Below are 56042 nucleotides of genomic sequence, written 5' to 3'. Positions count from 1 at the left end.
CGCATCGCCAAGATCCGCGAGACGCAGGCCGACGGCAGCGAGCGCATCGTGCACCGCATGGGCGATGTGGGCTGGTTCGATGGCGAAAGCCGGTTGTGGTTCTGCGGCCGCAAGACGCAGCGCGTGGAAACCGCCGACGGCCCGCTCTATACCGAGCAGGTCGAGCCGGTTTTCAACACGCATCCGCAGGTGCGACGCACCGCGTTGGTCGGCATCGGCGACGCCGGCCAGCAACGTCCCGTGCTCTGCTACGAACTGCACCCCGGCGTCAGCGCCGAGCCGGCGCGCATCGAAACCGAACTGCGCGCCATCGCGGCGCGCCATCCGCACACCGCACGCATCACCGCCTACCTGCCGCATCCGGGCTTCCCGGTCGACATCCGCCATAACGCCAAGATCGGCCGCGAGAAGCTGGCCGCCTGGGCGACAACCCAGCTGGAGCAACCCGCATGAAGATCCTCGTCACCGGCGGCGGTGGTTTCCTCGGCCAGGCGCTGTGCCGCGGCCTGGTTGAGCGCGGGCACGAGGTCATCAGCTTCAACCGCGGCAATTACCCGGTGCTGCGCGAGCTGGGCGTGGGCCAGGTGCAAGGCGACCTGGCCGACGGTCACGCGGTGATGCATGCCGCGCAGGGCGTCGATGCGATCTTCCACAACGCCGCCAAGGCCGGTGCGTGGGGCAGCTACAAGAGCTATCACGACGCCAACGTGGTCGGCACGCAGAACGTGCTGGACGCCTGCCGCACGCACGGCATCGGTCGTCTCGTCTACACCTCCACGCCCAGCGTGACCCATCGCGCCACGCATCCCGTCGAAGGCGGCAGCGCGGCCGACGTGCCGTATGGCGAAGGCTTCAAGGCGCCGTACGCCACCACCAAGATGATCGCGGAGAAGGCCGTGCTGGCGGCCAACGATGCGTCGCTGGCCACGGTGGCGCTGCGCCCGCGCCTGATCTGGGGCCCGGGCGATCACCAGATCCTGCCGCGGCTGGTGTCGCGCGCGCGCACCGGCCGCCTGCGCATCGTCGGCAGCGGCGAGAACCACGTCGACACCACCTACATCGACAACGCCGCGCAGGCGCACTTCGATGCCTTCGACCATCTCGCGCCGGGCGCCGCCTGTGCGGGCAAGGCCTACTTCATCTCCAACGGCGAGCCGTGGCCGATGCGCAAGCTGCTCAACGCGCTGCTGGAAACCGCAGGCGCACCGCGCGCGGACAAGCAGTTGTCGTTCAACGCCGCCTACCGCATCGGCGCCGTCTGCGAGACCCTGTGGACCGTGCTGCCGCTGAAGGGCGAACCGCCGATGACGCGCTTCCTGGCCGAGCAGCTCAGCACCGCGCACTGGTACGACATGGCGCCGGCGCGCCGCGATTTCGGCTACGTGCCGCGCGTATCGATGGACGAAGGGTTCGAGCGCCTGCGCGCCTGGTTGCAGCAGCATCCGGTCTGATCCGCCTTCACGCGTGGATCACGACGCTTAAGCGCATCCATATCGCGCCGCGCGACACTCACGCGGCGATGACTCCCGGCATTCCAGCATGGCCCACGCCACTTCCGGCTGTACCACTGGCCAGATGCCAAAAGGAGTTTCCATGCTGCGCTACGCCGTCATTTTCTTCGTCATCGCGCTCATCGCCGCCGTGCTGGGTTTCAGCGGCATCGCCGGCGCCGCCACCAACATCGCGTGGGTGCTGTTCGTCGTCTTCGTGATCCTGGCGATCATCTCGCTGCTCCGCGGCAAACGCGTCTGACGCATACCGTCTCTCTCCGCCGGGACGGCAGGATGCTGTCGAGCCCGCCCCGAGCCTGCACGATGCAGGCAGACGGGCGGGCGGGGCGTTGAAGCTTTACCGCTAGAATGGCGGCATGGACCTGTCTCCGTTCGATGCCCTCAAGCCGCTCGCCGGCCGCGCGCTGGAAGTCGCGCTCAACCAGGCGCTCGCGCTTGATCCCGATACCTCCGCGGCGCTGTTGCCGCTCGAAGGCCGTCGCATCCAGCTGAAGGTCGATGCCCCGCCGCTGGCGATGGACATCATGGTCGGCGGTGGCCGCCTGCAGGTCGGCCCCGCGAGTGAAGTGCTGGAAGCCGACCTGGCCGTGCGCAGCACGCTCGGCGGCCTGCTGGGCCAACTGCCTTTCTTCCGTCGCGACCACGCCACGCCCGTCGGCAAGGTCAAGGTATCCGGCGACGCCGATCTCGCGCGCCGCCTGCAGACGCTCGCCACCCGCTTCGATCCCGACTGGTCGCTGCCGTTCACCCGCGTGTTCGGCGACGTGATCGGCGTGCAGGTCGCCAACGCGGTGCGCGGCGGTCTGCAGCAGGCGCGTGTCGCCGCCGGCAACCTGGCGGAAAGTGCCGCCGACTACGTCACCGAGGAATCGCGCGACGTCGTCGGCCGCGAGGAACTCAACGCCTTCCATGACGACATCGATGCGATCCGCGACGATGTCGAACGCATGGCGGTGCGCGTCGGCCGCCTGGTGGCACGCGTGGAGCACCGCGCATGAAGCCGGTATTGCGGGCCAGCCGCATTGGCCGGGTATTGCTCCGTTACCGTCTCGATGACCTGCTCGACGGCACGCCGGTCGAACGCTGGCTGCGCCTCGGCCGTCCGTTCGTGCCGCGCGCCTCCGCCGAGATCGCCGCGCAGCCGCGCGGTGCGCGCTTGCGCCTGGCGCTGCAGGAACTGGGTCCGATCTTCGTCAAGTTCGGGCAGATCCTGTCCACGCGGCGCGACCTGATTCCGCCGGACATCGCCGAAGAACTGACGCTGCTGCAGGACCGTGTCGCCCCGTTCGACGGTGACCGTGCACGCGCGCTGGTCGAAGAAGAACTCGGCCGTCCCATCCACGAAGCGTTCGAACACTTCGACACCACGCCGCTCGCGTCCGCGTCCATCGCACAGGTGCATGCGGCCACGCTGCCCGGCGGGCGCGAGGTGGTGGTCAAGGTGCTGCGCCCGGACATCCGCAAGCAGATCGCCGGCGACATCGCGCTGCTGGAAAGCGTCGCCGCCATCGTCGAGCGCGCGCATCCGAATGCCGACAAGATCCGTCCGCGCGAAGTCGTGGCCGAGATCGAGAACACGCTGGCCGCCGAACTCGACCTGCAGCGCGAGGCCGGCAACGCCAGCCTGCTGCGGCGCAACTGGGCCGATTCGCCCGACCTGTACGTGCCCGAGGTGATCTGGTCGCACACCGCCGAACGCGCGATGACGATGGAGCGCGTGCGCGGTATCCCGTCCGACGACATCGCCGCGCTCGACGCCGCCGGCATCGACCGCAAGGCGCTCGCGGCGAAGGGCGTGCGCGTGTTCTACCAGCAGGTGTTCCGCGACAACTTCTTCCACGCCGATGCGCACGCCGGCAACATCTGGGTCGATCCGGAACGCAAGACCGATCCGCGCTTCATCGCGCTGGACTTCGGCATCATGGGCCAGCTCTCGCGCGACGATCAGTACTGGCTCGCCGAGAACTTCATGGCGATCTTCAACCGCGACTACCGCCGCATCGCCGAGCTGCACGTGCAGGCCGGCTGGATGCCGTCGCACATCCGCATCGACGAACTGGAAGCGGCCGCGCGCGCGGTCTGCGAGCCGTACTTCACCCGTCCGCTCAGCGAGATCTCGCTGGCCGAAGTGCTCGCCAAGCTGTTCCGCACCGCGCAGCGTTACGAACTGACGTTGCAGCCGCAGCTGATCCTGCTGCAGAAGACGCTGCTCAACATCGAAGGCGTCGGCCGCCAGCTCGATCCGCAGATCGACATCTGGGCGGTGGCACGGCCGGTGCTGGAACGCATCCTGCTGGAGCGCTACAGCCCACAGCGCGCCGCGCAGGAGTTCCGCAAGCGCCTGCCGGAAATCATGACCCACGCGCCGGATATGCCGCGGCTGGTCCACGCATGGCTCAGCCAGCAGGTCGACGGCAAGCACGAGCTGGCGATGCGATCAAAGGATCTCGCCGATCTCGCGCTGACGATGAAGGGCATGCAGCGCCGCGTGGTCGCCGCCATCCTTGGCGTGGGCCTGCTGATCGTCGCGTCGGTGCTGTATGCGCTGGAAGCGGGTGGACCCAGCCTGTTCGATATTCCCGCTGCGGCCTGGATTGCCGGCATCGGTGGTCTGTGGGCGCTCCTCGCGGCGTGGCCGCGGCGCTGACGATGCATCGCGCGCTCAGGCGCGCCTGCGTCCCCACGCCAACCACCACCCCAGCCACACCTGCAACGGCAGCGTCAGCAGGCAGGCCAGGCTGAACCAGCGCGGGAAGGCGTCCCACGCCACCACGGTCACGTAGATATCCAGCCCCAGATAGATCGCGAAGATCGCCCACGCGTGCGCGGTCTTCGCCACGGCTACGATGCCGACCATCAGTACGCTGCCCACCAGTCCGGCCAGGAATACCCACAGCAGGTCGTAGCCCAGTCGCGCGTCGCCGCCGGGCGGCAGGTCCATCAACGCGGCCAGTTCGCTGCCGGCCAGGTTCACCAGCGGGATCGCGATGATCGCCAGCACCAGCGCGATCACGCTGCGCAACACGATCGTCAGCCGCGACGGCATCGTCATGGCCGGGTCGGCGGCGCTGTCATGCAGCGCGGCAGCGGCAACGGGCCATACACCTTGGTGGTGCCGGCGAAGCCGCCCTGTTCGACCACGTACACCGCGCGTGCCGGCTCATCGATGTGCAGGAACTGCTGGTAGCCATCGGCGATGTGGCCCATGTCCGACAGCGGTGTGCCCAGCGTGTGGAGGAACTCGGGCGGCGGCGAGGCCATCACCGGCCACGCCTGCTGGATGCCGTAGGGACTGACGAAGGGTTTCAGCCGCTGGACCGCACAGTCTGCGACGGACACCACCGCAGGCGTGGTGGCGTCCTGTCCATCCTGCGGGATCGACAAGGCCAGGAGCAGGGCGAGTGCTTGCATGGCTCAACGGATCCGCGGGTCGTCGATCTGGATGCTGGCGTAGCGCAGTTGCGCGCCGCGGGCGACGCTGCAGCGGACCACGATGTCCTGGCCCTCTGCACGCAGCTTGCCGTCGACGAACAGCGTGTTGCCGCGATCGACCTGCGACGACGTCCACTGGTAGGTCGACATGCCGCGTGCGGCGTAGCGTGATTCGGCCTCGGCGCGGCACCAGGCGACCAGATCGTTGGCGCTGTTGATGGTGCGGTCCAGGTAGTGCGGATCATAAGCACCGGCCTGGCCGGCGAAGGCGAACAGCGTGGCGATGAGCAACGACATGGCGATCTCTCCCTGATGCGTGATGGTCATGCGCGCGGCCTATACTGCGGCCGGTTCCGACGGACGAGGCGCGCATGAAGAGGATCGCACGGGGCATGGCATGGCTGGCGCTGGTGATGGCGGCCGGTTTCAGTGCCGGTTTAGCCGCGGCGGACGACACGCCGCTTTCCGTGATGAGCTTCAACATCCGCCTGCCCGCCGAGAGCGATGGTCCCGACTACTGGGAGACGCGCAAGCCGCTGGCGGTGCGCATGCTGCGCGAACAGCAGCCCGACGTGATCGGCCTGCAGGAACTGGTGAAGACGCAGGCCGAGTACCTCGCGCGCGAGTTGCCGCAGTACGCGTGGTTCGGTCGTGGACGCGATGCCGATGGCGGCGGCGAGCACATGGGCGTGTTCTACCGGAAGGATCGACTGAAGGTGGTCGAGTCCGGCGACTTCTGGTTGTCGGACACACCCGATGTCCCGGGCAGCGTCACCTGGAACCATCTCTATCCGCGCATGGTGACGTGGGCGCTGTTCGAACGGCGCAGCGACGGCAAACGCTTCTACTTCTTCAACACCCACCTGCCGTACCGCGACCAGGACGAAGCCGCGCGCGAGAAGGGCGCGAATGCCATCGCACAGCGGCTGGCTGCGCTGCCGGCCGGCGTACCGGTGGTGCTGACCGGCGACTTCAACACCACGCCCGACAGCGACGTGCACGCGGTACTCGCGCGCACGCTGCAGGATGCGTGGACGACTGCGCCGCGCGTGGAAGGCAGCGATGCCACCTTCCATGGCTTCACCGGCAACGCCGACAAGCGGATCGACTGGATCTTCGCCCGCGGCGTGACGCCGGAATCGATCACCTCGGTGACCACGCGCTGGCACCAGCGCTATCCGTCCGACCACTTCCCCCTGGTGATGACGCTGCGCCTGCCGTAACCCGTCGGAGGCAAGATCGCGCTCCGAGTCCCGACGATGGCTCTCGGAATGCCAGGCGCAAGGCTCGAAGAGCCAGCGATGGCTTTCCGAGGGCCATCGCCGGCTTTCAATGTGAGAAAGGCGGAGCGCTGAAAGCCATCGTTGGCATGGAAGAGTCCCATCGTCGGGTTTCCGAAAGCCAACGTCGGGATTCCGAATGCCAGCGCCGGCTTTCAATGTGAGAGAAGCGGAGCGTTGAATCCCACCGTTGGCATGGAAGAGCTCCATCGTCGGGTTTCTGAAAGCCAACGTCGGGATTCCGAATGCCAGCACCGGCTCTCAATGTGAGAGAAGCGGAGCACTGAAAGCCATCGTTGGCATTCCGAGTGCCATCGATGGGTCTCGGAGCCTTGCGCGCGGGGCTCAATGTGAGAGCGATGGGGCTCTGAGTGCCATCGAAGCGGCATTGTGCGTGAGATGCGTCTGCGCTTGCCCCCTCACCCCAGCCCTCTCCCCCGCAAGCGTGGGAGAGGGAGCCGTTTACCGCGACGGTACCGTTCATGCGAATCCATGCAACCGTCTGCCCCCTCGCCCCAGCCTTCTCTCCGGCAACTGTGGGAGAAGGGCCGTTGATCGTGACGCCGCCATCCATGCGAATCCACGCGACCATTCGCCCCCTCTCCCCCGGCACGGGGGAGAGGGCTGGGGTGAGGGGGCGTGCGCGAAGTGCAGGGACACACGCTGCTTCCCAAACGAAGACGGCCCCTTGTGGGGCCGTCGTTGGATGTCGTGGTATCCGACCTGCGCGCTCAGCGCGGGGGCGGCCCGAACTTCCGCTCCGCGATGAACCACATCGCCCCGCCCCAGATCAGTCCGCCGACCGGAAAGCCGATCAGCGCGGCGATCAGCAGCGGCAGGAATTCCCGCTCGGTGAACACCGTCATCAGTCCGCACCACAGCAGGGCGGTGGTGACGCCCCAGCCGAGCACGCCGCGCAGCAGGATGAAGCGCAGCGGCCCCTGGTCGCGGATCTTCTGCCAGCGGGCGAGGGTGGCCTCGCGCTTGGCTGCCTGCCTGGCTTCGCGGTCCATGCTCATGGCGTGCCTCCCGAAGTGGCCGATGCGCCCGTCGCTTTCTTCGCGAAGTCACCTGCCACGAACACGCTCAGCGCGTCCGGCTTCAGGTACTTGCGGATCGCCGCGTTGACCTGGTCGCGCGTCAGCGCGGCGTACTTCGCATCCAGGTCGCTGGTGAACTGCATGGTGCGGCCGAAGTACAGCTGGTCGGTCAGCATGCCGGCGATGGTGCCGTCCTCGGCGCGGGCCTGCTGGCGCTCGGTCAGCGTGCCGGCCACCGCGTCCTTCAGTTCCTCGGCGGTGATGCCGTCCTTCAGCAGCTTGTCCAGCTCTTCGCGCACCAGCGCTTCCACCTTGGCCATGTTCTCCGGTGCGGCGATGGCCTGCACGGTGAAGCTGCCGGCGTCGTCGTTGCCGCTGCGGCTGTCGTCGGCGCGGATGCCGCTGGAGACGCCGTAGCTGAGGCCTTCCTGCTGGCGGATGCGGTCGCCCAGGCGCGACTTCAGTGCGCCGCCGCCGAAGATGCGGTTGGCGACGATCATCGCGGGGTAGTCGGCATCGGTCACGCGCAGCGACAGGTTCTGCCGTGCGAGCAGCACGGCGTTGGGCTTGTCGGGCGTTTCGAACCGCTCGCGCTTGGCTGCGACGTCGGTGTAGCGCGTGTCGATGGACGCGTACGGCTTGCCCGCCTGCCAGCCGGCGAACAGCTGTTCCAGCTGCGCGCGCACGGCGACCGGGTCGAAGTCGCCGACGATGGCGATCTCGCCTTCGGACGTGCCGTAGATGTCGCGGTGGAACGCACGCACGTCGTCCAGCTTCAGCGCCTTCATCATCGCCAGCGACTCGTCCAGCGTGAGGCTGTGCAGCGGATGGCCGGCCGGCCACGGATCGAAGTACTGCCCCAGCGCACGCCCGGCGATGGCGCCCGGCTCCTGGCGCGACGCTTCCATGCCGGTCAGCGCCTGCACGCGCAGCTGCTCGAACTCCGCTTCGGGATAGGACGGGTTGCGCAGCACGTCGGCGGCCAGTGCCAGCGCATCGGCCAGGTATTCGCGTCGCGTCTGCAGGCCGATGGCAGCGCCCTGCAGGCTGCCGCTGATGCTGCCCTGCGTCTTCAGCTGGTCCAGGCGCTGGTCGATCTGCTCGCGGGTCATCGTCTTGCTGCCGCGCATCAGCATGGCGCCGGCCATGCCGGCGGCGCCCTCGCGTCCCTTCAGCGCGGCCTCGTCGGCGAAGCGGAAGTTGGCATCGACGATCACCGTGCCGCCGCGGGTCTTCTTCGGCAGCAGCGACACGCGCAGGGCCTTGCCCAGGGTGAAGGTCTGCGTGCGCGACTCGATGTTCTGCGGCGAGGGATCGAACTGTTCGCCCGCGCTGACCGCGGCGCGGCCGGTGTAGCCGTCCACCAGGGTGGCGACGGCGGGCGCGGCGGGAATCTCCACGCGCTCCGGCGTCTCGCTGGGGATGAAGCGGCCCAGCGTGCGGTTGCTCGACTTCAGGTACGCCGCGGCGACGCGGTTGACGTCGGCGGCGGTGACTTTCTCGATCGCATCGCGGCTGGTGAACAGCAGGCGCCAGTCACCGGCGGACTGGAATTCCGACAGGCCCATGCCGACCGCGTTGACGTCGGTGAAATACAGGTCGTAGGCGTTGCCGATGCGTTGTTTGGCTTCGTCCACTTCCTGCTGGGTGATCGGGCGCGCGGCGATCTGTTCGACCTGCTTCAGCAGCTCGGCTTCGGTCTTCTTCGCATCGCCGTCGTTCGGGATCACGGCCACGACGGTCAGCAGGCCGGGGTCGCGCATGGACTCGCTGTTGGCGCCGCTGCCGGCGGCCAGCTTGCCTTCCACCAGCGCCTTGTGCAGGCGGCCGCCGGGCGTGTGGCCCAGCACGTTGGCCAGCACGCTCAATGGCGCGTTGTCGGCATGCGCCACGGCGGGCACGTGGTAGGCCGCCGCGACCAGGCGCAGGTTGCCGACGCGGCGCACGTTGACCTCGCGCTCGCCGTCCTGCGCGGGCTCGAGGGTGTAGAAGCGCGGCAGCGGACGGGCGGGCTTCTTCAGCGGACCGAAGTGGCGCGCGATGCGCGCCAGCACGTCGGCGGTGTCGACGCGGCCGGCGACGATGAGGGTCGCGTTGTCCGGCTGGTACCACTGGCGGTAGAACGCCTGCAGCTTGTCGATCGGCACGCCTTCCACGTCGCTGCGCGCGCCGATGGTGGTGTTGCCGTAGTTGTGCCACAGGAAGGCGGTGGAGCGGATGCGCTGGAACAGCACGCCGCCGGGATTGTTCTCGCCGGCTTCCAGTTCGTTGCGGACCACGGTCATCTCGCTGTCGAGGTCCTTCTTCGCCACGTTGGAATGGACCATGCGGTCCGCTTCCATCTTCAACACCCACTCCAGGGTGTCGGCGTTGGCCGGGAACGAGGCGAAGTAGTTGGTGCGGTCCAGCCCGGTGGTGGCGTTGAAGTCGATGCCGCGCTTCTTCATCTCGCCGCTGATGTCGGACTGCGTGGGCGTGCCCTTGAACAGCAGGTGCTCCAGCAGGTGCGCCATGCCGGTCTCGCCGTAGTTCTCGTGCACCGAGCCCACGTTGTAGACCAGGTTGACGGTCACGGTGGGCTTGGTGGCGTCGGGGAACAGCAGCACGCGCAGGCCGTTGGCCAAGGTGTACTCGCTGATGCCCTCGATGCTGGGGCCGGCGGCGACGCCTTTCGGCAGGGCCGTCTGCGCGTGCAGCGCGGTGGGCGAGCCCAGGGCCAGCGTGATGGCCAGTCCGAGTGCGACAATGAAGCGGGGTGACGACATCCACGATCCTCCAACAGGGCCGCGGGCGTCCATCGCGTGCGGCGGACCCCGAGTTTCGCAGATTTGCAGGAAAGGTTGATTCATGGATCACGGTGAGACCACGACCGACGACGGCGCATTGCCCGTGCTGTATGCCGATGCGCAGATCGCGGTGGTCAACAAGCCTGCCGGCGTGATGGCGCACGACAGCAAGCTGGCGCGCGGCGAGACCGACTTCGTCGCCGATCGCCTGCGCGCGCAGTTCGGCAAGCCGATCTTCCTGATCCACCGGCTGGACCGCGCCACCAGCGGCTGCCTGCTGGTGGCGTTCGATCGCGACAGTGCATCCACGCTGGGCAAGGTGCTGATGTCGCGCGAGGTGGAGAAGGATTACCTGGCCGTGTGCCGCGGCTGGCCGGAGCCGGACTTCATCGTCGATCACGCCATCGACGGCGGCCCGGGCAAGCCGGAGAAGAAGCCCGCGCTGACGCGCTTCGTGCGGCTGGCGACCGGTGAACTGCCGCTGCCGTCGGGCGAGTTCGAGACTTCACGCTACGCGCTGCTGCGCTGCCAGCCGGTGACTGGCCGCTTCCGCCAGATCCGCCGGCACCTCAAGCACGCGTTCCATCACCTGATCGGCGACACCAGCCACGGCGATGGCCGCCACAACCGGAATTTCCGCATGCACGGCGTGCACCGCATGCTGCTGCACGCGGTGCGGCTGTCGTTCCCGCATCCGTCGACCGGTGAACGCATCGACGTGGTGGCGCCGCTGGATGCGGAGTTCCGCAAGGCGTTTGCGTTGTTCGGGTGGGAAGAGGATCTGCGTTAGCCGTGCTTTTCTGTAGGAGCGACGTCAGTCGCGACCGCAGAAACGAAACACCTAGGTACTCAGATCAAGCGCCGTCGTATCGGCACCTGCTCGTACCCCTGGACATCAGTAGCGGCCATGGCGTGCGGTCGCGACTGACGTCGCTCCAACAGCAAGCCACAAGCCGCATCACCCCACCCGCAGCGCCGCCAGCACGATCAGCGCCACCGCGCACAGCATGCCCACCAGCCAGACGAGGCTGCGCAGCGACTGCTTGTCGGCCAGGTAGAAGACGCCGTGCAGCACGCGCGCCACGACGAAGGCGATGGCGATCGGCGTGATGGTGTCCGCCGGCACGCCGGCCAGCTGCGCCATCAGCACGCCGGCGACGAACGCCGGGAATGCTTCGAAGCCGTTGAGGTGCGCGGCGTTGGCGCGCTGCACCTTGTAGTTGCCTTCCTGCTTGGCCATCCACGCGCGCGGGTTGCGGTTGTTGAAGCGTTCGCCCGAGGTCTTGGCGATGAAGACCCACAGGTAAGGCAGCAGTGCGGTGATCAGGATGCACCAGTAAGCAATGGCCATGAGCGTTTCCCTCCGAGGATGGCGCAGGGTAGTGGGTGCGACGGTGGGGCGTCCATGCTTCTGCCCCCTCTCCCCCGGGACGGGGGAGAGGGTTGGGGTGAGGGGGCGATGGAAAGATGGTGTGGGAGCGACGTCAGTCGCGATGAGGCTTTACCGGTGGCCCATCGCGACTCACGTCGCTCCCACGGGAGAGATGGCCACTTGCTTCATCGCGACTGACGTCGCTCCCACAGGAAAGAGGATCGCTCGATCGCAGGGCCGGAAACAAAAGAAAACGGCGCCTCTCGGCGCCGTCTTCGTATCGCATCGGAACCGCCGGCTTACTTCTTCGCCGGCTCCGCCTTCATCATCGCGTCGCGCGCGGCCTTGAAGGGGTTGCCGTCGTACCAGGTCGGCCACGTGTCTTCGACGGCCAGGTCCTTGCCCACGCCGTACAGCGCCTGCAGGTCCTGCACTACGCCATCCAGCTTCCAGCCGTCGTGCACTTCGTCGCTGGCCTGGTGGTAGCGCTTGGCGTATTCCTCGCTCGCCGCCTTGCCTGCTTCCACGCCGCCTTCCAGCAGGTCGTTGCCGCCCTTGGCGTACAGCGCCGGCACGCCGGCCTTGGCGAAGTTGAAGTGGTCGCTGCGGAAGTAGTAGCCGCCGGCCGGGTTGCCTTCCTCGGCGAGGACGCGGCCCTGCTGGTCGGCGTAGACCTTCAGCATGTCTTCCAGCTGCGAGTTGCCCTTGCCGGTGACGACGAAGTCGCGCGACTTGCCGCCCACGCTCATCGCGTCGAGGTTGATCACGCCGGCGATCTTGTTGAGCGGGAAGGTCGGGTGCGCGACGTAGTACTTGGAGCCGAGCAGGCCGGATTCTTCCAGCGTCACCGCCACGAACACCACCGAGCGTGCGGGCTTGGGATCCTGGTGGGCGAAGGCTTCGGCGATCTCCAGGATGCCGGCCACGCCGGTCGCGTTGTCGACGGCGCCGTTGTAGATGTTGTCGCCTTCCTCACCCTCGTGCTTGCCCAGGTGGTCCCAGTGGGCCATGTACAGCACGGCTTCGTCGGGCTTGCTGGCGCCCGGCAGCACGCCGATGACGTTGCGCGAGGTCTTCTCGGTGATGCTGCTCTTCAGCGAGGCGGACGCCTGCGCCTTCAGCGAGACCGGCTTGAAGCCGCGCTTGCCGGCACTGGCGTAGGCGGCGTCCAGGTCGAGGCCGGCATCGGCGAACAGCTGCTTGGCGGCGTCCGCGCTCAACCAGCCCTGCAGCGGGATGCGCTTTTCCGGGTCGTCCTTGGCCGGCAGGTCGTACTGCGCGCCGGACCAGGAGTTCTTCACCACGTCCCAGCCGTAGCTGGCGCCGGCGGTGTCGTGCACGATCAATGCGGCAGCGGCGCCCTTGCGCGCGGCCTCTTCGAACTTGTACGTCCAGCGGCCGTAGTAGGTCATGCGGTTGCCGCCGAACAGGGTCTCGTCCTTGGCGTGGAAGCCCGGATCGTTGACGAAGATCACCACGGTCTTGCCGGTCCAGTCCTGGCCGGCGTAGTCGTTCCACTTCTGCTCCGGCGCATCCACGCCGTAGCCGACGAACACCAGCTCGCTGGCATCGAGCTTGACGTCGGTCTGGCCGGTGCGGGTGCCGATGACGTAGTCGGTGCCGAACTTGAGGTCGCGCTTGCCGGTCGAGGTGGTCAGCGACAGCGTGGTCGCGGCCTCGTCGGCGGTGGTTTCCACCATCGGCACGTCCTGGAAGTAGCTGCCGTTGTTGCCCGGCTGCAGGCCGATGCGCTTCATCTGCGCTTCGAGGTAGGTGGCGGTCTTCTCTTCGCCGACCGAGCCGGGCGCGCGGCCTTCGAACTCGTCCGACGCCAGCGTGTTCACCATGTCGGCGAAATCGGCCTCGGTGATGTCGGCGGTGAAGGTGTGCGCGGCGGCGGGCGGCGTGGCGGCTTCCGGCGCGGCGGCGGGCGCCTCGGGTTCGCGCTTGCACGCGGCCAGGGCGGCTGCGGTGGCAAGCACCAGCATCAACTTGCGGGACATCGGGATTCCTCAACGAACGGAATCCCGATTCTAGCCAGAACGGGCGGGCCGGACCTGTGCCGGACCCGCCTTTCCACGAGGAATTACTCGGCCGGTGCGGTGTCGGTGCTGAACGACTTGGCGGTGGCGCCGGTCACCGGGCCGATCTTGGCGCTGGTGTGCACGTAAAGCACGACCGGACGCTCGAACACCAGCGGGCCGTTCACTTCGGCGTTGGGGCCGATCACGATGCGCGGCGGCTTCTTGTTGTCGGTGTTGAAGAAGCCGGTGGACTTCTGCACGCGCAGGCCGCCACGGACCTTCGAGCCCACGCCGACGGTGACGTCGCCGCGGACGGTTTCGATGCTGCCGCCCACCTGCGTGGACACCAGGCCGATGGCGCCGTTGACGGTCTCGACGTCGCCGCCGACCACGCCGCCGCGGTCGATGAAGATGCTGCCGTTGACGGTCTCGACATCCTTGCGGACGTTGACGTCCTTGCCGGTGCGGATGCCGCCGTTGACGGTTTCCAGCGATTCCACCACGGCCTTGTCGCCCACGGTGATGCTGCCGTTGACGGTGCTGGCGTCTTCGGCGGTGACGCCGTCGCCGATGCGGATGCTGCCGTTGACGGTGTCCAGGTCGCCATAGGTCTGGCCGGCGTCGGCAGTGATGCTGCCGTTGACCTTGGAGATTTCCTGTTGGGCCAGGGCAGGTGTGGTGGCCAGGGCCAGGGTCAGCAGCAGGACGGTGCGGGTACGGATCATGGGGTTGCCTCTCGGGTGGTCTCGTATCGGTCTGATGCGCCGGTACGGGCAAGGGTTTAAACAGCAACGTGCAGGCAAGGATGGCACCATGCTTCGCTACAATCGTCACCTGCCTGAAGTCACTGGAATCCTGCCGTGTCCGCATCCCCTGCGTCCGTGAAGCGTCCCAAGCCCGTCGTGCTGCTGATCCTGGATGGCTGGGGCCATCGCGAAGACCCCACCGACAATGCACTGGCGCAGGCCGAGCTGCCGAACTGGCGCCACCTGCTGGCCACCGCGCCGCACACGCTGATCCACACCGAGGGCCGCCATGTGGGCCTGCCGGACGGACAGATGGGCAATTCGGAAGTCGGCCACATGAACCTGGGCGCGGGACGCATCGTCTACCAGGACCTGACCCGCATCGATGCCGCCATCGAAGACGCCAGCTTCTACACCAATGCCGAACTCGTCGCCGCGTGCGACGCCGCCAAAGCCGACGGCAGCACGTTGCACGTGTTCGGCCTGCTGTCGCCGGGTGGCGTACACAGCCATGAGCTGCACATCTTCGCGATGCTCGAACTGGCCAAGCGCCAGGGTGTGCCGCGCGTGGCGGTGCATGCCTTCCTCGATGGCCGCGATACGCCGCCGAAGTCGGCCGAGCCCAGCCTGCGCGCCCTGCAGGACCTGTGCACGACGCTCGGCAATGCGCACATCGCGTCGGTCAGCGGCCGCTACTACGCGATGGACCGCGACAAGCGCTGGGACCGCGTGCGGCTGGCGTGGGACGCCATCGTCGAGGCGAAGAGCGAATACCGCGCCGCCACCGGCGTGGCCGCGCTGGAGGACGCGTATGTGCGCGGCGAGAACGACGAATTCGTGCTGCCGACCGTCATCGAGGGTGCGCAGCCGATGGCTGACGGCGATGCGGTGGTGTTCATGAATTTCCGCGCCGACCGCGCGCGTCAGCTGAGCGCGGCGTTCGTGTCGCCGTCCTTCGATGGTTTCGAGGCGCGCGTGCCGAAGCTCGCGCGCTACGTCTGCCTGACCGAATACGACGCGAAGCTGCCGGCGCCGGTGGCGTTCGCGCCGGACGACCTGCGCCACACCTTCGGCGAACTGGTCGCCGATGCCGGCCTGACCCAGCTGCGTATCGCCGAGACGGAGAAGTACGCGCACGTGACGTTCTTCTTCAGCGGCGGACGCGAGGACGTGTTCGATGGCGAGGAGCGCATCCTGGTGCCGAGCCCGAAGGTCGCGACCTACGACCTGCAGCCGGAGATGAGCTGCCCCGAACTGACCGAGAAGCTGGTGGACGCGATCGGCTCGGGCCGCTTCGACACGATCATCTGCAACATCGCCAACCCGGACATGGTCGGCCACAGCGGCGACCTGCAGGCGGCGATCCTTGCCGCGCAGGCGGTCGACAAGGCGATCGGCGCGGTCGATGCCGCCGTGCGTGCGGCGGGTGGCGCGATGATCATCACCGCCGATCACGGCAACTTGGAAATGATGCGCGATCCGTCGACGGGCCAGCCGCATACCGCGCACACCGTCGGCCCGGTGCCGCTGGTGCTGGTGCAGCCCGAGGGCACGCCCGCGGTGACGCTGCGCAGCGGTGGCGCGTTGCGCGATGTCGCGCCGACGCTGCTGCAACTGCTGGGCCTGCCGCAGCCGGCCGACATGAGCGGCCGCAGCCTGATCGACGCCTGATGCCGCATCGCACGCGCGCGCTCGTTGCCGTGGTCCTGCTGGCGGGGCTGTCGCTCGTCGCCAGCGCGCAGAGTTCGCGCGAGACCGAGCGCAAGCTGGAGCGCGTGCGCACGGAGTTGAAGTCCATCGCGCAGGAGCGCCGCAAGCTCGAGGGCGAGCGCGGCACCGCGTCGCGCCAGTTGCGCGATGCGGATGAGAAGGTCAGCCGCACCACGCGTTCGTTGTCGGAGACCGAGGCGGCGCTCCGCCAGGAAGAAGCCGCACTGGCGGAACTGCAGCAGAAGCGCGACACCATGCGCACGCAGCTCGACGCGCAGCGGCGGGAGCTGGCGACACTGGTGCGCGCGGCCTACCAGCGCGGCGACGATGCGCCGTTGAAGGTGTTGCTGTCGCAGGACCGCGTGGCCGATGCGAACCGCCTGCTCGCGTATCACCGTTATGTGCAGCGCGACCAGGCGCAGCGCATCACCGCGGTGACGGCCGAGCTTGCCTCGCTCGACCAGGTGGAGCAGGAGATCGTTGCGCGCCGCGAAGGACTGGACGCGGCGCGTGCGCAGCAGCGTGCGCAGATGGCGCAGTTGCAGAAGGATCGACAGACGCGCGCCGGGTTGGTGGCCGACCTTGATGAGCGCTACCAGGACCGCGCCGCGAAGGAGAAGGCGCTGGGTCAGGATGCGAAAGCGCTGGAGCGCCTGCTGAAAAGCCTGCGAGACGCCGCCGCGCGCGCCGAACGCGAGCGCCGTGAGGCTGCGCGCCGCGAAGCGGCGGCCGCTGCGGCTGCCCAGAAGCGCGAAGGCAACGCACCGGCGCGCACCACACGCACCTCGACGCCGCGTCCGGCGGTGGCCTCGGCGCCACCGTTGAAGGTCGGCGGGCTGGGCTGGCCGGTTTCGGGCAACCTGCTGGCGCGCTACGGCGGTCGCCTGCCGGATGGTCGCGCCAGCACCGGCGTGCTGATCGGTGCGCCGTCCGGCACGCCGGTTACCGCGGTGGCCGATGGCACGGTGGTGTTCTCGGAGTGGATGACGGGCTACGGCCTGATCCTGATCCTCGACCACGGCAACGGCTACATGAGCCTCTACGCGCACAACGACAGCCTGCTGAAGGACAGCGGCGACCGGGTGAAGCGCGGTGACGCGGTCGCGCGCGTCGGCACCTCGGGCGGCCAGGGCCAGGCGGCGCTGTACTTCGAACTGCGCCGCAACGGGCAGCCGGTCGACCCGTCGTCGTGGCTGCAGCGGCGATGAATGGCGCGCCGGGTCCTAACCCGGCTTGAACATCTGGCCTCGGTGGCTTCGCGCATAATCCGGTGAACTTCGCACACCACGTGCGTGTCCCATCCGAGCACCTCCTGGAGCGTCCGCATGCCGTCGCGTTTTCCCCTGGCCATCCTGACCGTCGCCCTGCTCGCCGCCCTGCCGGCGTGGGCGCAGCAGCAGGCCCCGCTGCCGGAAACGCCGCCAGTGGTCGCGCCCAGCGACGACCCCGATGCCGCGGAGAACGCGCCGAAGGTGCCGCTTGAAGAGATCCGCCGCTACGTGGCCGTGTTCAACGCGGTCAAGGAGGCGTACGTCGAGCCGGTCGAGGACAAGAAGCTCATGCAGTCGGCGATCCGTGGCCTGCTGCTCGACCTGGATCCGCACAGCACCTATTTCGACAAGGCCGATTCCGAAGCCTTCGACGAGCAGGCCAACGGCGCCTACGAAGGCATCGGTGTGGAACTGCTGCAGCAGCCCGACCGAACGCTGCTCGTCGTGTCGCCGATCGACGATACGCCGGCGGCCAAGGCCGGCATCAAGTCCGGCGACCTGATCACCGCGATCGACGGCAAGCCGATCAGTGCCGAGGACGGCATGGAACCGTTGCGCGGCGAGCCGGGCAGCAAGATCGTGCTGACCATCGTGCGCGACGGCACGCCCAAGCCGTTCGACGTCACCCTGGTGCGCGACACCATCCGCGTGGCGAGCGTGCGCAGCCGCATGCTCGAGCCGGGCTACGGCTATGTGCGCATCAGCGCGTTCCAGACCGACACCGCCGCCGATTTCCAGCGGCAGATCGACAAGCTGCAGCAGAACGGCAAGTTGCGCGGGCTGGTGCTGGACCTGCGCAGCAACCCCGGCGGACTGCTGCTCGCGGCCGTGCAGGTGGCCGACGACCTGCTCGACAAGGGCAACATCGTCAGCACGCGCGGCCGCATGTCGATCAGCGATTCCAAGTTCGACGCCACGCCGGGTGATCGCCTCAACGGCGCGCCGGTGGTGGTGCTGGTCGATGCCGGCTCCGCCAGTGCGGCGGAAGTGCTGGCGGGGGCCCTGCGCGACAACAACCGCGCACGCGTGGTCGGCAGCCGCACCTTCGGCAAGGGCTCGGTGCAGACCGTGCTGCCGCTCGACAACGGCGATTCGGTCAAGCTGACCACGGCGCGCTATTACACGCCCAGCGGCAAGTCGATCCAGGCCAGCGGCATCGTGCCGGACGTGGTGGTGAAGCCGGAGGTGGCCGATGCCAAGCCGGGTTCGGTGGTCGAACAGGATGGCCAGCTGTACATCACCGAGGCGACCCTGCCGGGCCACCTGCGCGGCGACGAGGAAGGCGCCGCCGGTTACACGCCCGGCGACGTGCTGGATGGCGATGCGCCGATCAATGCCGCGCTGGTTGAACTGAAGAAGGTGGCGGCAACGGCGCGGGTGTCGTCGGACAAGCAGCTGCGCTGAAGCGGCGGTATGGGAGCGACGTCAGTCGCGAATGCCGGACGCCCGGTCGCGACTGACGTCGATCCCGCAGGATGATGTCTAGCGCGGCTTGGCCGGCATCGGGAACGGCGTCACCACTTTCTCGCCGGTCGCCGCATCGCGGATGGCGGACTGTCCTTTCCGCTCCACTTCTTCGATCCGGATGATGCTCTGCATCGGCAGGTGCAGCACCTTGGTGCCGCCGAACTCGTCGCGCAGGCGCTCTTCGGTGGGATCGACGACCAGGCCTTCGTGCACGTCGAACACGAGGTCGGCGACCTCGGTGAAACCCCACAGCCCACTGGCCGCGACGCTGCGTGCGTACAGCTCGTACACCTTGGTGTGGTTGTGGAAGGTGATCTTGTAGAGCGTGTTCTTCATGCCACGATTATAGGTCCGGCGGCATTCGCGCGACTCAATATCCCTGCCGTTTGCGCATGCGGCGCGCGATCGCGGCGCGCACGAACAGCGCGAACACCACGCCGAACAGGAAGCCAGCGATATGCGCCCACCACGCCACCGCACCGAAGGCCGGTCCGGTATAGGCGAACACCACCTGCAGCAGCGCCCAGATGCCGATCAGCAGCGACGCGGGCGCCTTTACGAACTCCAGGAACAGGCCCAGTGGCAGCACTACGCCGAGTTTGGCCGTGGGGAACAGCGCCAGATACGCGCCGATGACGGCCGAGATCGCACCGCTGGCGCCGATGATCACGCGGTCCGGTGTACCGATGCTCAGCACGGCGGCGACATTGGCGACGGCGCCGCCCACCAGGAACAGCAGCAGGAACCGCCAAGGCCCCATCGCCCGTTCCGACGGCAGGCCGAAGATCAGGAGGAACACCAGGTTGCCCAACAGGTGCGCCCAGTCCGCGTGCAGGAACAGCGCGGTGAACAGCCGCAGCACCGTGCCGCTCTGCAGCGAGGCCAGCCAGACCTCCGGCGCCACCATGCCGCCGGTCAGCGCGCCCCACCGGGTCAGCAAATGGCCCTGTGCCGCGTCCCCGAGCGTCAGCGCCCAGCAGAAGGCAGCGGACAGCAGCACCAGCAGGGCGGGAGTGGCCCAGCGGACGGGCGGTTTCCGGCGGGAAGGCAGCGAGACGAACATGCCGCCGCACTGTACCGGGTCGATGCCGGACTGCCCATGGTGCGACGCAACGAAACTGAATAGGGGCAATGACTTACAGCGGATTGTTAGAGTTTAGTTAGCAGGTATACTGCATACGGCGTCGTATGTCGGGAGGGGCTTCCGGCAGGCCGAACGGGTGGAACACAACACCCGCGGCCCTGATCGACGCAGGTGCTTTTTACCCACGTCTCCGGAGACATTCCATGGATTTTGCTAAGAACTTCACCCGCGTCTCGGCGCTGGCCCTCGGCATCGCCGGCGTCCTCGCCTACGGCGACGTCCACGCCGCCGCCTTCCAGCTGAAGGAAAACAGCGTCAAGGCCCAGGGCCGCGCGATGGCCGGTTCGGCCTCGGCCAAGGGCGACGCCTCGGTGGTGGTCAACAACCCCGCCCTGATGTCCACCTTCACCGACAAGACCTTCCAGGCCGACGTCACCGCGATCGACCTGTCGTTCGAATTCACCGGTGGCGGCACCGCCGCAGCCGGCAGCGCCCTGCAGCAGCCGCTGCGTGGCGGTGACGGCGGAGACGCCGGCGACATCGCCGCCGTGCCGGCCATGTCCTTCATCCTGCCGCTGAGCGACCAGTTCGAGTACCTCACGCTGGGCGCGATGGTCAGCGCACCGTTCGGTCTGAAGACCGACTACGAGTCCGACTGGGTCGGCCGTTACCACGCGCTGGAATCCGACGTGAAGATCGTCGACCTGACGCTGGCGGCCTCGCTGGAACTGTCCGACCGCGCCTCCATTGGCTTCGGCGTGATCTACGAACACGCCGACGTCACCCTGACCAATGCCGTCGACTTCGGTACCGGCATCTGCGCGAACCCGGCATCGCAGGCGCTCTGCTTCATGCCGAACCCGATCACCGGTCCGTACGGCCCGCAGAAGAACGACGGCGTGGCCAGCATCTCCGGCACCGACAACAGCTTCGGCTGGTTGGCCGGCATCAGCCTGCGCCCGACCGACAAGCTGTCGCTGGGTTACTCGTACCGTTCCGAGATCGACCACGAACTGCGTGGTTCCGCCGAGTTCACGGTTCCGGCCCAGGTGCGTGCCGTGTTCGGCCCGAACCGCTACATGGATCGCGACGGTGGCGGTGCCAACCTGACCACGCCGGCGACCCACACCTTCAGTGCCACCTACCAGGCCACCGAGCGCTTCGCGATCATGGCCGAAGGCGTGCACACCGGTTGGGATTCGCTGAAGGAAATCCGCATCGAGTTCGACAACCCGCTGCAGGCCGACGCGGTGGAAGACTACAGCTGGCACGACAGCTGGTTCTACTCGCTGGGCGGTGAGTTCGTCCTCAACGACAAGTTCACCCTGCGCGCCGGTATCGCGCGCGACGAGTCCCCGGTGGCGCGTGCGCACCGCACCCCGCGCATGCCCGACGAAGACCGCAACTGGTACTCGCTGGGCCTGAGCTGGAACGTCAGCGACAGCCTGGAACTCAACGCCAGCTACGTGCGCCTGGAACTGGCCGACAACCCGGAGATCGACCTGGTGTCGTCCAGCGGCTCGCGCCTGGTGGGCACCTACGACGGTGGCGCCAACCTGTTCGGCGTGTCGATGCAGTACAAGTTCTGATAGAAGCAGCATCGGAACAACAAAAAACCCCGCTTCGGCGGGGTTTTTTGTGGCCGAAGCTCCTTCTGCAGGGGCGGGTCAGTAAGGCAGGCCGGCGACCGGCAACTCGATCGACCACAGGCTCGCCGCGCCGGTCAGGAACAACGTGCGCCGGTCTGCGCCGCCGAATGCGGCGTTGGTGATGTTGGCATCCACCCGGATCGTGGCCAGCACCTCGCCGGCGGGCGAGAACACGCGCACGCGCTGATCGCCGTGTTCGGTGACGTAGACGTTGCCCAGGCAGTCCACGGCCAGGCCATCGCCGCCGCTGATGCGCGCGAGGTCGTGACCGGGTCCCGGCACGCCGCCCTGCAAGGCGTACGCACGAAGCACGTCCCCTTCGTCGGTGCCGCCCGCCACGTAGAGCGTGGCGCCATCCGGCGACAGTGCGATGCCGTTGGGGTTGCGCAGGCTCTCATCCACCACCGCCGTCTTGCCGGCGCTGTGGCGATAGACGCGCGTGCGCGGCTGGCCACCGGGCGCCGCCTTGCGCTGGTACTCGGGGTCGGTGAAGTAGAGGCTTCCGTCGGCGCCCATCACCAGATCGTTCGGGGAATTGAACGGTGCGTCTTCGAACGTCGATACCAGCGCGGTCCGCATGCCGTCCGCCAGGTCGACGCGCGCGACCTGCTTGCGATCGTGCGTGGCGGCGATGAGATTTCCGTCCAGGTCCAGCGCCAGGCCGTTGCTGCCACTGTTGTCGACCACCGTCTCCCAGCGGTCCGGCGGCGTGAAGCGGCGGATGCGCGAGGGAAACGTTCCGTTGTGCACGAAGTCCGACAAGTACAGCGCGCCGTCCTTCCACACCGCGCCCTCGTAAAGGCGGTCTTGCTCATCGTCCACCTTCGCCACCGCCACGCGCGTGGCCGTCAGTTCGCCCGACGGTGCGTGGCCCGGATCGGCCGGGCAGACCGAACGGTAGGCGGATGCCTCGGCAAGCGACGCTGCGCTGCACAGGAGCAAGGCAAGGACGAGGCGATGACGACGCAGCATGGCGATCTCGGGATCAGGCGGGGTGCCAGCGTACCTCGATCCGGTTGCGGCCCTTGTGCTTGGCCTCGTACAGCGCCTCGTCGGCGAGCCGGATCAGCGTGTCGTAGGGCGCGTGGCGATCGGCGGTGAACGAGATACCCAGGCTCACGGTGACGCGAATGCTGCCGCCGGCAGGTGCGAACTCCAGTGCCATCACCTGCTGGCGGATGCGTTCGGCCAGCGCATGCGCGGTGTCGGCCTGCGTGTCACGCAGCACCAGCATGAACTCCTCGCCGCCCAGGCGTGCGAACACGTCCTCGCTGCGGATGCAGCCCCGCACCACGTCGGAGAAGCGCCTCAGCACTACGTCGCCGGTCTCGTGGCCGTGGTCGTCGTTGACGGCCTTGAAGTGGTCCAGGTCCAGCACGATCACGGCCACGCCGTGTTCCGCCGTGGACCGCGTGCCATGCGACTGCAGTTCGTAGTCCAGTCCGCGCCGGTTCAACGCGCCGGTCAGCGGATCGAACAACGCGCTGCGACGCAGCGGTTCCGCGGCGCGGAAGCTGGCCAGCATCAGCATGCAGAAATTGAGCATGAACCAGATCGACAGATCCAGGTTCACCCACATGGGATTGGGGCCGTAGCGGCCGGTCAACGCCGCCAGCAGGTCGCCGCCATACAGCCACAGCAGCACCACGCAGCCCACCATCATCAGGCGCGCGGGCACGTGGTCGGGGGCATTCCGCAGGGCGAACAGATGCCACAGCATCACCAGCAGCACGATCACTTCGGTGGCGCTCATCGCCGCGCCCTGCGCGTCCACGCCGCCGCCCATGGCCACACCGAGCAGCGAGAAGCCCAGGCACACCGGCAGTAGTGCGCGCTCCCACAGCGCCAGCGGACGCTGCTGCACGAACTGGATGATCGACCAGGCCAGTCCGACCAGTCCGGCGCACGCAAGCAGGCCACCCGCGCCGGCGATGCCGTCGGCGAGCGCTTCGTTGCCGGCGCGCTCCAGCGTCTGCGCGGTGCCGTCCAGCATCGCGGCGCCGAGCGAGTAGAGGAAATGCGCCACGCCCCAGGTGGTGATGCCGCGCACGCCACGCGAAACCTTGCCCACGTAGAAGAACAGCGCCAGCAGCACGGCGGCGAGGGCGCAATCGCTGAGCAGCAGGTTGTAGAAATCGGTCGTCATGCGTTGCGGGAGCCTTGCTGGCGTAGAACTTCCTGTCAGTGCCAGAACGCAGGATACGGCGCAATCCGGCAGCGGCACCGTGCCGATGCTCACGCACATGCGGCCGGAGTTCAGCGACGCATACCACGGAATCGCAGCATCGTCGCGCGCTGCAGCACCCACGGGTGCCGTGGACCGTGCCCCAAGAAAAAGCCCCGCCGGAGCGGGGCTTCTGCCTGTCTATCAATGCAAGGCCAGTGCGACCTCGGGCTTACTCGCCCAGCGTCAGCAGCGATGCATTGCCGCCTGCGGCCGTGGTGTTGACCGTCACCGTCTTCTCGGTGGCGAAGCGCGGCAGGTAGTGCGGGCCGCCGGCCTTGGGGCCGGTGCCGGACAGGCCCTGGCCACCGAACGGCTGCACACCGACCACCGCGCCGATCTGGTTGCGGTTGACGTAGACGTTGCCGACCTTCACCCGCGCGGCGATGCGGTCGATGGTCTCGTCGATGCGCGAATGCACGCCCAGCGTCAGGCCGTAGCCGGTGGCGTTGATCTGGTCGATCACCGCATCCAGCTGATCGGCTTTCCAGCGCACCACGTGCAGGGCCGGTCCGAAGATCTCCTTGTGCAGCTGGTCCAGCGACTTCAGTTCCCAAGCGCGCGGCGCGAAGAACGTGCCGTGCGCCGTCTCGTCGCCCGCATTCGCCTGCTTGATCAGGCGCGCTTCCTTCGCCATGCGACCGGCGTGGTCGTCGAGGATCTTCAGCGCGTCGGCGTCGATCACCGGGCCGACATCGGTCGACAGCAGGCCCGGGTCGCCGATCTTCAGTTCGTCCATCGCACCGGCCAGCATCGTCATCACTTTGTCGGCGATGTCGTCCTGCACGAACAGCACGCGCGCGGCCGAGCAGCGCTGGCCGGCGGAAGTGAAGGCCGAACCCATCGCGTCCTTCACCAGCTGCTCCGGCAGCGCGGAGGAATCGGCGATGAAGGCGTTCTGTCCGCCGGTCTCGGCGATCAGCGTGGCGATCGGGCCGGCGTCGCGGCCGGCCAGCGCGCGGTTGATCGCGCGTGCGGTCTCGGTGGAGCCGGTGAAGGCCACGCCCGCCACGCGCGGATCCTTCGTCAGCGCAGCGCCGACGGTGGCGCCGTCGCCGGGCAGGAACTGCAGTACGGCCTCGGGGATGCCGGCTTCGTGCAGCAGCTTCACCGCGGCATGGCCGATCAGGTTGGTCTGCTCGGCGGGCTTGGCGATCACGCTGTTGCCGGCGGCGAGCGCGGCGCTGACCTGGCCCAGGAAGATCGCCAGCGGGAAGTTCCACGGGCTGATGCAGACGAACACGCCACGGCCCTGCAGCTGCAACTGGTTGGATTCGCCGGTCGGGCCGGGCAGGTGTTCCGGTGCGCCGAACTGCGTGCGCGCCTGCGCGCCGTAGTAGCGCAGGAAGTCGACGGCCTCGCGCACTTCGGCGACGCCGTCGGGGATGGTCTTGCCGGCTTCCTTCACGCACAGCGCGATGTAGTCGGGCAGGCGCTGCTCCAGCAGATTGGCGGCGTGCTCGAGGATCGCGGCGCGGCTGGCGGCCGGCGTGCGGTCCCACGCCGGCTGCGCGGCGACGGCATTGGCCAGCGCCTTTTCGACGGTGCCGCTGTCGGCCGGCTGCCATTCGCCGACGGTCTGGCGACGGTCGGCGGGGTTGGTCACCGGTAGCGCCGCACTGGACACGACCGCGCCCGGCACCAGCGGTGCGGCACGCCACGGCTTCACGGCCGCGTTGATGCGCTCGGCCAGGGCGCGCAGGTCGTTGTCGTTGGCGAGGTTGGCGCCCATGGAGTTGTTCCTGTCAGAAGAGGCGATGGGAGCCGGCTGGCTCCGGAAAAGATCGACCGGCAGCGGGATGCGCGGGTGCGGGATGGACTCGAATTCGGACACCGTCTGCACCGGGTCGCGCACCAGGTCCTCGATGGCGACGTTCTCGTCGGTGATGCGGTTGACGAAGCTGCTGTTGGCGCCGTTCTCGAGCAGGCGGCGGACCAGGTAGGGCAGCAGGTCCTCGTGCGAGCCGACCGGCGCGTACACGCGGCACGGCGTGTCGAGGCGATGCTTGGGCACCACTTCGGCATACAGGTCGTCGCCCATGCCGTGCAGCTTCTGGTGCTCGTACGGGCGGCCGGCGGCGATGAAGCGGATCGCGGCGATGGTCTGCGCGTTGTGGGTGGCGAACATCGGATACAGCGCGTCGCCCTGGTCGAGCATGCGGCGCGCGTTGGCGAGGTACGAGACGTCGGTATTGGGCTTGCGGGTGAAGACCGGGTAGCCCGGATGGCCGTCGATCTGCGCGCGCTTGATCTCGGCATCCCAGTAGGCGCCCTTCACCAGGCGCACCGGCATGCGGCGGCCGACGCGGCGGGCGAGGTCGGCGAGGAAGTCGATCACGTAAGGCGTGCGCTTCTGGTAGGCCTGCACGGCCAGGCCGTAGCCTTCCCAGCCATCGAGCGAGGCGTCGGAGAAGGTGGCTTCGATCAGGTCCAGCGACAGCTCCAGGCGATCGGCCTCTTCGGCATCGATGGTGAAGCCGATGCCGTAGGACTTGGCCAGCTGCGCCAGTTCAAGGATCGCCGGCGCCAGTTCGCGCATCACGCGTGCACGCTTGGCGTGCTCGTAGCGCGGGTGCAGAGCGGACAGCTTGATCGAGATGCTGGGCGCGGCAAACACGTCCGAGAACGGACCGGTGCGGCCGATCGCATGGATCGCCTGGCGATAGGCTTCCAGATAGCGGGCAGCGTCCTTGGTGGTCAGCGCGCCCTCGCCCAGCATGTCGAACGAGTAGCGGTACTCGGCGTTGTCGCCCTTGCGGCTGCGGGACAGCGCCTCGTCGATGGTCCGGCCCATGACGAACTGGTGGCCCATGATGCGCATGGCCTGGCGCACGGCCAGGCGGATGACCGGCTCGCCCACGCGGCCGACCAGGCGCTTGAAGGCGCCGGGCACGTCGGCGCGGGTCAGGTCGTTCAGGTTGACCAGCTTGCCGGTCAGCATCAGGCCCCAGGTGGAGGCGTTGACCAGCACCGAGTCGCTCTGGCCCAGGTGCTTCTCCCAGTCGGCGTCGCCCAGCTTGTCGCGGATCAGCTTGTCGGCGGTTTCCTGGTCCGGGATGCGCAGCAGGGCTTCGGCCACGCACATCAGCAGGACGCCTTCCTCGCTGCCCAGGTCGTACTGGCGCATGAAGGCCTCGATGGCGCCCTGGTCCTGGGCGCGGGCGCGGACCCGCTTCACCAGGTCCATGGCCAGCTTCTGCGCCTGGATCTGCTCGTCGGCGGGCAGGCGGGCCTGCTCCAGCAGCTCACGGACGTGCTCGGTCTCGTCACGCAGCCAGGCGGCCGTGATGGCGGCCCGCAGGGCTGGCGGCGCGGCGGGGAGTTCGGGGGACACGATGGCGCCGGCCGGCGGAGCGGCAGGCGACGGGACGGGCGAAGGGGTCGACATGACGGCAGGGCAGTCCAAAGGCAGTCCATTAGTTTAGGGCCGCGCGGGCAGCCCGGATATGCCCGCCGTGCCGGCTTGAGGCGCCTCCCGCGTGCGCGCCGGCCGAGCGGTGACCGGGGTCGCGGAATGCGTCCATGATCCCGCTGCGCGGTCCGTTCCACGGGCCTGCGCGCCTTGTCCTCGATCAATGCAACTTGCCGCCCCCTGTGCTCGGGAGCTACCATTCAGCGGTTTTCCGCAGCCCGGATCGTGTGGCGGACGACATGATCGAAGTGGTGCCGTCATCGTGCGACGGACACGGCGCGCAGCTCCGCCTGCGGCCGCCGCGGGCGCTGACGCGCCGCCAGTTCGTGCTGTTGTTCGCGGCATTGTCGGGTGCGATGTGGGTCGTCGCCGTGCTGGGCTGGTGGGGAGGCAATGCCTTCGCGCCGGCCTTTGCGTTGCTCCATTCGGCCATCGTGGCCGCGGCGCTGCGAGCGTCGTGGCGCAGTGGCGACCGGGGCGAGGAGATCCGCATCGGACCTGACGCGGTGGAGGTGACCACCTCCAGCGGAGGGTTGGTGTTCCATGCGCACCCGTACTGGGTCCGCCTGGGCATCGAGCGGGGAGGCGAAAGGATTTCGCTGGCATCCAGCGGCAGGCAGGTCCGGGTGGGCGACTTCCTGGGACCGGCCGAGCGACGGGAGCTGGCGGGCACCTTGCAGGATTTACTGGCGGCCGCGAGCGGCCGCAACCGATGACGCATTGGGGTCTAGGCAATGACGCAAGTGAATGGGATGTGGAAGCGGTTGGCGATGGCGTGCACGCTGCTGGCAATGCCGGCGCTGGCCTGGGCGCAGTCGGCTGACCCGCACCGGTGGCAGCTGAACATGGGCAAGGGCGTCACCGCGTCCTCGCAGCATGCCTACGACGCGCACATGATCGCGCTGTGGGTCTGCATCGTGATCGGCGTCATCGTGTTCGGCGCGATGGGCTACGCGATGTTCAAGTTCCGCCACTCCAAGGGTGCCGTGGCCGCGCAGTTCAGCCACAACACCACGGCCGAGATCATCTGGACCGTCATCCCGGTGCTGATCCTGGTGGTCATGGCCTGGCCGGCCACCGCCAAGCTGATCGCCATGTACGACACCCGCGATGCCGAGATGACCGTCAAGGTCACCGGCTACCAGTGGATGTGGAAGTACGAGTACCTGGGTGAGGACGTGTCCTTCACCAGCCGCCTGGACCGCGAGTCCGACCGCCTGCGCCAGAACAAGAAGGCCACGCAGGAAGAGATCAAGGCGCACCCGCACTACCTGCTGGATGTCGACAACCAGCTGGTGCTGCCGACCAATACCAAGATCCGCTTCGTGATCACCGCCGACGACGTCATCCACGCGTGGTGGGTGCCGGCACTGGGCTGGAAGCAGGACGCGATCCCGGGCATCGTCAACGAGGCCTGGACCGACATCAAGGAGCCGGGCATCTACCGTGGCCAGTGCGCCGAGCTGTGCGGCAAGGACCACGGTTTCATGCCGATCGTCGTGAAGGCGGTGCCGAAGGCCGAGTTCGACCAGTGGCTGGCGTCGAAGAAGCCGGCTCCGGCCGCCGCACCGGCACCGGCTGCATCGGTTCCGGAAGCCGCGCCTGCTGAAGCCGCACCGGCCGCCGATGCCGCCTCCACCGCCGAGACCCCCGCGCCGTCGGCGCAGGGCTGATCGATCGTCCGATTTAGCTTCAAGAGAGTAAGCACATGGCCAACTCCAACGTCGCCCACGATTCTCATCACGATGGGCACGACGATCATCACGGTCACCAGCAGGGCTTCATCGACCGGTGGTTCTTCTCCACGAACCACAAGGACATCGGTACCCTCTACCTGATCTTCAGCTTCATCATGTTCATCATCGGCGCGGGCATGTCGGTGATCATCCGTGCCGAGCTGATGGTGCCGGGCCTGCAGTTGGTCAGCCCCGAGTTCTTCAACCAGATGACCACGGTGCATGCGCTGGTCATGATCTTCGGTGGCGTGATGCCGGCGTTCGTCGGCCTGGCCAACTGGATGATCCCGCTGCAGGTCGGCGCGCCGGACATGGCGCTGCCGCGCATGAACAACTGGTCCTTCTGGATCATGCCGTTCGCCTTCACCCTGCTGCTGATGTCGCTGTTCCTGCCGGGCGGCGCGCCCGCCGGTGGCTGGACGCTGTACCCGCCGCTGTCGCTGCAGGGCGGCTACAACGTCGCGTTCACCATCTTCGCGATCCACATGATGGGCGTCAGCTCGATCATGGGCGCCATCAACATCATCGCGACCGTGCTGAACATGCGCGCGCCGGGCATCGACCTGCTGAAGATGCCGATCTTCTGCTGGACCTGGCTGATCACCGCGTTCCTGCTGATCGCGGTGATGCCGGTGCTCGCCGGTGCGGTGACGATGCTGCTGACCGACAAGTTCTTCGGCACCAGCTTCTTCAATGCGGCCGGTGGCGGCGACCCGGTGATGTACCAGCACATCTTCTGGTTCTTCGGTCACCCCGAGGTCTACATCATGATCCTGCCGGCGTTCGGCGTGGTGTCGGAAATCATCCCGACCTTCAGCCGCAAGCCGCTGTTCGGCTACCAGGCCATGGTGTACGCGACCGCCTCGATCGCGTTCCTGTCGTTCATCGTGTGGGCGCACCACATGTTCACGGTGGGCATGCCGCTGGGCGGCGAGATCTACTTCATGTTCGCCACCATGCTGATCGCGATCCCGACCGGCGTGAAGGTGTTCAACTGGGTCAGCACGATGTGGAAGGGCTCGCTGTCCTTCGAGACGCCGATGCTGTGGGCCGTGGGCTTCGTCATCCTGTTCACCATCGGCGGCTTCTCCGGCCTGATGCTGGCCATCGTGCCGGCGGACTTCCAGTACCACGACACCTACTTCGTGGTGGCGCACTTCCATTACGTGCTGGTGACCGGCGCGCTGTTCTCCATCATCGCCGCGACCTACTACTGGTGGCCGAAGTGGACCGGCCGCATGTACAGCGAGTTCTGGGGCAAGTTCCATTTCTGGTGGACGATCGTGTTCGTCAACCTGCTGTTCTTCCCGCAGCACTTCCTGGGCCTGGCCGGCATGCCGCGCCGCATCCCGGACTACAACCCGGTGTTCGCGGACTGGAACTTCATCAGCTCGATCGGCGCGTTCGGCATGTTCGCCACGCCGTTCATCATGGCCGCGATCCTGTGGTCCTCGCTGCGCAACGGCAAGAAGGCCGAAGCGCGCGCCTGGGAACACGCCAAGGGTCTGGAGTGGACCGTGCCGTCGCCGGCGCCGCACCACACCTTCACCACGCCGCCGGTCATCAAGGACGGCGACCTGGCGCACGGCGACGTGACGCACTGAGCCTGACGAGCGTCTAGTGCCATGAATGCCCCCGCGCTGACCCCCGAAGAACTCGCACGCCGCCGCAAGGCGGTGCTGCGGACCGCGTGGGTGATCGGGGGCATCGCGTTCGCGATCTTCGTCGCCTTCATCGGCCGCGCGGTGCTCAGCGCATGACGGCTGCCAAGTCCAACTCGGCGGGGCTGTTCAAGCTGGTAGGCGTGGCGCTGGCCGTGTTCGTGCTGACGTTCTCGCTGGTGCCGCTGTACCGCATCGCGTGCGAGAAGGTGTTCGGCATTCGCCTGGAGCAGGGTCCGGGCCAGGTCGCGGCGGCCGCCGCGGCCAAGGCCAAGCGCACCGTCACGGTGCAGTTCGACGGCGGCGTGAACTCCAAGCTGCCGTGGGCCTTCCATCCAGAGCAGCTGACCATGCAGGTCGTACCCGGCGAGCTGTACGAAGCCAAGTATTTCGCCCGCAACGAAAGCGAGCGCGCCGTCGTCGGCAGCGCGGTGCCGTCGGTCGCGCCGGCGCGCGCGTCGGGCTACTTCACCAAGACCGAGTGCTTCTGCTTCACCGCCCAGACCCTGCAGGCCGGCGAAAGCCGCGACATGCCGGTCCGCTTCATCGTGGACCAGGACCTGCCGCCGGAAGTGAAGACGATCACCCTGTCGTATACCTTCTTCAAGAACGACGCCCTGACCGCGCAGATCGGCACGGGCACGGCGTCGCCCAAGCCGCTCGCGGCACCCTGATCACGCCTTAGCAACCGGAAGCATCGCCATGGCAAACGCCCCATCGCCAGACGCCAACGTCTACTTCGTGCCGCACAGCTCCAAGTGGCCGTTCGTGGGCTCCATCGCCATGTTCATCACGATGTTCGGCGTGGCCAGCTGGCTCAACGACCTGTCGTTCGGCATGTGGACGTTCTACGCCGGCGTCGTCGGCCTGTGCGCCACGCTGTTCATGTGGTTCGGCGACGTGATCCGCGAATCCGTGAGCGGCAGCTACAACCGCCAGGTGGACGTGTCGTTCCGCATGGGCATGGTGTGGTTCATCTTCTCGGAAGTTATGTTCTTCGCTGCGTTCTTCGGCGCGCTGTTCTACGCCCGCACGCTGTCGCTGCCGTGGCTGGGTGGCGAAGGCGATGGCGTGATGACCAACAGCCTGCTTTGGGAAGGTTTCTCGGCGGCGTGGCCGAGCGCCGGTCCGGGCCAGGTGGGCGGTCACTTCCAGACCATCCCGGCATGGGGCCTGCCGCTGCTCAACACGCTGATCCTGCTGACCTCGGGCGTGACCATCACCATCGCGCACCATGCGCTGAAGGCCGGCAACCGCAGCCAGCTGCTGATCTGGCTGGGTGCCACCGTGCTGCTGGGTTGCGTGTTCCTGTTCTTCCAGGCGGAGGAATACATCCACGCCTACAAGGAGCTGAACCTGACGCTGGGTTCGGGCATCTACGGCTCCACGTTCTTCATGCTGACCGGCTTCCACGGCCTGCACGTGACGCTGGGCACGCTCATGCTGGCGATCATCTGGTTCCGTTGCGCCAAGGGCCACTTCACCAAGGACGACCACTTCGGCTTCGAAGCCGTGGCGTGGTACTGGCACTTCGTCGACGTGGTGTGGCTGGGCCTGTTCCTGTTCGTCTACGTGCTGTAAGCGCGGGCGATGCCGCAATGAAGAAAGGGCCGGCAATGCCGGCCCTTTTCTTTTGCCCGGTTGGCGCGGTGCGCCGCGCGCGGGACAATGCGCGGAAGCAACTCAGCCGGGATTGATGCCGTGCGGCTGGATCCAGCCCATCTTGATGGCCAGTACGACCAGCAGGATCAGGCCCACGGATAGCGCGATGCGGCGGGTCAACGCGTTGACCGTGCGCTTGCTCTCGCCCTTGTCCACCAGCATGTAGTACAGGCCTGCGCCCAGGTTCCACACGATGAGGATGAGGAAGGCGATGATCAGCAGGGTTTTCAGCGAATCGTTCATGGCGTCCTCGATGGGACTTCGGCAGTGAGGCGCGCATTATCGCGCCATCCGCAGGGGTGGGCGGGTGCGACATTCGGACGCAGCCCATGAGCCGGCGCATGCCGCTGCCTGTCGGCTGGACCCTGGCCGTGCTGGCGATGTCGCTGTTCGGCAGCCTCGGCGCCTGGCAATGGGGCCGGGCCGAACAGAAGGAAGCCATGCTGGCGGAAACAACGCGCGTACTGGCCGAGCGCCAGCCGCAGCCGCTGGCATCGGCTGCGGACAAGGCGCGGTCGCAGGCCTACGACTGGGCAGCGGGCGAGGGCGAGTTCCTGCCTGCACCGGCCCTCCTGCTCGACAACCAGACGCGTGATCGCCAGCCCGGCGTGCGCGTCTATCGCGTGTTCCAGCCCGCCAGCGCGGGGGCGCCGCTGCTGGTGGAGCTGGGCTGGCTGCCGGTACCGGGCAACCGCGTGATGCCGGCCGTAGCGCCGCTGCCGGGCCCGCATCGCGTGGCGGGCCTGCTGGTACCGCCGCCCTCGGAGGGCATCGCCCACGCGCCGCCCAGCGCACAACCGGATGGCAGCCTGCTGGTGATCGCGCTGCAACGGCAGGACATCGCACAGGCGTTGGGCCTGTCTACGCTGGCGCCGCGAGTACTGAAACTCGATCCGGACCTGCCGATCGGCTACGCACGCGACCTGGACATCCTGCCGAACACGCTGCCACCGGAGCGGCATGTGGGCTACGCGGTGCAGTGGTTCGGCCTCGCCGGCGCGGTGCTGGTGACGGCGCTGGTGCTGACCTGGCGCAGCCGGCGCGCCGCCCGAAAGGGGCAATGATCGTCCGGGCGTGAGAAAATGGCGCCCATGGACCCAAAACCATTCGATCCCGCCCAGCGGCGTCGCGGGCGGTGGATGCTCGTCGGCCTGTTCGCCCTGTTCTTCGGCACCGTGTTCGGTGCCGGCATCCTGCGTTTTTCCGGCTGGCAGCCGGCCGGGCACAAGAACCACGGCCTGATGCTGCAGCCGCCGGCCGATGCGCGCGACCTCGCGCCGTCGCTGGTTGATGGCGACCGCTACGACTGGAAGCCGGCGGAGCGCCGCTGGCGCATCGTCGCCGCGCCGTCGCCGGGCTGCACGCAGGCCTGCACGAAGCTGGCGACGGATCTGGATACGGTGTGGCAGCTGTTCGGCCACAACGCCGACGAGGTCGACATCCTCTGGATCGGCGACTACCCGGCTAATGCGCCGCGCCACTCGGCGCTGCGCCTGGTGCGCGCTGATGATCCGTTGCGCGCGAGGCTGCCGCAGGTAGACGATGCCGCCGGCACGCCGGTGTACGTGATCGATCCCCACGGCTTCGTCATCCTGCGCTACGCCCCGGGTTTCGATCCGGGCCACCTGCGCACCGATGTGTCCAAGCTGATCAAGCTCATCTGAGCCACCGCCAGAATTACAGATGATGAATGCTGTTGCGCGCCCCGTGATCTACCGTCATTTCCACCGCATCGCCTGGCTGGCGGTCGCGCTGACGCTGTGTGTCGTCGTGTTCGGCGCATTCGTGCGCCTGTCCGACGCCGGCCTCAGCTGCCCCGACTGGCCGACCTGCTACGGCCGCGCTGCGTGGCCGAAGGCGGTGGACGAAGCCGCTTCGCACGTCGCCAGCGAGATCCGTCCGTTCGAAACCCACAAGGCGTGGCGCGAGCAGGTGCACCGCCACCTCGCCGCGTCGCTCGGCGTGCTGGTGCTGGTACTGGCATTGCTGGCCGCGCGCCGCCGCCGCTGGGGCATCGCGCAGATCCTGGTCGCCGCCGGACTCGTTGGTGCGGCGATCCCGCTGTACATGCACGGCGAACATGTCGAAGCCTCGGTCCTCGCGATCATCGGTGAGGCGATCCTGCTGTTCGCGGCCTTGCGCTGGTCGAACATCGACCTGGCGCGCGCGGGCGCGCTGACATTGGCGGTGATCATCTGCCAGGCCTTGCTCGGCATGTGGACGGTGACGTGGCTGCTGAAGCCGATCGTCGTGATGGGTCATCTGCTCGGCGGACTGACCACGTTCTCGCTGCTCGTGTGGATGGCGTGGCGCGCCACCGACCGACCGATCACGCTGGCGGACGCCACCGTGCTGCGTCGCTGGCTGATTGGCGGCCTGGCATTGCTCGGCATCCAGATCGCCCTGGGCGGCTGGGTCAGTGCGAACTACGCGGCGCTCGCCTGTGGCATGGATTTCCCGAAATGCGTGGGCCAGTGGGCACCGCCGGCTGACTTCAGCGAAGCCTTCGTGCTGTGGCGCGGGATCGGTGTCGACTACGAGGGCGGCGTGCTCGACGGTGCCGCGCGCATCGCGATCCAGCTGAGCCATCGCATCATGGCGATCGTGGTCGCGCTGTACGTCCTGGCGCTGGCATGGCGACTGTTCCGCACCCCGGGCATGCGCAGCTGGTCGCTGACACTGGTCGTGCTGATTGCTGCGCAGGTCACGCTGGGTATCCTCAACGTCAAGCTCAACCTGCCGCTGCCGGTCGCAGTCGCGCATAACGCCGGTGCGGTGCTGTTGCTGTTCACGATGGTCTCGCTGACCGCGCGCCTGCGTAGGCCCGACTGATGGCATCGACCTTCCGCCAGTATTGGGACCTCACGAAGCCGCGCGTGGTGGCGCTGATCGTGTTCACCGCCATCGTCGGCATGTTCCTCGCCATCGACGGCCTGCCCGATGGTGCGGAACTCCTGCGCGGCGCGCTGGGCTTCCTCGGCATCTGGCTGGCCGCGTCCAGCGCCGCCGCGATCAACCAGCTGCTGGACGCCCGCATCGACGCGAAGATGGCGCGCACCTCGTGGCGTCCGCTGGTGCAGGGCCAGGTGAAACCGTGGCAGGCGCTGGCGTTCGCACTGGTGCTGGCCGCGCTGTCGATGGCCATCCTGGTGCTGTGGGTCAACACGATCACGGCGATCCTGACATTCGCTTCGCTGATCGGTTACGCAGTGATCTATACGGTGTTCCTGAAGCGCGCCACGCCGCAGAACATCGTCATCGGCGGCATCGCCGGCGCCGCGCCGCCACTGCTCGGCTGGGCGACGATGACCGGCATGCAGGGCGAGTGGGACTGGCCGCATGCGTTGCTGCTGGTCCTCATCATCTTCGTATGGACGCCGCCACATTTCTGGGCGCTGGCGATCTTCCGCCGCGAGGATTACGCACGCGCGCTGGTGCCGATGCTGCCGGTGACGCACGGCGTGACCTACACCCGCTGGCAGATCCTGTTCTACACCGTGCTGCTGGTCGAAGTGACGGTGCTGCCGGTGGTGTTCGGCATGAGCGGCTTCTTCTACCTGGGCGGCGCGCTGGTGCTGGGCGCGGTGTTCCTCTGGTACGCGTGGCGCCTGCTGGATCCGCCGGACGAGTTTTTCTCGATGCGCGTGTTCAACTACTCCATCGTCTACCTGATGGCGCTGTTCGCGTTCCTGCTGGTCGACCACTGGGTGATGCCGCTGCTGCGGCCGGCGGCTTCGGCTGCCGGCATCGAATTCGTGCCGGCGGGGTAACCAGCGGCCGCCGATCTGTGCCCCGTGGGAGCGACGTGAGTCGCGATGCCGAAGACGGGGTATCGATGGTGGCGGAGGCTTCCAACGAAGAGCGTTCGCGACTGACGTCTCTCCCACAAGAGGCTGTCAGTCGTTCTGTTCCGGCGCTGCCAGCCGCTCCACCACCACCGGCTCCAGCGACTTCAGCCCTGCCTTCCGGCCCAGTTCGAGCGCTTCTTCCTTCGAAGCGCCGGACGCCATCGCATCCAACGCCAGCAACGCACCCACGCGGTTGCCGGATGCGCAGTGCAGCAGCACGTCGCCGTCCTGCGCTCTCAGCACGTCGCCCAATGCCTTCGCCTTGGCCGCCGTGATGTCGTCCTTCCCCGTGATCGGCAGCGCGATGTAGGCAAGTCCGAGGGCGCGCGCTTCGGCCGCCTCGTCGTAACCGCGGTCTTCCTGCGGACCACGCAGATCGATCACGGTGCGCACCCCCTCCGATTTCAGACGCGCAAGATCCTCCACCGAAGGCTGGCCGCCGGTGTGCAGGCCGGGCTGCGGTTGCGTGAAGTCGGTGGCGTGCGCGGTGAGCGACAGGCCGCCCGCCAACAGAAGGAACAGCGGTAGCGCGAAACGGGTCATCACGGACTCCTCAGTGGCGGCCGATGCGGGCCTGCAGCAGGGTGCGCAGTTCGTACTTGTCGGTTTCGTCCAGGCCCACGTTGCGCTGCTTGGCCTGCAGTTCGTCCAGTCGCTGCTGCAGCATCTGCTTCTCCAGCTGCACGGCGGCGTCGAGAAGCTCCTGCCGCCAACTGTCCTCGTCGCCCGGCAGTTCCTGCATCGCCAGCTTCTGCAGTGCCGCGGCCTCGTCGCGTTCGGCGAAGTGCTCCAGCAGTACGCCGGTGGTGATGTCAGGGCGCGCATGCACCAGTTCGATCATTTCCAGCAACAACTCCATGCCGGCCAACCGCAGCGCGGAGAAGCCGTGCGTCGACTCGATCGCCAGTGCCAGCGCCGGCTTGTGCAGCAGGCGCACGATGATGCTGCGCACCAGGCTGGGCTTGTTGTGCCCGCCCTGCGAAGGCGCGGCGCGGCGCGTGGGTGCCGCCGCTGCCGCAGGCGTAGCGTTCGCGTTGCCGGCACCAACGCCGGTGATCTCGGTCAGGCGCTGGCGCATCAGATCGCCGAACGCGCCATCGGGAATCTGCGCGAGCAACGGACGCGCGCGCTCGGCCAGCCGCGCCTTGCCGTCGAGCGTGGACAGCTTGATGTCCTTGGCCAGTTCGTCGAAGAAAAACTGCGAGAGTGGCATCGCCTGCTGCAGACGGGCATCGAAGCCCGCCGCGCCTTCCTGTCGCACGATCGTGTCCGGGTCCTCGCCGTCGGGCAGGAACAGGAAGAACGCCTGCCGTCCGTCCTTCATGCGCGGCAGCACCGATTCCAGCGCACGCCACGCGGCGCGCTGGCCGGCCGCGTCGCCGTCGAAGCAGAAGTACACATCGGGTGCGTTGCGGAACAGCAGTTCGGCATGTTCCGGCGTGGTCGCGGTGCCCAGCGTGGCGACGGCTTCCTTCACGCCGAACTGGAACAGCGAGACCACGTCCATGTAGCCCTCGACCACCACGAGCCGCGCGATCTTCTGGTTGGCCTGCTTCACCTGCCACAGGCCGTACAGCTCGCGCCCCTTGTGGAACAGCGCGGTCTCGGGCGAGTTGAGGTACTTCGGGCCGTCGTCCTTCTGCAGCACACGGCCACCGAACGCGATCACGCGACCGCGACGGTCGTGGATCGGGAACATCACCCGGTCGCGGAACTTGTCGTAGACATGGCCGCGGTCGTTCTTCGAGAACAGGCCGGCGCGGTCCAGCAATTTCATCCGGCGCTCGTCCGTGCCCAGCGCATCCTTCAGTGCGGAATAGCCGTCCGGCGCATAGCCGATCATGAACTGCGTGCGGATCGCCGCATCCACGCCACGGCCGTCGAGATACGTCTTGCCCTTCTCGCTGCCGTCGAGATTGCGCTGGAAGAAGCGCGCGGCCGCTTCCAGCGCATTGAACAGGTCGCGGGTGTCGTTGTTCTCGTTGCGCTGCTGCGTCTCGCGCGGCACTTCCATGCCGTTGCGGCGCGCCAGTTCCTCCACCGCATCGAGGAACTCGAGGCGGTCGTAGTTCATCAGGAACGACAGCGCGGTGCCGTGTGCGCCGCAGCCGAAGCAGTGATAGAACTGCTTGGTCGGCGACACCGTGAACGACGGCGAGCGCTCGTCGTGGAACGGGCAGCAGGCCGAATACTCCTTGCCCTGCCGCTTCAGCGGCACGCGCCCGCCCACCACCTCGACGATATCCGTCCGGGCGAGCAGTTCGTCGATGAAGGCGTCGGGGATGCGGGCCATGGGTCGCATAGGATGCCACGACGAGCCATGGCGCCGCCGCGCTACCATGGGTTCATGCCCGTTGAAGTCCTTTCTGACGATGTCCTGCTGGCGCGACTGCGCGAGACCATCGGCCATCGCCATGTCCTGACCGGCGACCGCGCCACACGGCGCTATCGCAAGGGCTACCGCTTCGGCGACGGCCCGGTGCTGGCGGTGGCACGCCCAGGAACCCTGCTGGAGCTGTGGCGGGTGCTGCAGGCGGTCGTGGCGGCCGATCGCATCGTGCTTCTGCAGGCGGCCAACACGGGCCTGACCGGTGGTTCGACGCCGGATGGCGACGGGTACGACCGCGGCGTCGTCCTGATCAGCACGTTGCGCCTTGGCGGCGTGCAGCTGCTGGATGAGGGGCGTCAGGTGGTCTGCCTGCCGGGGGCGACGCTGGATGTGCTGGAGAAGCGACTGGCGCCACTGGGGCGCGAACCGCACTCGGTCATTGGTTCTTCGTGCATCGGCGCATCGGTGCTTGGCGGCGTCTGTAACAACTCCGGCGGGGCGCTGGTGCGGCGTGGACCGGCCTATACCGAGCTGGCGCTGTATGCGCAGCTGGGCGAAGACGGCACGCTGCGGCTGGTCAACCATCTGGGCATCACGCTGGGCGACACGCCGGAGGAGATTCTTTCGCGGCTGCAATCGGGCGATTACACGACGGATGCCGTCGTCCACGATCCCTCACGCGCAGCGTCCGATCCACGCTATGCCGCGCATGTCCGGCAGGTCGACGCCCCCACGCCCGCCCGCTACAACGCCGATCCGTCGCGCCTGCACGAAGCCTCGGGATGCGCAGGCCGGCTCGCCGTGTTCGCCGTGAGACTGGATACCTTCGAGAAGGAGGCGGCGTCGGTCTTCTACATCGGCAGCAACGATCCGGACGACCTCACCGAGGTGCGTCGCCATCTGTTGACCGCGTTCGAGCGCCTGCCGATTGCCGGCGAATACCTGCACCGCGATGCGTTCGACATCGGCGACCGGTACGGAAAGGACACCTTCCTGCTGATCGATCGCTTCGGCACCGACAAGGTCCCCGGTGCATTCGCGTTGAAGAGTCGCATGGATGGCTGGTGCGAGCGGCTCGGCCTGCGCGGACTGACTGACCGTGTGCTGCAGTCGCTGACCGCGCTGCTGCCCGACCACCTGCCGCCGCGGCTGCGCGCATACCGCGACCGTTATGAGCACCATCTGCTGCTGAAGGTCTCAACGCGCGATGCCGACGCCACGCGGGCTTTTCTGCATGACTTCTTCGGCGATCGCGATGGTGCCTTCTTCGCCTGCGATGCCGACGAAGGCCGCAAAGCCTTCCTGCTGCGCTTCGCCGTCGCGGGCGCGGCGGTGCGCTACCGCGCGGTGCATGCGACGCAGGTGGAGGACATCGTCGCATTGGACGTCGCCCTGCGGCGCAACGATCGCGACTGGGTCGAGCATCTGCCGGCCGACGTGGCGACCACGATGATCGCGCGCCTCTACTACGGCCACTTCTTCTGCCATGTCTTCCACCAGGACTACATCGTGAAGAAGGGCGTCGATCCGCTGGTGGTGGAGCATCGTTTGTGGGCGCTGCTCGATGCGCGCGGTGCCGAGTACCCAGCCGAGCACAATGTCGGCCATCTCTATCGCGCCAAGCCGGCGCTGGCCACGTTCTACCGCGGGCTGGACCCCACCAATAGTTTCAATCCCGGGATTGGCCAGACATCGAAATGCCGTCACTGGTCGGAAGAGGATCCTCCGGCGTAGGCAACATCCTTGCCTGCCGCCGCGCGTGCTGGCGCTCGTCGATGACCGCCGTCAGCAGTGCACCGACGAAGAACACCACGCTGGCGTAATAGATCCAGACCAGCAGCAGCACTAGCGCGCCCATCGAACCATAGGCGCTGCCTGGCGCGGCCTCCGCCAGGTACAGGCCGATCAGATAGCGGCCACCGGCGAACAGCAGCGCCGTGATGACGCCGCCGAGGAACGCCTGTCGCCACGCCACGCGCCGGTCGGGCAGATAGTGGTAGAAGAAGGCGAACGCGAGCGCGTACAGCAGCAGGGTAGTGGTGTAGCCGAGCGCAGGGAGCAGCGATGGCAGCCGCGCGAACACCACCTGCAGGGCAGTCGTGGCGATCATCGAGACGACCAGCAGGAAGCCGATCGCCAACACCACACCAAGCGAGAACACGCGCTTCTTCAGCCAGGCCATCAGCCCGTTGAGCCGTTGCGCATCGGTGCGGAAGATCAGGTTGAGCGCACCCTGCAACTGCGCGAATACGACCGTGGCGCCGATGAACAACAGGGCGGTGCTCCACCATCCCGCCAGTGAGCCGACATCGGGGCGATCGCTGGCGTTGCGGATCACGGTGTCGGCGACTGCGGCGGCGCTGGGACCGGCGAGCTGCTGGATCTGGTCGAGCAGCGATTGCTGTGCCGGCGGATACAGCGAGGCGGTCAGCCACAGCAGCAGCACCAGCAGCGGCGCGAGTGACAGCAGGGCATAGAACGACAGCGACGCGGCCTGTGTCATCAGGTCGGTTTCGATGAAGCGCCGCACCAGTGCAGCGGGCAGGCTGCGGTTGGCGCGATCGCTCGCCATGCGCGCCCGCGTGCGCAATCGATGGAGATGGGCTCGACGGTCCATGCGTCGAGGGTGCCGAGTTCCGTGTCAGCAGTTCGTTACGGCGACGTGGTCGTGGTGTTCACGCATCGCTGCGAGCGAGCGCTTGCAGCGCGTCACCACTGACACGCTGCACGGTCCATTCATCCAGGCCGATAGCGCCCAGGCTGCGGTAGAGGCGGATCGCGGGTTCGTTCCAGTCCAGCACCGACCATTCGAAGCGGCCATAGCCGCGCGAAACGGCCAATTGCGCGAGGTGCACCATCAACCGTTTGCCGAGGCCTAGTCCGCGGTAGTCGGGCAGCACGAACAAGTCCTCGAGATACAGGCCCGGCTTGCCGAGGAAGGTCGAGAAAGAGCGGAAGAACAAGGCGAAGCCCGCAGGCACGCCATCGGCCTCGGCGATGACGACTTCCGCTGACGGGTGCTCACCGAACAGGTGCGTCTCGAGCTGCGCGGGCGTGGCGACGGCCTCGTGGGCGAGCTTCTCGTACTCGGCCAGGCCGCGGATGAAATCGAGGATCTGCGGAATATCGGCGCGGGTGGCCGCACGCAGGGTGATCGCGGGGGTATCCATGGCGCGAGGATGCCACGGATGGGGCATGGCGCCGGAGAGGATCCGGCGCCATGCGGCGGGCTCAGCCCGCGAGTTTCTTCTTGATCAGAGCCGATACCTGGCCCATGTCGGCCTGGCCGGCGAGACGCGGCTTCAGCACGCCCATCAGCTTGCCCATGTCAGCCGGGCCGGTGGCGCCGGTCTCGGCGACAGCGGCGTCGATGGCAGCCAGGATCTCGGCCTCTCCCAGCTTGGCGGGCAGGTAGGTGTCGATCACGGCGAGCTCGGCGCGCTCGATGGCGGCCAGGTCCTCGCGGTTGGCGGCTTCGAACTGGCTCACCGAGTCCTTGCGCTGCTTGACCATCTTCTCCAGCACGGCCAGCACGGCGGCGTCGTCCAGCTCGATGCGCTCGTCGACTTCGCGCTGCTTGATGGCGGCGTTGATCAAGCGGATGACCGCCAGGCGATCCTTCTCGCCGGCCTTCATCGCGGCCTTCATGTCATCGGTGAGCTGCTGTTTCAGGGACATGGTGGACTCCGGGGGGACAGGGGTGGGCGGGGCGGGGGACCGCCGGACGCCAAAAACACAAAAAGCCGGCGACGCTCGCGCGTGCCGGCTTCTCGCGAAGCGACGCGGCTCAGTACAGGCGCTGGCGCTTGGTGACGTCGCGCGAGCTGCGACGCAGCTGACGCTTCACCGCAGCAGCGGCCTTGCGCTTGCGCTCCTGGGTCGGCTTCTCGTAGAACTCGCGCTTGCGGGTTTCGGCCAGGACGCCGGCCTTTTCGCAGGTGCGCTTGAAGCGACGCAGCGCAAACTCAAACGGCTCGTTTTCGCGGACTTTGACGCTGGGCATACGTAATCTCGGTGGTGTAAACGATCCGGGCGTACCCGGTGAGCCGCGTATTATAGCGGCTGAACCCGGCGCTGCAACCCACCCCGGGCCGCCGGCCTGCTTGCCCTCCCCTTTCCGAGCCCCCAGATCCCCCTCATGAGAGTCCTCGGCATCGAAACCAGCTGCGACGAAACCGGTGTGGCCGTCTACGACACCGGCCTGTCCGGGGCCGCCGGGCTGCGCGCCCACGCGGTCTACAGCCAGATCGCCCTGCATGCCGAGTACGGCGGCGTGGTGCCCGAGCTGGCCAGTCGCGACCATGTCCGCAAGCTGCTGCCGCTGGTCCGCCAGACCCTGGCCGAGGCCGGGCTGACCACCGCCGATATCGACGGGGTGGCCTACACGGCCGGACCCGGGCTCGTCGGCGCGCTGCTGGTCGGGGCGGGGGTGGCCCGGTCGCTGGCCTGGGCGCTGGAGGTGCCCGCGGTCGGAGTCCATCACATGGAAGGCCATCTGCTGGCTCCGCTGATGGAGGATGACCCGCCGGAAGCGCCGTTCGTGGCCCTGCTGGTCTCCGGCGGCCACACCCAGCTGGTGGCCGTGGACGCCATCGGCCGGTACCGCCTGCTGGGCGAGACGCTGGATGATGCCGCCGGCGAGGCATTCGACAAGACCGCCAAGATGATGGGCCTGCCGTATCCCGGCGGACCGCAGCTGGCGGCGCTGGCCGAGCAGGGCACGCCCGGCCGGTTCAGGTTTGCCCGGCCGATGACCGACCGGCCCGGGCTGGATTTCAGCTTCAGCGGCCTGAAGACCCAGGTATTGCTGGCCTGGCGCGACAGCGACCAGACCGAACAGACCCGGGCCGATATCGCACGCGGCTTCGAGGATGCGGTGGTCGACACGCTGGCGATCAAGTGCGAGCGCGCGCTCGACGAAGCCGGCAGCGACGTCATCGTCATCGCCGGTGGCGTGGGCGCCAACAAGCGGCTGCGCGCCAAGCTGCAGGAGATGGCGGCCAAGCGTGGCGGCCGCGCCTGCTTCCCGCGGCCGTCGCTGTGCACCGACAACGGCGCGATGATCGCCTTTGCCGGCGCGTTGCGGCTCGAAGCGGGCCAGCACGAGGCCGCGGAAGTGAAGGTCACGCCACGCTGGGACATGGCCACGCTGCCGCAGGTGAGCGCGAACGCCGGATGACAGGCCTGTCGCGGTTTGCCGTTACCATGCGCGCACTCCGTCATCTGTAGCCCGTCATGGACATCGTTTTCATCGAAGACCTGCGCATCGAGACTGTCATCGGCATCTACGACTGGGAGCGCGGAATCCGCCAGACCGTCGCGCTGGACGTGGAGATGGCGTTCGACAACCGCGTGCCGGCAGCGAGCGACGACATCGCGCACACGCTGGACTACAAGGCGGTCTCGAAGCGGCTGATTTCCTTTGTCGAAGAAGCGAACTTCGGCCTGGTCGAAACACTGGCCGAGCAGTGCGCGGCGATCATTCGCGAAGACTTTGGCGTGGCCTGGGTACGGTTGAAGCTGAGCAAGCCCGGTGCGGTGACCGGTGCGCGCAATGTCGGTGTGCTGATCGAACGCGGCGTGCGCCCGGACTGATCCATGGGACTGGCCTATCTCAGCCTGGGCAGCAACGTCGACCCCGAACGGCACCTGCGTGCGGCCGTCGCGGCGCTGCGCGAACGCTTCGGTGACGTGCTGCTGTCGCCCGTATACCGCACGCGGTCGGTCGGATTCGATGGCACCGATTTCCTCAACTCGGCGGCCGTGATCGACAGCGACCTGGATCCGCTCGCGCTGAACGACTGGCTGCACGCGCTGGAAGACGCGCATGGCCGCGATCGCAGCGGCCCACGTTTTTCCGACCGGACGCTCGACATCGACATCGTTTTCTACGATGACCTGGTGATGCAGGGGCCGGGCAACCTGCGCCTGCCGCGTGACGAACTGAAGCACGCCTTCGTGCTGCTGCCGCTGGCCGATATCGCGCCCGGCAAGGTCGATCCCCGCAGCGGAGCGTCGCTGGACGCGCTGTGGCGGATGCATCCCGACCGCGATGCGCCGCCCGTCGCGGTGGCGATCGATTTCGGCTGAGCCGCTTCAGCCGATTCCGCGTCCGCCGTCCACGCGGATCACCTGGCCGGTGACGTAGCCGGCTGCATCGCCCAGCAGCCAGGCCACGGTGCCGGCGATGTCGTCGGGATCGCCGACGCGCCCCAGCGGCGTCTGCGCCAGCAGACCTGCCTGCACATCCGGATCGATACCACCCTCGGGCCACAGGATGGCGCCGGGGGAAATGGCGTTCACCCGGACCTCCGGCGCCAGCGAGACCGCCAGGCCACGCGAGACCGCCAGCAAGGCCGCCTTCGACGCGGCATACACGGCCAGGTCGGCACGCGGCTTGTCGGCATAGATGTCGGCGATGTTGACGATGGCGCCTTGCACGGCGCGCAGATGCGATGCCGCGGCCTGCGCCAGGAAGAACGGTGCGCGTGCGTTGACCGCAAACAGCTCGTCCCATTGCGACGGCGTGGCCATGCCCATCGGGGTGGGATAGAAGGCGGATGCATTGTTGACCAGTCCATCCAGGCGGCCGTAATGGCCGACGGTCTTCGCCACCAGTTCGGGCAGCCGGTCGAACGCGGCCAGGTCCGCCTGCAGCACCAGGGTGCTGCCGCTGCGCACGTCTTCCAGTCTGCCCACCAGCGCCTGCATGTCAGTCATCGAGCCTCGGCAGTGCAGGGCGAGGTCGAAGCCTTCGGCATGCAGGCGTTGCGCAATGGCAGCACCCACGCGGCGGGCGGCACCGGTGATCAGGACAACACGACGCGCGGTGGACATGGGCGACTCCGGAGCGGGGCGATCATTCTCTCTGCTTTGCACCGAAATGGCGCAAGGCCGCATCGAGATTGTGAGTCGAGCAGGTTCGCCGACGACTGCTTGACGGCATGCACATTGCCACGGCATGTTGCGACGCATCAGCCCTCGCCGGATGTGCCGGCCGGGGACAGCAGGAAGGCGAATGGACTGGGCGAAGTACCGCACCACGACCTTTGACGAACTGATCCAGGCCGACGGACGGCCGCGACCGGCTGCACGCCGGTTGGTGGAGTACCTGGCCGGACTGTCCGGCCGCGAACTCGCCGAGCGACAGCTTGCCGCCGATGTCGTGGCGCGTGTGCAGGGCATCACCTTCACCGTGTACTCCGACGGCCGCAACGTCGACCGCACGCTGCCATTCGACCTGATCCCGCGGATCATCCCACTCAGCGAATGGCAGCGCACCGAAGCCGGCCTGAAGCAACGCATGCGTGCGCTGAACCTGTTCATCGGCGACATCTACGGCAGGCAGCAGATCGTCAAGGACAAGGTGTTCCCGGCGATGCTGCTGAAGGACTCGGTGAACTTCCGCGAGCAGTGTGTCGGCATCACGCCGCCGCTGGGTGTGTGGGCGCATATCTGCGGGTCCGACCTGGTGCGCGACGGCGACGGCACGCTGTATGCGCTGGAAGACAACCTGCGCATTCCCAGCGGTGTCAGCTACATGCTTGAAAACCGCATGGTGGCCAAGCGCGTGTTCCCGGAGCTGTTCGAGACCAGCTCGATCCTGCCGGTGGACGAATATCCCAGCCAGCTCTACGACACGCTCGCTGCACTGTCACCGCGTCCCGGCGACACGCCGGTGATCGCGTTGCTGACCCCGGGCGTGTTCAACAGCGCCTACTTCGAACACGCGTACCTCGCCCAGGCGATGGGTATCGAGCTGGTCGAAGGCAGCGACCTGTTCGTCGCCGACGACGATTGCACCTACATGCGCACCGTGTATGGGCCGCGCCGCGTCGACGTGGTGTACCGCCGTGTCGACGATCTGTTCATCGACCCTGAAGTGTTCCACCCCGATTCGGTGTTGGGCGTGCCCGGCCTGATCCGCAGCTGGCGCGCCGGCAAGGTCGCACTGGCCAATGCGCCCGGCGCCGGCGTCGCGGACGACAAGGTCGTGTTCGCCTATGTACCCAAGATGATCAAGTACTACCTGGGCGAGGATCCCATCCTGCCCAACGTGCCCAGCTACCTCTGCCACAACGCGAAGGAGCGCAAGTACGTGCTGGAGAACATCGAGAAGCTGGTGGTGAAGCCGGCCAACGAATCCGGTGGCTACGGCATGCTGATCGGTCCACGCTCGACCAAGCGCCAGCGCGAGAAGTTCAAGGCGCTGATCGAAGCCAATCCGCGCAACTACATGGCGCAGCCCACGCTGGCGCTGTCCACCGCGCCCATCGTCACCAAGCAGGGGCCTTCGCCGCGCCATATCGACCTGCGACCGTTCGTACTGTCGCGCCAGGACACCTATGTGACCACCGGCGGCCTGACACGCGTGGCGATGGTAAAGGGGTCGCTGGTGGTGAATTCCTCGCAGGGCGGTGGCGCCAAGGACACCTGGGTGGTCGATCTCTCCGACGACGAAGGGGAGGCTGCCTGATGCTGTCGCGCGTCGCCGACAACCTGTACTGGTTCAGCCGCTACGTGCGGCGTGCCGAGAACACTGCGCGCCTGGTCGGCGTGGGCAGCCAGCTGCAGCTCGACATGCCGCGTTCGGTGCGCTTCGCCTGGCGGCCGATGATCGACACGGTCGGTGCGGGCGAATGCTTCGAACTGTGTTACCCGGAAACGGCCGATGCGGCGGGCGATGCGGACGTGATCCGCTTCCTGCTGCTGGATGAGCGAAATCCGTCGTCGCTGCGCACCTCGGTGGACTCGGCGCGCGAAATCCTGCGCAGCATCCGCGATACGTTGCCGCAGGATGTGTGGGAAGCGATCAACGATCTGCACCTCTACATCGGTGCGCAAGGCGAGCGCAGCCTCAGCCGGCGTTACCGGCTGGAATTCCTGCAGCGCATCGTCGACGGGTGCCTGAAGGTATCGGGTCTGCTCAGCGCGAACGTCAGTCGCGACATCGGCTACCAGTTCCTGCGGCTCGGCACCGGGCTTGAACAGGCCGACATGACCACGCGCATCATGGATGCCGGCGCGTCAGGCCTGGTCACGCCGCGCAACGAGGACGATCGCGAGGCCTTCCAGAACATGCAGTGGATGAGCGTGCTGCGCTCGCTGGCCGGCTACCAGATGTTCCGTCGGCACGTACGCCAGCGCGTCACCGCGGAACTGGCCCTGCGCTTCCTGCTGCAGAACAACGAATTCCCGCGCAGCGTGCAGTTCTGCCTGACGCGCGTGCAGAGCGTGCTGCCGACCATGCCGGCCCGACCGGGCGTCGATCGCCACCTCAACCGCCTGATCGGCCTGACCCGCAACGCCGATCCTGCGGTCCTTGCGACGCGCAATCCCGCGGAGTTCATGGACCAGATCCAGGTGCACCTGGGCGCGCTGCACGACGCTATCGCGGAAGGGTACTTCCACGGCTAACGCCAGCGTGGCGGGATGTGGGCGCTGTCTGTGGGAGCGACGTCAGTCGCGACGAGTCGATATCGTCCCGATCTTCAGAAGATCGCGGCAGACCATCGCGACTGACGTCGCTCCCACACCAGCCTCTTCTTACTGCTGCCCCTGCGCGTCGCCCGGATCCTGCCGCGACGGCGCACGCCGCGGCGGCATCACCGGCAGCGGACCGGGTGTCTGCTCGGGTGCGCGCTGCGGCTCCCAGGGGAAGCGCGGCAGGCTGTGCACCGCGGCTTCCAGCTTGCGCGACCAGGTGTCGTGAATCTCGGCGTACAGCGGCGTATCCGCTTCCAGCCGCATCTTCTGGCTGATCTTCAGGTCGCCATTGCGCAGCAGCGCCATGTCCACCGGCATGCCGACGGACAGGTTGGAGCGGATGGTGGAATCCAGCGACACCAGCGCACAACGCGCCGCGTCTTCCAGCGGCGTTTCGGGACGGATGATGCGGTCCAGGATGGGCTTGCCGTATTTGGACTCGCCGATTTGCAGGTAGGGCGTCTCGGGCGAGGTGGCGATGCAGTTGCCGAGCGGGTAGACCATGTACAGGCCGGGACGTTCGCCGGCGATCTGGCCGCCGAGGATCAGCGTGGACTGCACGTTGACGCCACTCTGCTGCGCCTCGTCCTTCATCTTGACCTGGCTGGCGACCAGCGTGTCGCCCACGTACTCGGCCACTTCGTACAGGTGCGAGAACGTGCGCAGGCTGTGCTTCGCGTTGGGATCGTCGACATCGCGCTGCAGCCGGGAAATCGTCAGCTGCGTGGTGGCCAGGTTGCCGGCCGACATGATGACGAACACGCGGTCGCCGGGCCATTCGAACACGTGCATCTTGCGGTACACGCGCACGTCGTCGAAGGAGGCGCTGGTGCGGGTATCCGCGGCGAAGACCAGGCCTTCGTTGACTTCGATGCCGACGCAATAGGTCATGGCGTGTCCGTTGCTGCTGTGCATCACGATTCTATGCGTGCCCCTCCGGGTTGGCTAGGGCCGCGGTCGCAGTGTTAGGCGGCCCGTACAATGGCCGGGTTTCCCGCTCCAGGTGCACCATGCAGGCCGACCTCCCCCTTCCCGATGACGCGGCGCGCGAGCACAGCGAACGCCTCGCAGCCTTCATCCGCAACGAGATCGCCGCCGAGGGCGGCAGCCTGCCGTTCTCGCGGTTCATGGAGCGCAGCCTGTATGCGCCGGGGCTGGGCTACTACAGCGCCGGCAGCACCAAGTTCGGCGAAGCCGGCGATTTCACCACGGCGCCCGAGATGGGGCCGCTGTTCGCCAGCTGTGTCGCGCAGGCGGTGGCACCGGTGTTGCAGCAACTCGGGCCGGAAGCGGAGTTCGTCGAGATCGGCGGCGGCAGCGGCGCCTTCGCCGAGATCATGCTCAAGCGCCTGCTCGAACTGGACGCGTTGCCCGCGCGCTACGCCATCCTCGAGCCCAGCGCGGACCTGCGCGAACGCCAGCGCGAGCGACTGGGGCAGCGCCTGATCCCGCCGGTCTTCGATCTGGTCGAGTGGCTGGACGGACCGCCGGCGGACGCATGGAACGGCGTGCTGTTCGCCAACGAAGTGATCGATGCGCTGCCGACGCCGCGCTTCACGTTGCGCGATGGCGAAGTCTTCGAGGAAGGCGTCGCACTGGATGGCGAGGGACGTTTCGTGCGCACCGATCGCCCGGCGGATGCCTTGCTGGCCGCCGCAGTCCGCCATGTCGAACGCTATGTCGGGCAGCCTTTCCCCGACGGCTATCGCTCGGAGTTGTTGCCGCAGCTGCCCTACTGGATCCAGGCGGTGATGGGTGGCCTGGACCGGGGGGCGATGCTGTTCGCCGATTACGGTTACACGCGGCGCGAGTACTACCAGGCCGACCGCGATGACGGCACGCTGCGCGCGTACTACCGCCACCGGGTGCACAACGATGCCTATCTGTGGCCGGGTCTGCAGGACATCACCGCATCGGTGGACTTCACTGCTCTGGCCGAAGCCGGCACGCAGGCGGGCTTCGACCTGGCCGGCTACACCACGCAGGCGAACTTCCTGCTGGGCAATGGTCTGCAGGAACGCCTGGCGGAAGCCGAGGCCCGGGCCGACGAAACCACGCTGCTGCGCCTGCGCAACGAAGCCAAGCGGTTGACGCTGCCCAGCGAAATGGGTGAGCGCTTCCAGGTGATGGGCTTCTCCAGCGATGTCGAGTTCGGTACGGCGTTCCTGTTCAACGATCTGAGCTGGCGCCTGTGAGTGGCTTCTTCGCGTTGAAGCCGTTCCATCGTCCGCGGTTGTGGTTGGGTCTGTGGGTGTTCGCCGTCATGGCGGTGGTCGTGCTGTCGCTGGTCAACCTGAGCGGGCTGCCGCCGGTGCCGGAAGGCGGTGACAAGGTGGAGCATTTCCTCGCCTATGCGCTGCTGTCCGCGTCGGCGGTGCAGTTGTTCGCCAGGCGCCGCGCCAGTCTGCTCATCGCGCTGTTGCTGGTCGTGCTGGGCATTGGCTTGGAGTTCGCACAGGGCACGCTGACCACGACGCGCATGGCCGATCCGCGTGATGCGCTGGCCAATACGCTGGGTGTGCTGGCCGGAACGGCCACGATGTTGACGCCGATGCGCCGAATGCTGGCGACCATCGACGCGCGTCTACGTCCCGCACGCGCCTGAAAAAGAAAGGCCGGGACATGCCCGGCCTCTCTTCCCTGTCGGCGCGTGTTTCAGCGCGGCTGCAGCGTGATGCGATCCAGCACCCACATCTGCGGGCGCGTGTCGCCGGTGAAGCGTACGCACAGGTCCTGCTTGCCGGTGGTGCCCGCCGGCAGCGCAGCCTCGAGATCGAGGAAGCCGTCGGCGTTCGGCGCGGCAGGCAGCGGCACCGTCGCCAGCGTGTGGCCCTTGCAGCCGCCGCCCAGGATTTCCAGTTCGCCCAGCGGCGACTTCGCCGGTTCGAAGTTGCGGTTGGGCTCGTCGTGGGCCAGCTGGAAGTAGTACGGGATACGGCCCGCCCGCACCTTGATCGTCGCGATGCCATCCAGGTCGGCCTGGTTCCACTGCCAGCACGGATAGAAGATCGTCGCGTTGAAGATCGCGCGCTCGCCTTCCAGCGGGCCATCGTCTTCCAGGCGCAGCAGCAAACGGCCGGCATCCGGGCACACGCCCATCGCTTCGTCGGTGCGGGTCAGCAGCGATGCCGGCGTGATCTCGAACGTGGAGGCCGGTGCCAGCGCGCGTCCGTCGGCGAACGCGGCGGCGCGCACGGTGGTCGGCGGTTTCACGTCCAGCGGTGCAGCGTAAGTCGGCGACGCTTGGGTCGGTTCGCTGCCGTCCGTGGTGTAGTGCACCGGATAGTCCAGCGGATTGGTCAGCGTGACCTTGGCCGTGCCCGCCTTGCGGTCATCTTCGGTGGCGACAAGGACTTCGAACGGCGTCTTCGCGTAACCCAGTCCGATCGCGTCGTAACGCTTCAGCTGCGTGGGCAGGCGCGCGGTGAAGCTGGCGAAGTCCTTCTTCGCCGCCGGCGACCAGCCGGTCTCCGCCACCGCTGCAAGACGCGGGAAGGCGTTGTGCTGCAGGCGTGCGAAGGTGCGCGTGTGTTCCGTCCACAGATTGGCCTGGATGCCAAGGATGTGGTGGCGCTGGCTTTCTTCCAGTTCCGCCGGCACCGGTTCGAAACCGTAGACATCCTGCAGCGTGATCAACGCCGGACGGCCCGGCGGTTCGTTCGGCGACGCGGTCTGCAGATAGTCGAGGTAGGTCTTGTTGGACGGCGACATCACCACGTCATGGCCCTGGCGCGCGGCCTGCAGGCCCCCCTCGATCCCACGCCACGACATCACCGTCGCTTCCGGCGGCAGCTTGGCTTCGAGGATCTCGTCCCAGCCGATCAGGCGCTTGCCGTGTGTGGACAGGTACTTCTCGAGGCGCTCGACCAGGTAACCCTGCAGGTCCATCTCGGTCTTCGCGCCGACCTGGCGCATGCGCGCCTGCTCGCGCGCGGACGCTTCCCACTGGTCCTTCACCGCTTCGTCGCCACCCACATGCACGTAGGTGCCGGGGAACAGCGTGACGACTTCGCCCAGCACGTCCTCCAGGAAGGTGATGGTGCCTTCTTCCACGTTGACCAGGTTCGGGAACACGCCCCATTCGTTCGACGGCACCAGCGGGGTGTCGATCGAACCCAGCTCCGGATAGGCGGAAATCGCAGCCGTCGCATGGCCCGGCACGTTGATCTCCGGTACCACGGTGATGTGGCGCTCGGCGGCGTACTTCACCACGTCGCGGATCTGGTCCTGCGTGTAGAAGCCGCAATAAGGACGCGGTTCGCCCGTCTTCGGATCCTTGCCGCCGTCGCCGGCCGGGATGCGGCAACCGCCGATCTCGGTGAGCTTCGGGTACTTCTTGATCTCGATGCGCCAGCCCTGGTCATCGGTGAGATGCCAGTGCAGCGTGTTGAGCTTGTGCAGTGCCATCGCGTCGATGATCTTCTTGACGTCGTCGACCTGCTGGAAATGGCGTGCCGGATCCAGCATGAAGCCGCGCCAGCCGAAGCGCGGTGCGTCCTGGATGTGCAGCGCCGGCAGCGTGGCGCCGCCCTTGTCGCCCTGCGTGACCAGCTGCCACAGCGTCACCGCGCCGTAGAACAGGCCACGCTCGTCCTGCGCTTTCACCGTGACGCCGTCGGGCGTGACGTCCAGCGTGTAGGCCTCCGGGTTCTGCTTGTCGGCAGCGGCGGCTTCCAGCACGAAACGGATCGCGCCCTTGTCTTCGTCCTGCGTGGTCGCCAGCGCGGGACCGCCTGCCGATTCCAGATAGGCCGCGAACTGCTGCGCGACGCGCGTGGCCGCTTCGCCGGTCGCCGACAGGCGCGTGTCCGGGGTAATGGCGAAGCTGCCTGCGCCCGTCGTCAGTTCGGCCGGCGCCGGAATCAGCGAGGGCGTGATCGGCGTGGTCGGTGCCGCGCCGGTGTCGTCGCCGGTCTTCTGCGAGCAGCCGGCCAGGACCATCAGGGTGAAGGCCAGTCCGGCCAGGGCGCGATGGGCGATGGGTCGTTTCATCGGAGTCCTCGGTAGCGAAGGGCACAGCATGCCCAAAAAAAAGCGGGCCCGGACAAGTCCAGGCCCGTGAGGGAACAGCTAAGCGTTACATCGGTGGAGAGATCAGAACTGGAAGCGCAGCGAGGCCATGTAGCGGCGACCGGTACGGTAGCTGCCACGGATCAGTTTTTCGGTGTTGGCGATGCCGGGCACTTCGGCATAGGTGTAGTACTCGCTGTCCAGCAGGTTCATGCCGTCGATACCAAGGCTCAGGCGGTCGTTGATCTTGAACGACACGCTCGCATCCAGCGAGTCGTAGTCATCGGTGACCAGGTAGTTGCCGCGATCGACCTGCGTGTAGTACTTCGAACGCCAGGAGTAGGTCACGCGCGCGCTCCAGCGATCGTTCTCGAAGAACGGGCTGACGTTGACCTGGCTCTTGGAGTTGAACGGCAGACCGTCGCCGTTGTCCGCTTCGGCATCGGCATACGTGTAGTTCGCCAGGATGCCGAGGCCGTTCTCGAAGCTCTTCTGGAACGCGCCCGAGAAGCCCTGGATCTTCGCGCTGCCCGCATTCTCGGGACGCGACACGGTGAAGTTCATCACCTGCCCATTGGACTCGTTGACGTGCTGCTCGACACGGGTGGTGTTGAGGATGTAGTTGTCCACGTCCTTGTAGAACAGCGTGCCCGACAGGATCGCGTCCGGCGCGAAGTACCACTCCGCCGAGAAGTCCAGGTTGGTGGATTCGTACGGGTCGAGATCCGGGTTGCCGCCGCCGCCGGTCAGGGTCTGCGGGCCGAGCCACAGGAAGTTGGACATGTCACCGTAGTTCGGGCGGGCGATGACTTTCGCGGCGGAGCCACGAAGCACCACGTCGTCCGAGGCGTCGAACACGACATTCAGGTTTGGCAGCACGTCGTTGTACTTCTTCTTGACGCTGACCAGGTCGTACGTGTGGACGCCGTTGTTCAGCGGATTGGCCGTCGTGCAGTCTGCGCTGACGGTGCACTGCCAGCCGAGACTATTGGATTCAGTTTGCACGAAACGAACGCCGAAGTTGCCGCGCAGGCGGTTCCAGCTGTAGTCGGCCTGCACGTAGGCGGCGTTGACGTCTTCGGTCACGGTCCATGTGTTGGAGACGAAGTCGCGATGGCTGAACGTATCCGGCGAGGGCATGGTCTGCCACGGTGCCAGCCAGTCGCCGCTGAGGATGTAGTCGGCCAATGCCCAGCCGTCGATGGTGAAACGGTTGTTCAGGTCGCCTACGCCGTTGAACCCGTTGAGGTAGTTGCTGGGCAGCGGACGGGGATCGAATTCCGATGCCAGACGGTTGCCGTAGCCGGCCACGGTGGCCAGCGATACACCGCCCATGCGCTGCGAGGTTTCGTGCTCGCGACGCTTGGCGCCGAAGCGGATCTGGTAGATCGGCGAATCCAGGCGGATGCCGAAGTCGACCTGCGCGTACTTCTCTTCATCCAGCGTCGGCTTGAAGACGATGTTGCCGCCCCAGCCCGGGTTCCAGGTGGGCAGGTCGGGATTACCACCCCAGCCGCCATCCATCTGGAACGACTCGGGGGTCACGAATGGATTGGCGCCGCTGAAGGTCAGGCTGGGATTGCCGCTGATGTCGTAGGTGTAGTCGGACCAGTTGAGGAACTCGCCGTAGACCTGGCGACCAGTGCCGCCAGTGGCCTTGGAGCGGCCTACATGTGCGGAGGCGAACCAGCGCTCATCGTTCCAGGTAGCCTTCAGGTCGTACGAGTCGGTGTCCACGGTGGCCTGGCGGTTGATCAGGTCGTACACCACCAGCGCGTTGTCGAACGTGCCGCGCGTGATGACGCCACCCTCCACGGTCAGGTCCGTCATGTTCATCAGGCCGTTGTAGCCGTTGCCCATGAAGGCGAACATGGAGTGGCTCATGTTGTCGTAGTCGGCCTTCACATCGAGCGCATTGAACTCGATGTCGAGCTTCTCGGTCGGCTTGAACTGGAGTGCGAGCGAGAGGGTTTCGCGCTTGCGGGTCTGTTCGAAGTAGTGCGCGCTGAGCGAGTTCGGGCCAACCGCGTCCAGGTTGTCCATCAACGTGGTCGCGCAGTTGCCTACGCAGATGACGGGCTTGGTGGGCTGGGAGCCGTCCGGATTCGGCGCGACGGACCAGTCGGTCGGCCGGTTGAACAGCGAACCGCCGCCTGCGCCCGGGGCGCCGTACGCGTAATCGCGGCCAGTCACCGTGCCGTAGGACTCGATGCCGTCGCGGCGGATGCCCTCTTCGGAGGTCTGTGCAGCGACGATCAGGCCGAAGTTCTCCGCCTTGTTCTTCCAGCCGAACAGCAGCGACGCCTGGGGGTCGCCGCTCTCAATGCGGTCGTTGTACATGTAGCCGACCTGGCCCGAGATCGTGGTTCCGTCGAGATCCAGCGGCTTGCGCGTGCTGACGATGACCGTGCCGCCGATCGAACCTTCGTCGAGATAGGCTTCCGGCGACTTGTAGACCTCGACCTTGCCGACGATCTGCGGCGCGAGCAGCGAATAGTTGAACGTACGGCCCGGCTGGTCGCTGATGAACCAGTCCGCGGACGCGACCGTCTGGCCGTTGAGCAGCGTGCGGTTGAGTGCCGGATCGGTACCCAGGATGCTGACCTTCTCGCCCTGGCCGAAGGCCTTGTCGATGGTGACGCCCGGGATGATCGTGATGGCTTCTGCCACGTTGGTCGCCGGGAACTTGCCGACGTCTTCTGCGGTGATCACGTCGATGATGGCGTCGGCGTTGCGCTTGGTGTCCAGCGCTTGTTGCAGGCTGGCGCGGATGCCGACCACGACCACGCGATCGAGTTCGGAGGCGTCTGCTGTCGTGCCTGTTGCAGGTGCAGCCGTTTCCTGTGCCTGCGCATGGGCGGCGAAGCCCAGACAGGTCACGATGGCGGCGGATAGAACGGTCTTGCGATGCTTCATGATGTCTCTCCCATCATTGCTCGAAGAATGTGCGGCCCGGTGCTGCGGCCGCTTGCGATGTGCCGGGTGGCGTCCCCACGCCCTGCCCGTGATGCGCCTGTACCGGCGCTCCCCTGGTGGTTCTCCCATGCCGGCGCGGGGGCGCCGGTATCACGGCGAAACGCCGTGCGTACTGCGGTGGAACGCCACCGGCAGGCGAGCCTGCCGGTGGTGGTGCGTGGATCAGAACTTGAAACGGAAGTTCAGGTAGTACTGGCGACCGTTGCTGTAGAACGCATGCGGCAGGTAGCCGGGAACGGCATCGTTCTCGGTGTAGTACTTCAGCTTCGGATCGTTGAGGTTCAGGCCGTCCAGGCTGATCGTCAGCCAGTCGGTGGCCTTGAAGC

General features: G+C 67.2%; 52 protein-coding genes and 2 pseudogenes (2 of these 54 cut by a window edge). 29 read left to right on the top strand and 25 right to left on the bottom strand.

The window, feature by feature from the left end:
- The 5 genes from oleC to ubiB all read left to right on the top strand — a co-directional run.
- Nucleotides 1-453, top strand: partial view of an olefin beta-lactone synthetase gene (gene oleC, locus IB225_RS15735; RefSeq protein WP_192312240.1) — the end only. 1191 nt of this gene lie to the left of the window's left edge; the window shows 453 of its 1644 coding nt (coding positions 1192-1644); the start codon falls outside the window, past its left edge; its stop codon occupies nt 451-453.
- Complete coding sequence (gene oleD / locus IB225_RS15730) at nt 450-1451, top strand: 2-alkyl-3-oxoalkanoate reductase (RefSeq protein ID WP_192312239.1); 1002 nt, start codon at nt 450-452, stop codon at nt 1449-1451. The genes oleC and oleD overlap by 4 nt, the downstream gene beginning before the upstream one ends.
- A gap of 142 nt (nt 1452-1593) precedes the next feature.
- Nucleotides 1594-1752, top strand: coding sequence for a DUF1328 domain-containing protein (locus IB225_RS15725; RefSeq protein ID WP_146388387.1), 159 nt, complete (start codon nt 1594-1596; stop codon nt 1750-1752).
- A 115-nt stretch (nt 1753-1867) separates the two neighbouring features.
- Nucleotides 1868-2509, top strand: a complete 642-nt coding sequence (locus tag IB225_RS15720) for an SCP2 sterol-binding domain-containing protein (RefSeq protein ID WP_192312237.1) — start codon at nt 1868-1870, stop codon at nt 2507-2509.
- Nucleotides 2506-4158: a ubiquinone biosynthesis regulatory protein kinase UbiB gene (gene ubiB / locus IB225_RS15715; protein ID WP_192312235.1), complete on the top strand. Its 1653-nt coding sequence runs from the start codon at nt 2506-2508 to the stop codon at nt 4156-4158. The genes IB225_RS15720 and ubiB overlap by 4 nt, the downstream gene beginning before the upstream one ends.
- 15 nt (nt 4159-4173) lie before the next feature.
- On the opposite strand, the gene IB225_RS15710 is transcribed toward ubiB, so the two are convergent.
- The 3 genes from IB225_RS15710 to IB225_RS15700 are packed head-to-tail and all read right to left on the bottom strand — an operon-like array spanning nt 4174 to nt 5270.
- Nucleotides 4174-4563, bottom strand: a complete 390-nt coding sequence (locus IB225_RS15710) for a hypothetical protein (protein ID WP_192312233.1) — start codon at nt 4561-4563, stop codon at nt 4174-4176.
- The gene (locus IB225_RS15705; protein WP_192312231.1) at nt 4560-4922 is read right to left on the bottom strand and encodes a hypothetical protein; all 363 of its coding nucleotides are present in this window, start codon (nt 4920-4922) and stop codon (nt 4560-4562) included. Before IB225_RS15705 ends, IB225_RS15710 begins: the two co-directional genes overlap by 4 nt.
- A gap of 3 nt (nt 4923-4925) precedes the next feature.
- Complete coding sequence (locus IB225_RS15700; protein ID WP_192312229.1) at nt 4926-5270, bottom strand: hypothetical protein; 345 nt, start codon at nt 5268-5270, stop codon at nt 4926-4928.
- A gap of 44 nt (nt 5271-5314) precedes the next feature.
- On the opposite strand from IB225_RS15700, the gene IB225_RS15695 reads away from it, so the two are divergent.
- On the top strand, nt 5315-6166 hold the full coding sequence (locus IB225_RS15695; RefSeq protein ID WP_225583909.1) for an endonuclease/exonuclease/phosphatase family protein: 852 nt from the start codon (nt 5315-5317) through the stop codon (nt 6164-6166).
- A gap of 788 nt (nt 6167-6954) precedes the next feature.
- Here the strand turns inward: IB225_RS15695 and IB225_RS15690 are convergent.
- Together IB225_RS15690 and IB225_RS15685 are read right to left on the bottom strand one after the other, a co-directional pair.
- Entirely contained in the window at nt 6955-7242 is a 288-nt protein-coding gene (locus IB225_RS15690; protein WP_192312227.1) for a hypothetical protein, read from the bottom strand.
- The gene (locus IB225_RS15685) at nt 7239-10028 is read right to left on the bottom strand and encodes a pitrilysin family protein (protein WP_192312225.1); all 2790 of its coding nucleotides are present in this window, start codon (nt 10026-10028) and stop codon (nt 7239-7241) included. The genes IB225_RS15690 and IB225_RS15685 overlap by 4 nt, the downstream gene beginning before the upstream one ends.
- 82 nt (nt 10029-10110) lie before the next feature.
- Here IB225_RS15685 and IB225_RS15680 point away from each other — a divergent pair, with 82 nt between their 5' ends.
- On the top strand, nt 10111-10839 hold the full coding sequence (locus IB225_RS15680; protein ID WP_192312223.1) for a pseudouridine synthase: 729 nt from the start codon (nt 10111-10113) through the stop codon (nt 10837-10839).
- Nucleotides 10840-11007: 168 nt separating this feature from the next.
- Here IB225_RS15680 and IB225_RS15675 read toward each other — a convergent pair whose 3' ends face one another.
- The 3 genes from IB225_RS15675 to IB225_RS15665 form a co-directional block, all read right to left on the bottom strand.
- Nucleotides 11008-11400, bottom strand: a complete 393-nt coding sequence (locus IB225_RS15675) for an MAPEG family protein (protein ID WP_192312221.1) — start codon at nt 11398-11400, stop codon at nt 11008-11010.
- Between the two features lie 320 nt (nt 11401-11720).
- A complete protein-coding gene (locus IB225_RS15670; protein ID WP_192312219.1) occupies nt 11721-13424 on the bottom strand; it encodes a M28 family metallopeptidase in 1704 nt (567 codons plus the stop codon).
- A gap of 83 nt (nt 13425-13507) precedes the next feature.
- Nucleotides 13508-14170: a hypothetical protein gene (locus IB225_RS15665; RefSeq protein WP_192312217.1), complete on the bottom strand. Its 663-nt coding sequence runs from the start codon at nt 14168-14170 to the stop codon at nt 13508-13510.
- A gap of 135 nt (nt 14171-14305) precedes the next feature.
- On the opposite strand from IB225_RS15665, the gene gpmI reads away from it, so the two are divergent.
- From gpmI to IB225_RS15650, 3 genes and pseudogenes are all read left to right on the top strand, one after another.
- Nucleotides 14306-15862, top strand: a complete 1557-nt coding sequence (gpmI, locus tag IB225_RS15660) for a 2,3-bisphosphoglycerate-independent phosphoglycerate mutase (protein WP_345776631.1) — start codon at nt 14306-14308, stop codon at nt 15860-15862.
- Nucleotides 15862-17109, top strand: a complete 1248-nt coding sequence (locus tag IB225_RS15655; protein ID WP_192312215.1) for a peptidoglycan DD-metalloendopeptidase family protein — start codon at nt 15862-15864, stop codon at nt 17107-17109. Before gpmI ends, IB225_RS15655 begins: the two co-directional genes overlap by 1 nt.
- A gap of 117 nt (nt 17110-17226) precedes the next feature.
- Nucleotides 17227-18573, top strand: a pseudogene (locus IB225_RS15650) (S41 family peptidase); the annotation flags it as partial.
- 81 nt (nt 18574-18654) lie between these two features.
- Here the strand turns inward: IB225_RS15650 and IB225_RS15645 are convergent.
- Nucleotides 18655-18975 (bottom strand): DUF1820 family protein, encoded by a 321-nt coding sequence (locus IB225_RS15645; RefSeq protein WP_192312211.1) that lies wholly within the window; start codon nt 18973-18975, stop codon nt 18655-18657.
- A 34-nt stretch (nt 18976-19009) separates the two neighbouring features.
- Complete coding sequence (locus IB225_RS15640) at nt 19010-19702, bottom strand: rhomboid family intramembrane serine protease (protein ID WP_192312209.1); 693 nt, start codon at nt 19700-19702, stop codon at nt 19010-19012.
- Between the two features lie 224 nt (nt 19703-19926).
- Between IB225_RS15640 and IB225_RS15635 the strand changes: the two genes are divergently transcribed.
- A complete protein-coding gene (locus tag IB225_RS15635; RefSeq protein ID WP_192312207.1) occupies nt 19927-21312 on the top strand; it encodes an outer membrane protein transport protein in 1386 nt (461 codons plus the stop codon).
- 78 nt (nt 21313-21390) lie between these two features.
- On the opposite strand, the gene IB225_RS15630 is transcribed toward IB225_RS15635, so the two are convergent.
- From IB225_RS15630 to putA, 3 genes are all read right to left on the bottom strand, one after another.
- Entirely contained in the window at nt 21391-22344 is a 954-nt protein-coding gene (locus tag IB225_RS15630) for an SMP-30/gluconolactonase/LRE family protein (RefSeq protein ID WP_192312205.1), read from the bottom strand.
- 13 nt (nt 22345-22357) lie between these two features.
- Nucleotides 22358-23518: a GGDEF domain-containing protein gene (locus tag IB225_RS15625; RefSeq protein ID WP_192312203.1), complete on the bottom strand. Its 1161-nt coding sequence runs from the start codon at nt 23516-23518 to the stop codon at nt 22358-22360.
- Between the two features lie 250 nt (nt 23519-23768).
- Nucleotides 23769-26984, bottom strand: a complete 3216-nt coding sequence (gene putA, locus IB225_RS15620) for a bifunctional proline dehydrogenase/L-glutamate gamma-semialdehyde dehydrogenase PutA (protein WP_192312201.1) — start codon at nt 26982-26984, stop codon at nt 23769-23771.
- Nucleotides 26985-27247: 263 nt separating this feature from the next.
- Here putA and IB225_RS15615 point away from each other — a divergent pair, with 263 nt between their 5' ends.
- From IB225_RS15615 to IB225_RS15595, 6 genes are read left to right on the top strand one after another with little or no spacing between them, the layout of a single operon-like run.
- On the top strand, nt 27248-27724 hold the full coding sequence (locus IB225_RS15615; protein WP_192312878.1) for a DUF2244 domain-containing protein: 477 nt from the start codon (nt 27248-27250) through the stop codon (nt 27722-27724).
- Between the two features lie 36 nt (nt 27725-27760).
- Nucleotides 27761-28681, top strand: coding sequence for a cytochrome c oxidase subunit II (gene coxB, locus IB225_RS15610; RefSeq protein WP_225583963.1), 921 nt, complete (start codon nt 27761-27763; stop codon nt 28679-28681).
- Between the two features lie 35 nt (nt 28682-28716).
- Nucleotides 28717-30348 (top strand): cytochrome c oxidase subunit I, encoded by a 1632-nt coding sequence (gene ctaD / locus IB225_RS15605; protein WP_192312199.1) that lies wholly within the window; start codon nt 28717-28719, stop codon nt 30346-30348.
- 21 nt (nt 30349-30369) lie between these two features.
- Entirely contained in the window at nt 30370-30504 is a 135-nt protein-coding gene (locus IB225_RS20555) for a hypothetical protein (protein ID WP_255527987.1), read from the top strand.
- Nucleotides 30501-31079, top strand: coding sequence for a cytochrome c oxidase assembly protein (locus IB225_RS15600; protein WP_192312197.1), 579 nt, complete (start codon nt 30501-30503; stop codon nt 31077-31079). Before IB225_RS20555 ends, IB225_RS15600 begins: the two co-directional genes overlap by 4 nt.
- Nucleotides 31080-31107: 28 nt before the next feature.
- Nucleotides 31108-31986 (top strand): cytochrome c oxidase subunit 3, encoded by an 879-nt coding sequence (locus tag IB225_RS15595; protein ID WP_192312195.1) that lies wholly within the window; start codon nt 31108-31110, stop codon nt 31984-31986.
- 102 nt (nt 31987-32088) lie between these two features.
- Here the strand turns inward: IB225_RS15595 and IB225_RS15590 are convergent, their stop codons facing one another.
- Nucleotides 32089-32310, bottom strand: a complete 222-nt coding sequence (locus IB225_RS15590; RefSeq protein WP_162335975.1) for a twin transmembrane helix small protein — start codon at nt 32308-32310, stop codon at nt 32089-32091.
- An 86-nt stretch (nt 32311-32396) separates the two neighbouring features.
- Here IB225_RS15590 and IB225_RS15585 point away from each other — a divergent pair, with 86 nt between their 5' ends.
- From IB225_RS15585 to cyoE, 4 genes are read left to right on the top strand one after another with little or no spacing between them, the layout of a single operon-like run.
- The gene (locus IB225_RS15585; RefSeq protein WP_192312193.1) at nt 32397-33131 is read left to right on the top strand and encodes an SURF1 family protein; all 735 of its coding nucleotides are present in this window, start codon (nt 32397-32399) and stop codon (nt 33129-33131) included.
- A gap of 27 nt (nt 33132-33158) precedes the next feature.
- Nucleotides 33159-33731: a hypothetical protein gene (locus tag IB225_RS15580; protein ID WP_192312191.1), complete on the top strand. Its 573-nt coding sequence runs from the start codon at nt 33159-33161 to the stop codon at nt 33729-33731.
- A gap of 22 nt (nt 33732-33753) precedes the next feature.
- A complete protein-coding gene (locus IB225_RS15575; RefSeq protein ID WP_192312189.1) occupies nt 33754-34899 on the top strand; it encodes a COX15/CtaA family protein in 1146 nt (381 codons plus the stop codon).
- The gene (cyoE, locus tag IB225_RS15570) at nt 34899-35837 is read left to right on the top strand and encodes a heme o synthase (protein WP_192312187.1); all 939 of its coding nucleotides are present in this window, start codon (nt 34899-34901) and stop codon (nt 35835-35837) included. The genes IB225_RS15575 and cyoE overlap by 1 nt, the downstream gene beginning before the upstream one ends.
- Before the next feature lie 126 nt (nt 35838-35963).
- Here cyoE and IB225_RS15565 read toward each other — a convergent pair whose 3' ends face one another.
- Nucleotides 35964-36458 carry a sulfur transferase domain-containing protein gene (locus IB225_RS15565; protein WP_192312186.1) on the bottom strand — a complete coding sequence of 165 codons (495 nt, stop codon included), beginning with the start codon at nt 36456-36458 and terminating at the stop codon, nt 35964-35966.
- A gap of 10 nt (nt 36459-36468) precedes the next feature.
- Entirely contained in the window at nt 36469-38208 is a 1740-nt protein-coding gene (gene dnaG, locus IB225_RS15560; RefSeq protein ID WP_192312184.1) for a DNA primase, read from the bottom strand.
- A gap of 54 nt (nt 38209-38262) precedes the next feature.
- Here dnaG and dld point away from each other — a divergent pair, with 54 nt between their 5' ends.
- Nucleotides 38263-39978: a D-lactate dehydrogenase gene (dld, locus tag IB225_RS15555; RefSeq protein ID WP_192312182.1), complete on the top strand. Its 1716-nt coding sequence runs from the start codon at nt 38263-38265 to the stop codon at nt 39976-39978.
- 31 nt (nt 39979-40009) lie between these two features.
- On the opposite strand, the pseudogene IB225_RS15550 reads toward dld, so the two are convergent.
- The 4 genes and pseudogenes from IB225_RS15550 to rpsU form a co-directional block, all read right to left on the bottom strand.
- Nucleotides 40010-40816 (bottom strand): annotated as a pseudogene (locus tag IB225_RS15550) (YihY/virulence factor BrkB family protein); the annotation flags it as partial.
- A gap of 103 nt (nt 40817-40919) precedes the next feature.
- Entirely contained in the window at nt 40920-41414 is a 495-nt protein-coding gene (locus IB225_RS15545) for a GNAT family N-acetyltransferase (protein ID WP_192312178.1), read from the bottom strand.
- Nucleotides 41415-41475: 61 nt separating this feature from the next.
- Nucleotides 41476-41922: a GatB/YqeY domain-containing protein gene (locus tag IB225_RS15540; RefSeq protein ID WP_192274276.1), complete on the bottom strand. Its 447-nt coding sequence runs from the start codon at nt 41920-41922 to the stop codon at nt 41476-41478.
- Nucleotides 41923-42031: 109 nt separating this feature from the next.
- A complete protein-coding gene (rpsU, locus tag IB225_RS15535) occupies nt 42032-42247 on the bottom strand; it encodes a 30S ribosomal protein S21 (protein WP_002808376.1) in 216 nt (71 codons plus the stop codon).
- Nucleotides 42248-42382: 135 nt separating this feature from the next.
- Here rpsU and tsaD point away from each other — a divergent pair, with 135 nt between their 5' ends.
- Genes tsaD through folK form a run of 3 tightly spaced genes read left to right on the top strand, consistent with a single transcriptional unit; the run spans nt 42383 to nt 44334 of the window.
- Complete coding sequence (gene tsaD / locus IB225_RS15530; protein ID WP_192312176.1) at nt 42383-43423, top strand: tRNA (adenosine(37)-N6)-threonylcarbamoyltransferase complex transferase subunit TsaD; 1041 nt, start codon at nt 42383-42385, stop codon at nt 43421-43423.
- A gap of 56 nt (nt 43424-43479) precedes the next feature.
- On the top strand, nt 43480-43839 hold the full coding sequence (gene folB, locus IB225_RS15525; RefSeq protein WP_192312174.1) for a dihydroneopterin aldolase: 360 nt from the start codon (nt 43480-43482) through the stop codon (nt 43837-43839).
- Nucleotides 43840-43842: 3 nt separating this feature from the next.
- Nucleotides 43843-44334: a 2-amino-4-hydroxy-6-hydroxymethyldihydropteridine diphosphokinase gene (folK, locus tag IB225_RS15520; protein ID WP_192312172.1), complete on the top strand. Its 492-nt coding sequence runs from the start codon at nt 43843-43845 to the stop codon at nt 44332-44334.
- 6 nt (nt 44335-44340) lie between these two features.
- Here folK and IB225_RS15515 read toward each other — a convergent pair whose 3' ends face one another.
- On the bottom strand, nt 44341-45081 hold the full coding sequence (locus IB225_RS15515) for a pteridine reductase (RefSeq protein ID WP_192312170.1): 741 nt from the start codon (nt 45079-45081) through the stop codon (nt 44341-44343).
- Nucleotides 45082-45262: 181 nt separating this feature from the next.
- Here IB225_RS15515 and IB225_RS15510 point away from each other — a divergent pair, with 181 nt between their 5' ends.
- Both IB225_RS15510 and IB225_RS15505 read left to right on the top strand, forming a co-directional pair.
- Nucleotides 45263-46720 carry a circularly permuted type 2 ATP-grasp protein gene (locus tag IB225_RS15510; RefSeq protein WP_192312169.1) on the top strand — a complete coding sequence of 486 codons (1458 nt, stop codon included), beginning with the start codon at nt 45263-45265 and terminating at the stop codon, nt 46718-46720.
- Nucleotides 46720-47661 (top strand): alpha-E domain-containing protein, encoded by a 942-nt coding sequence (locus IB225_RS15505; RefSeq protein ID WP_192312168.1) that lies wholly within the window; start codon nt 46720-46722, stop codon nt 47659-47661. The genes IB225_RS15510 and IB225_RS15505 overlap by 1 nt, the downstream gene beginning before the upstream one ends.
- A gap of 129 nt (nt 47662-47790) precedes the next feature.
- Here IB225_RS15505 and IB225_RS15500 read toward each other — a convergent pair whose 3' ends face one another.
- Nucleotides 47791-48621: a 20S proteasome subunit A/B gene (locus tag IB225_RS15500; protein ID WP_192312167.1), complete on the bottom strand. Its 831-nt coding sequence runs from the start codon at nt 48619-48621 to the stop codon at nt 47791-47793.
- Nucleotides 48622-48740: 119 nt separating this feature from the next.
- Here IB225_RS15500 and IB225_RS15495 point away from each other — a divergent pair, with 119 nt between their 5' ends.
- Both IB225_RS15495 and IB225_RS15490 read left to right on the top strand, forming a co-directional pair.
- Nucleotides 48741-49925 carry an SAM-dependent methyltransferase gene (locus IB225_RS15495; protein ID WP_192312166.1) on the top strand — a complete coding sequence of 395 codons (1185 nt, stop codon included), beginning with the start codon at nt 48741-48743 and terminating at the stop codon, nt 49923-49925.
- Nucleotides 49913-50335 carry a VanZ family protein gene (locus IB225_RS15490; protein ID WP_192312872.1) on the top strand — a complete coding sequence of 141 codons (423 nt, stop codon included), beginning with the start codon at nt 49913-49915 and terminating at the stop codon, nt 50333-50335. Before IB225_RS15495 ends, IB225_RS15490 begins: the two co-directional genes overlap by 13 nt.
- Nucleotides 50336-50385: 50 nt before the next feature.
- On the opposite strand, the gene IB225_RS15485 is transcribed toward IB225_RS15490, so the two are convergent.
- From IB225_RS15485 to IB225_RS15475, 3 genes are all read right to left on the bottom strand, one after another.
- The gene (locus IB225_RS15485; protein WP_192312165.1) at nt 50386-52722 is read right to left on the bottom strand and encodes a family 20 glycosylhydrolase; all 2337 of its coding nucleotides are present in this window, start codon (nt 52720-52722) and stop codon (nt 50386-50388) included.
- Between the two features lie 102 nt (nt 52723-52824).
- Nucleotides 52825-55656, bottom strand: coding sequence for a TonB-dependent receptor (locus tag IB225_RS15480; RefSeq protein WP_192312164.1), 2832 nt, complete (start codon nt 55654-55656; stop codon nt 52825-52827).
- Nucleotides 55657-55878: 222 nt separating this feature from the next.
- Nucleotides 55879-56042: the end of a TonB-dependent receptor gene (locus IB225_RS15475; protein WP_192312163.1), read on the bottom strand. Its footprint extends 2530 nt past the window's final position; 164 of the gene's 2694 nt are visible here — the last part of the coding sequence; its start codon lies off the right edge, out of view; its stop codon occupies nt 55879-55881.

Origin of the sequence: Pseudoxanthomonas sp. PXM02, assembly GCF_014851805.1 — a bacterium.
Lineage (GTDB): Bacteria > Pseudomonadota > Gammaproteobacteria > Xanthomonadales > Xanthomonadaceae > Pseudoxanthomonas_A.
This window is presented reverse-complemented; position numbering and strand designations above follow the sequence as displayed.

Bases quoted from the DNA above. Each gene is read 5' to 3' on its own strand.
- oleD (WP_192312239.1), top strand. From the start codon at position 450: ATGAAGATCCTCGTCACCGGCGGCGGTGGTTTCCTCGGCCAGGCGCTG.
- IB225_RS15725 (WP_146388387.1), top strand. From the start codon at position 1,594: ATGCTGCGCTACGCCGTCATTTTCTTCGTCATCGCGCTCATCGCCGCC.
- IB225_RS15720 (WP_192312237.1), top strand. From the start codon at position 1,868: ATGGACCTGTCTCCGTTCGATGCCCTCAAGCCGCTCGCCGGCCGCGCG.
- ubiB (WP_192312235.1), top strand. From the start codon at position 2,506: ATGAAGCCGGTATTGCGGGCCAGCCGCATTGGCCGGGTATTGCTCCGT.
- IB225_RS15710 (WP_192312233.1), bottom strand. From the start codon at position 4,563: ATGACGATGCCGTCGCGGCTGACGATCGTGTTGCGCAGCGTGATCGCG.
- IB225_RS15705 (WP_192312231.1), bottom strand. From the start codon at position 4,922: ATGCAAGCACTCGCCCTGCTCCTGGCCTTGTCGATCCCGCAGGATGGA.
- IB225_RS15700 (WP_192312229.1), bottom strand. From the start codon at position 5,270: ATGACCATCACGCATCAGGGAGAGATCGCCATGTCGTTGCTCATCGCC.
- IB225_RS15695 (WP_225583909.1), top strand. From the start codon at position 5,315: ATGAAGAGGATCGCACGGGGCATGGCATGGCTGGCGCTGGTGATGGCG.
- IB225_RS15690 (WP_192312227.1), bottom strand. From the start codon at position 7,242: ATGAGCATGGACCGCGAAGCCAGGCAGGCAGCCAAGCGCGAGGCCACC.
- IB225_RS15685 (WP_192312225.1), bottom strand. From the start codon at position 10,028: ATGTCGTCACCCCGCTTCATTGTCGCACTCGGACTGGCCATCACGCTG.
- IB225_RS15680 (WP_192312223.1), top strand. From the start codon at position 10,111: ATGGATCACGGTGAGACCACGACCGACGACGGCGCATTGCCCGTGCTG.
- IB225_RS15675 (WP_192312221.1), bottom strand. From the start codon at position 11,400: ATGGCCATTGCTTACTGGTGCATCCTGATCACCGCACTGCTGCCTTAC.
- IB225_RS15670 (WP_192312219.1), bottom strand. From the start codon at position 13,424: ATGTCCCGCAAGTTGATGCTGGTGCTTGCCACCGCAGCCGCCCTGGCC.
- IB225_RS15665 (WP_192312217.1), bottom strand. From the start codon at position 14,170: ATGATCCGTACCCGCACCGTCCTGCTGCTGACCCTGGCCCTGGCCACC.
- IB225_RS15655 (WP_192312215.1), top strand. From the start codon at position 15,862: ATGCCGCATCGCACGCGCGCGCTCGTTGCCGTGGTCCTGCTGGCGGGG.
- IB225_RS15645 (WP_192312211.1), bottom strand. From the start codon at position 18,975: ATGAAGAACACGCTCTACAAGATCACCTTCCACAACCACACCAAGGTG.
- IB225_RS15640 (WP_192312209.1), bottom strand. From the start codon at position 19,702: ATGTTCGTCTCGCTGCCTTCCCGCCGGAAACCGCCCGTCCGCTGGGCC.
- IB225_RS15635 (WP_192312207.1), top strand. From the start codon at position 19,927: ATGGATTTTGCTAAGAACTTCACCCGCGTCTCGGCGCTGGCCCTCGGC.
- IB225_RS15630 (WP_192312205.1), bottom strand. From the start codon at position 22,344: ATGCTGCGTCGTCATCGCCTCGTCCTTGCCTTGCTCCTGTGCAGCGCA.
- IB225_RS15625 (WP_192312203.1), bottom strand. From the start codon at position 23,518: ATGACGACCGATTTCTACAACCTGCTGCTCAGCGATTGCGCCCTCGCC.
- putA (WP_192312201.1), bottom strand. From the start codon at position 26,984: ATGTCGACCCCTTCGCCCGTCCCGTCGCCTGCCGCTCCGCCGGCCGGC.
- IB225_RS15615 (WP_192312878.1), top strand. From the start codon at position 27,248: ATGATCGAAGTGGTGCCGTCATCGTGCGACGGACACGGCGCGCAGCTC.
- coxB (WP_225583963.1), top strand. From the start codon at position 27,761: ATGTGGAAGCGGTTGGCGATGGCGTGCACGCTGCTGGCAATGCCGGCG.
- ctaD (WP_192312199.1), top strand. From the start codon at position 28,717: ATGGCCAACTCCAACGTCGCCCACGATTCTCATCACGATGGGCACGAC.
- IB225_RS20555 (WP_255527987.1), top strand. From the start codon at position 30,370: ATGAATGCCCCCGCGCTGACCCCCGAAGAACTCGCACGCCGCCGCAAG.
- IB225_RS15600 (WP_192312197.1), top strand. From the start codon at position 30,501: ATGACGGCTGCCAAGTCCAACTCGGCGGGGCTGTTCAAGCTGGTAGGC.
- IB225_RS15595 (WP_192312195.1), top strand. From the start codon at position 31,108: ATGGCAAACGCCCCATCGCCAGACGCCAACGTCTACTTCGTGCCGCAC.
- IB225_RS15590 (WP_162335975.1), bottom strand. From the start codon at position 32,310: ATGAACGATTCGCTGAAAACCCTGCTGATCATCGCCTTCCTCATCCTC.
- IB225_RS15585 (WP_192312193.1), top strand. From the start codon at position 32,397: ATGAGCCGGCGCATGCCGCTGCCTGTCGGCTGGACCCTGGCCGTGCTG.
- IB225_RS15580 (WP_192312191.1), top strand. From the start codon at position 33,159: ATGGACCCAAAACCATTCGATCCCGCCCAGCGGCGTCGCGGGCGGTGG.
- IB225_RS15575 (WP_192312189.1), top strand. From the start codon at position 33,754: ATGAATGCTGTTGCGCGCCCCGTGATCTACCGTCATTTCCACCGCATC.
- cyoE (WP_192312187.1), top strand. From the start codon at position 34,899: ATGGCATCGACCTTCCGCCAGTATTGGGACCTCACGAAGCCGCGCGTG.
- IB225_RS15565 (WP_192312186.1), bottom strand. From the start codon at position 36,458: ATGACCCGTTTCGCGCTACCGCTGTTCCTTCTGTTGGCGGGCGGCCTG.
- dnaG (WP_192312184.1), bottom strand. From the start codon at position 38,208: ATGGCCCGCATCCCCGACGCCTTCATCGACGAACTGCTCGCCCGGACG.
- dld (WP_192312182.1), top strand. From the start codon at position 38,263: ATGCCCGTTGAAGTCCTTTCTGACGATGTCCTGCTGGCGCGACTGCGC.
- IB225_RS15545 (WP_192312178.1), bottom strand. From the start codon at position 41,414: ATGGATACCCCCGCGATCACCCTGCGTGCGGCCACCCGCGCCGATATT.
- IB225_RS15540 (WP_192274276.1), bottom strand. From the start codon at position 41,922: ATGTCCCTGAAACAGCAGCTCACCGATGACATGAAGGCCGCGATGAAG.
- rpsU (WP_002808376.1), bottom strand. From the start codon at position 42,247: ATGCCCAGCGTCAAAGTCCGCGAAAACGAGCCGTTTGAGTTTGCGCTG.
- tsaD (WP_192312176.1), top strand. From the start codon at position 42,383: ATGAGAGTCCTCGGCATCGAAACCAGCTGCGACGAAACCGGTGTGGCC.
- folB (WP_192312174.1), top strand. From the start codon at position 43,480: ATGGACATCGTTTTCATCGAAGACCTGCGCATCGAGACTGTCATCGGC.
- folK (WP_192312172.1), top strand. From the start codon at position 43,843: ATGGGACTGGCCTATCTCAGCCTGGGCAGCAACGTCGACCCCGAACGG.
- IB225_RS15515 (WP_192312170.1), bottom strand. From the start codon at position 45,081: ATGTCCACCGCGCGTCGTGTTGTCCTGATCACCGGTGCCGCCCGCCGC.
- IB225_RS15510 (WP_192312169.1), top strand. From the start codon at position 45,263: ATGGACTGGGCGAAGTACCGCACCACGACCTTTGACGAACTGATCCAG.
- IB225_RS15505 (WP_192312168.1), top strand. From the start codon at position 46,720: ATGCTGTCGCGCGTCGCCGACAACCTGTACTGGTTCAGCCGCTACGTG.
- IB225_RS15500 (WP_192312167.1), bottom strand. From the start codon at position 48,621: ATGACCTATTGCGTCGGCATCGAAGTCAACGAAGGCCTGGTCTTCGCC.
- IB225_RS15495 (WP_192312166.1), top strand. From the start codon at position 48,741: ATGCAGGCCGACCTCCCCCTTCCCGATGACGCGGCGCGCGAGCACAGC.
- IB225_RS15485 (WP_192312165.1), bottom strand. From the start codon at position 52,722: ATGAAACGACCCATCGCCCATCGCGCCCTGGCCGGACTGGCCTTCACC.
- IB225_RS15480 (WP_192312164.1), bottom strand. From the start codon at position 55,656: ATGAAGCATCGCAAGACCGTTCTATCCGCCGCCATCGTGACCTGTCTG.